We start from the raw sequence: 56630 nt of genomic DNA, 5'->3' as shown, positions 1-56630 counted from the left end.
AGAGCTTCTCCCTGAGCTCTGACGTGCTGTTTGCCTTCGGCAAGTCCAGCCTGAAACCGGAAGGGGCTGCCGCACTCAACACCCTGTATCAGCAGATCGTTGAAGTTCAACCCAAGGACGGCAGCGCCGTGGTCGTCGGTTACACCGACCGCATCGGCTCCGATGCCTACAACCAGAAGCTGTCTGAAGCCCGTGCCCGCACCGTGGCCGACTTCCTGGTTGGCAAGGGCCTCCCGGCCGGCAAGGTCTCCATCCAGGGTCATGGCGAAGCCAATCCGGTCACTGGCAACCAGTGTGACGGGGTCAAGGGCAAGAACCAGCTGATCTCCTGCCTGGCACCGGACCGTCGCGTGGAAGTCCGCGTCACCGGCGTACAGGAAGTCCAGCAGTAAGCGATGCCATAACACACAAAAAAAGGGGCCGTTCGGCCCCTTTTTCATTGTTGCTGATTTTTCTTCACTCTCACCAGGCCCATCGCCCTTATTGCCTGCCCACTCACAAATTCTCCATACAGATGCGTCACTTAAGTGGTTAATGCGCGATGATCGCCTATACATAATGGTGGTTTATATAACAAAGGGCTGGGAGCCCTATAACACCCAACATCGACGAGGAAACGCGATGAACATAAGACTGAAACCCGTATGGATTGCATTGGCACTGGCGACGGGAGCGGCTCAGGCGGCCCCCGTCCACGACTGGTATCTGGGGGCCGGGGGAGGCTGGGCCATCGCCCATGACATCAACGACTTCAGCCAGGATGTCAGCAAGGATGCCACCGCTATCACCGCCTTCGGTGGCTACAACTTCACCGAGAACCTGGGGGCCGAGCTCGGCTACCTGTCGACCGGTGACTGGGACATCGCCGGCAACGACTTCAGCAGTCAGGGCGCCACCCTGTCGGTGATAGGTCGCCTGCCCCTCGGGGACATCTTCTCGGTATTTGCCGAGGGCGGCGGCTACATCTACCACGTCAAATCCGTCAACGGGGGAGATGACAACCTGGCCCCGTTGGCTGGTCTGGGGCTGACCGCCAAGCTGCACGACTGGGTCGACATCCAGGCGCGCTATCGCTATCTGGTGCGGGTCGGGGATGATCCGGACAACGACAAGGTCGGCAGTGGCACCCAGCGCTGGGTCAGCGACATCAGCACCGCCACCATAGAGCTGGTGCTGCACCCCAATCGTACCGTGGCCGTCGTGCCGGTTGCCGCCCCCCTGGTGGCCGCCCCGCCTCCCACCCCCGAACCGGTGGATCAGACCTTCAACCTGAGTTCGGACGTGCTGTTCGCCTTTGGCAAGGCGGATCTCAAGCCTGAAGGCATGAGTGCACTCGAAGATCTGTATCAGCAGATCGCCGACATCAAACCCAAGGATGGCAACGCCGTGGTGATGGGTTACACCGATCGCATCGGCTCGGATGCCAACAACCAGGCGCTGTCCGAAGCCCGGGCTCGCACCGTAGCTGACTTCCTGATCGGCAAGGGGCTGCCCGCCGACAAGGTCAGCATCGAAGGACATGGGGAGAGCAACCCGGTCACCGGCGTTCAGTGCGACGCCGTCAAGGCCAGAGCCGCCCTCATCGACTGCCTGGCCCCGGATCGCCGGGTCGAGGTACGGGTGACCGGCGTGCAGGAAGCACCGGCAACCACGGCGCCGGCAGCCTGATCACCGCCTAACAGCCCCTCTCTTCTTCACCGCAACCGTGCACAAAAAAGGGATGCTGATGCATCCCTTCTGTTTTGCTGTTGTATCACCTTCGTCAGAAGGAGGTACGGCGATAGCGACGGTATTCCGGTCGCCAGAAGTTCGCCTCGATGGCTTGATCGATCACCTCGTCCGGGGTCTGCACCGCCTTGCCTTGCAGCATGGCGGTCTTGGCCACCATCTTGGCGATGTGGCGGGAGACCTGATGGATGTCCGCCAGATCCGGCAGCAGTGACCCCTCCTCCCCCTTCACCATGGGAGAGCACTCGGCAAGCGCCCGGCTGGCCGACATCAGCATGGCATCGGTTACCCGGTTGGCGCCGGAGGCGATCACCCCGAGACCAATCCCCGGGAAGATGAAGGAGTTGTTGCACTGGGCGATGACGTAGCGTTTGCCCTTGTGCTCCACCGGCGCGAACGGGCTGCCGGTCGCGACCAGCACCTGACCATCGGTCCAGCGGATGAGATCCGCCGGCGTCGCCTCCACCCGGGAGGTGGGGTTGGAGAGCGGGAAGATGATGGGACGGGCACAGTGCTTGTGCATGGTCTTGACCACCTCTTCGGTGAACAGCCCCGGCTGGCCGGAAACCCCGATCAGGATGTCAGGGCGACCGTGCTCCATCACCTCCAGCAGGGAGATGTTGTCCCCCACCGGCCAGTCTGCGATGCGCTCGACCGGCTGGGATAGCTTGCGCTGGAACGGCAGCTGGTTCGGGATCTTGTCGGTGATGAGGCCAAAACGGTCCACCATGAAGACCCGGCCACGGGCCTCGGCGTCCGTCAGCCCTTCAGCCTTCATCTGCGCCACTATCTGCTCGGCGATGCCGCAGCCGGCGCTGCCAGCCCCGAGGAAGGCGACCCGTTTCTCGGAGAGCTTGGCACCGGAGGCCTTGCAGGCGGCGATGAGGCTGCCCAGGGTGACCGCGGCCGTGCCCTGGATGTCGTCGTTGAAGCAGCAGAGCTCATCCTTGTAGCGGTTGAGCAGCGGGGTGGCGTTGCCCTGGGCGAAGTCCTCGAACTGCAGCAGGATCTCGGGCCAGCGGCGTTTGACCGCCTGGATGAAGGCATCGACGAACTCGTCGTACTCCTCCCCCGAGATGCGCGGATGACGCCAGCCCATGTAGAAGGGGTCGTTCAGCAGCTGCTGGTTGTTGGTGCCCACGTCCAGCACTACCGGCAGACAGTAGGCCGGGGAGATGCCGCCACAGGCGGTGTAGAGGGAGAGCTTGCCGATGGGAATGCCCATGCCGCCGATGCCCTGATCGCCAAGACCCAGGATCCGTTCGCCATCGGTGACCACGATGACCTTGACGTTCTGCTTGGTGGCGTTTTGCAGCATGTCATCGATCCTGTCCTTGTCCGGATAGGAGATGAAGAGGCCGCGCGCACGGCGATAGATGTTGGAGAACTCCTCGCACGCCTTGCCCACGGTCGGGGTGTAGATGACCGGCAGCATCTCGGGCAGGTGATTGGTCAGCAGGCGGTAGAACAGGGTCTCGTTGGTGTCCTGGATATTGCGCAGGTAGATGTGCTTGTCCATGTCGTTGCCAAATGCCATGAACTGGCGATAGGCACGCACGGCCTGCTCTTCGATGGTCTCGATATTCTGGGGCAACAGACCTTCGAGGTTGAAGCTGCTGCGCTCTTCACTGGTGAAGGCGCTGCCCTTGTTGAGCAAGGGGGTCTCCAGCAGGGCCGGACCGGCGTAGGGAATGTAGAGAGGACGTTTCTGATTATTATCTTCAAACATGGATCGGTACCTTGACTGTGTGGCCCGCCGATCCTATGGGCTTGCGCCCCGAATTTCAAAGAGTTTGCGCATCCGTTGCAAAAGGTTTGCGACCCAGGCGACGAAAGGCGCCGGGGGTCTGACCAGTGAGGCGGCGAAAGCGATTCGCAAAGTTGGCCCCGTCGCTGTAGCCGACCCGGCTGGCGAGCTCGGCAAGGGGCCAGTTGGTGTAGAGCAGCAGCTGGCGCGCCTTGTTCATGCGAAGCTGGGTCAACCAGGCCATGGGGCCCATGCCAAAGGTCTGCCGGCAGAGCCGATGAAGATGGGGCACCGAGCAGGCCATCTCGCTGGCGAGCAGGGCCACGCTCCAAGGTTCGTCCAGGCGCGCCTCCACCCGTCGGAACAGCGCCTGCAACCGCAGCTCGGGGGTGCCACGCACCTCCCCCTGCAGGGCCCTGTCCAGCAAGGCCAGCAGCAGGCTCAGCAGTTGGGGCTGCAGGGGGGATCTCACCCCTTCTCCCTGCATCAGGCTGAGCAGATGATAAAACTGCTCCCCCTCCTCCCCCAGCCAGATGCGATGGCCCAGCCGGTGCAGGTGACGCCAGCGCGGCACGTCATCGAGCAGGATCCAGCTGGTCTGCCACTGTTTCCCCGCAAGGCGCAGCCCTCCCGGCACGGCGGCGGGCAGAAACACCAGGGCCCCCGCCGGGATGGGCTGCTCTCCGGCATCGGTGAGCAGCACCCCGCCCTCCCCGTGGCTCACCATCAGGATGTGAAACTCGGGACGGTTGCGACGGATGAGGTAGTGATCCCGGATATGGGAGAGGCCGGTCAGAAAGATGCCCGCCTCCCCGAGCAGGGGCAAGCCCTCTCGCCCCAGCATCCGCTCATCACAACCCGGGGCGATTTCCAGGCATTCGCTCGCAAAGATCATGGCACCTCAACAAGATAGTTTTGCACAAGAAAGCAGAGAGTCACTCACAGTGAGAAGCCTCGCAACTCCCCCTATCATACCCCCGATGAATATCATCTTTTACCAACCCGGTTAACAGATATGAATTATTGGCAAGCGATTTTAAAACAAACCACCGATCGCGAGTTCATGACCCGATTGTGGCGACTGGCGCTGCCGGTCTCGCTGCAATCCATGATGTTCTCCCTGCTCGGCCTCATCGACATCATGATGGTGAGCCAGCTTGGCACCACGGCCGTGGCGGCAGTCGGCTTGGGTAACCGGGTTTTCTTCTTCAACCTGCTGGTGATAGCGGGGCTCTCGGGCGGGGTCTCGGTATTGGCGGCGCAATATTACGGTCGCGGGGATCTGGCCGGGGTGCGCCGCTCCCTGGCGCTGGCGCTGGTGGGGGCCCTGCTGGTGAGCCTGCCCTTCGCGCTGGTCTATGTGCTCGCGCCGGGCAGCGTGCTGGGCTTTGCCAGCCAGGATCCCGAACTGCGCCCCCTGGCGGACGAGTTTCTGATGATCACGGGGGCCACCATCCTCTGCACCGCCGTGGTGGTGCCGCTGGAGGCGGCCCTGCGCTCGGTGGGCAACGCGGCGGCGCCGACCCGCATCGGCATCATCGCCATCATCGCCAACGTCATCCTCAACTACGCCCTCATCTTCGGTAATTTCGGCTTCGAGGCCATGGGGGTCGCGGGGTCTGCCTGGGGCACGACCATCTCTCGCCTGCTGCAAACGGCGCTGCTGCTGACCTATGTGCTGCGCCAGGAGCCCAGGCTGGTGCCGCGCCTGGCGGACTGGCTCGCCGCCTTCAAGCGCAAGGAGGTGGTGCGCTTCACCCTGATCGCCCTGCCGCTGCTGCTGCACGACGGGCTCTGGGCCTTCGGCATGCTGCTCTACGGCTTCCTCTATGCCCATCTTGGCACCGACTCCTTGGCCATCATGACCACCCTGGGGACACTGGAGAGCATTCTCATCTCCCTCTTCTTCGGGTTGGCGGTAGCCTGCTCCACCCTGCTCGGCCACCGGCTCGGTGCAGAAGAATATGAAGCCGCATGGCAGCACTCCCAGTTGTTCCTGCTGCTTGCACCAGTGGGCGCCTTGCTGGTCGGACTGTCGGTCTGGATGGTGCAGACCAATCTGCTGCAGTGGGTGGGCAACCTGCCCGCCGAGCTGATGGGGGAAGCGGGCCAGGTGCTCGCTATCCTCTGCATCGGCATGCTGCTCAAGGTGTTCAACATGGTGGGCATCGTCGGGGTGCTGCGCTCGGGCGGGGATGTGAACTACAGCATCTTCATCGATGTGGTGGGCATGTGGTGCATCGGTCTGCCGCTCGCCTGGGTGGCCGTCAGCCTGCTCGGCTGGCCTCTCGCCTGGGTGGTGGCCGTGGTGCTGCTGGAGGAGCTCGCCAAGGTACTGCTGGTGCAGCGCCGCATTCGTCAGCGCCGCTGGCTCAAGAATCTGGTCATGGGCTGATCGGGGCAAAATGCGGGGTCATATCAATGACAGAAAATCCCCTTTTGCAGTATGCTTTGCCCTCTTCAATCAGTGACAGGGCGTGCCCTGCCCCGTCAGTAGTCGTTTAAGGAGACGAGCATGCAACCCGAAAAAGAGCTGATCACCGAGACTGCCCTGCTGGAGATGGCCAACACGATCATCCGGGAACACGAAGACTTCATCCACGGCATGCGCGCCGACGCCGTGGAGCAGAAGGGAGAGATCTTGGTATTCAAGGGCGAGTTCTTCCTCGGCGAAGATGGCACCCCGACCGGCAAGACCATGGCGGTGTTCAACATGTTCAAGCTGCTGGCCCAGCAGCTCTCCGGCAAGTATCGCCTGGCATAAGCCCGGGCTGCCCTCGTCAAAATGCCACCCCCGGGGTGGCATTTTGCTTTTCTGGCACGGGGCGAATCCTCATTCGTGAAAGGCGCGGCCGAGGTGCTCCAGTCGCTGTGCCAGCGGCGTCAGGCACTGGCTGCTGCGGGTCAGGGCCGTGATATTGCCGGCGTTGCACTCGGCAATCTGCTGGACCCGTCCAAGACACTCGCCTATCTCCCCCGAGACCTTGGATTGTGCCTGGGTGCTGGCCGCTATCTGGCCATTGAAACGGTTGATGTTGTCGATATCATCGGCCACCACCTGCAGCATCGCCACCGCCGACTGGCTGGCGAGGACACAGCGGCTCACTCCCTCCCGACTGAGCTGCATGGCTCCCGCCGCCTGACGGCTCCCCTGCTGGAGCCCCTCGATGATCTGCTGGATCTCGCGGGTGGAGACCGAGGTTTTCTGGGAAAGATGGCGCACCTCGTCGGCCACCACCGCAAAGCCCCGCCCCTGCTCGCCGGCCCTGGCCGCCTCGATGGCCGCATTGAGCGCCAGCAGATTGGTCTGCTGGGCGATGTCGTGAATGACTTCCAGCACCTTGCCTATCTGGGTGGCCTGCTCGGCCAGGGAGGTCACCGTCTTGTCGGTCTCATCCATGCACAGCGCCAGCGCCTCGATGTCCTGCCCGGTTTGCACCACGCTGGCCCGTCCCTTGCCCACCTGATCGCTGGCCTCATCGGCGCACTGCAGGGTCTGCTCGACCTGGGCGGTGATCTCCGTCATGGCCGAGAGCATGAGCGCCATGTCCTCGCTCATGCGGGCCACCTCCTCCAGCTGATCCCTGGCCCCCTCCTCCAGGGTCGACCCCGTCCGGGCCAGCTCCTGGCTCAGCCCTCCCAGATTGCGGCTGTCCCGTACCACGCCATCCACCAGGTTGGACACCTGCAGAAGAAAGTGATCGAAGCGCTGTCCGGAAGAGAGCCTGGCTACCTCGGAGCCGGTGTGGGCACCGGCCCCCTTGCTTAGCTGATTGGCCGCCATCAGCACCTTGCCGAGCACCTCCTGATTCTCGGTGGCATCGGCCAGGCTCAGGCGGGCCAGGTAGATGAGGATCCCGCTCTCTATCACCACGTAGAAGGCGTGCAGGAAGATCATCCCCCAACCGCCGTGGGACTGCATCACGTAGACCGGATACCCCGCGTGCTGCAACACATGAAACAGCACGTGGTGCACCGCGATCACCGCCGCCGCCACCACGATGGGCAGCCAGTCCCGGTAGAAGGTCAGCACCGCCAGCAACACGAAGATGCCGAAATGGATCTCGATGACCCCTCGCGCCTGATTGATGTGCAGCGCCGCCATCACCATCAGCCCTACCCCGATGAGGCAGCGCATCAACCGGCTGCCCCCCATCCCCCGATAGAGCGCCGTCAGCACGAGGCAAACCGGCGCCCCGATCAACGCCGTCTGCAGCCAGGTCTGGTGCCAGAAGGCCAATCCGGCAGAACAAAGCAGCGTAAACCAGAGTAAGCCCAGCATGATCCTGTCGCTGCTGCGATAATGCTCGCTAAAATCTGTGGTGGTCATCATGGGCTCTCTCCTTGAGGCATCAATCATTTCATCCTGTAACAGGATAGAAGCCGGCCAGAGCGCAGATGATTAAACTGTGAATAATCTTGGGGCGAGGGATGGGGTCCGTGACGTCCCTGCCAGGGATGGCAGGAGGGATGGACATTCACGCGGACCCCTCGCAGGGAGGAGGGGGTCGTCAAGCCACGCTGGAATTGAAGGGTTTGTTCAACAAGGCACTCTCGCTCATCACGCAATTGCGCCCCGCCATCTTGGCCAGATAGAGGCACTCGTCAGCCCGGTTGAGCAGGGCCTCGATGCCCTCCCCGCGCCGGGCCAGGGTCAGGCCGATGCTCACCGTCACCTCCAGCAGCTCGTCGGAAGTGGGGCTCTTCACCAGCCTGGCCTCCACCGCCACCCGCAGTCGCTCGGCCACCCGCTTGGCCTGCACCAGATCGCCACAGCCAGGCAGCAGGATGGAGAACTCCTCGCCACCGTAACGACCGAGCACCATGCCAGTCTCCAGCTGTTCGCCCAGGGTGCTCGCCACCTCCTTGAGCACCGCATCTCCCGCCAGGTGACCATAGGTGTCGTTGATGCGCTTGAAGCGATCCAAATCCAGCAGCAAGACGGCGAAGGGCTTCTGCTTGCTGAGCAGATCCCCCCTGGCTTTCTCGATCTGCTTCATCAGCAGCCGCCGGTTCATCATGCCGGTCAGCTCGTCCGTAGTGGATTCCCGATAGAGCTGAAGCAGCATATGGAGCTGACCGCACTGCACCCAGGCACTCGCCAGGGTGAACAGGGCCAGCAACCAGATCTGGTTGAGGGTCTGCAGGCTCCAGAGCGGCTGATCCACCAGCCACCAGTTGCCCGCCAGCATGGTGATCAGGATGCACCCCGCCAGCTGCAAGCTGAGAGAGAGGGGAATGGGGAAGATGGCAAACAGGCTGATGAGCAGATAGGGAAACGCCATGTACCCCGCCTGCAACTCCTCTTCCGAGCCGAAAGTGCGCAGGCAGATGAGGGAGAACAGCATCATCACCGCCATCAGGTAGCCGAGCGCCAGTTTCATACGAGTGCGCTTGAAGTGAATGAGGTAGGAGAAGGGGATGAGCGGCGAGAGTGCCAGCAGGCAGAAGACCCGCGCCTGGAGCAGGGCATCGAACTGGGCCGAAGGCAGGGTCAGCCAATCCACCAGCGCCCAGCTGGGGATCCCTATCATCAGCAGACAGGTCAACAGCCGCAGACGGGCCGTCATGAAGCCCATTCGGGTCAGGGTAAAATCTTCAGAATGGGCGTTGGCGCTCCAAAACTCCGACAACTTCAGCATCCAGAGTCTCCACATGACAACTGAGCGCTCATTCTACACCGTCCTCACCCGGATACAGCAGCAGGGGCCAGATTTATCCATCGGAGAGCATCACGCAAACCGGCAGATCATAATCATCACGCGCAAACGTTTCAACCCATCCAAAAATAAACCTTTTCCCGCTCAATTAGCGCTGGTCAGCGCCATTTCAGCCACTACAATAGCGCCCAATTTTTCTCCCCCTCCCCCACAAAATTTGAGGTATTTATGGAACAGGCAGCCGTTTCGCGCGCTCCCGTCGCTGAGCCACATCCCCCCAGGCGCCCCCACAGCGAACTGGTCTACGGCATCGAGGAGGTTCCGCCCCTGCCCCAGACCCTGTTTGCCGCCCTGCAGCATATGCTCGCCATGTTTGTCGCCATCATCACCCCGCCCCTCATCATCGCCAATGCCCTCGGCCTCCCTGCCGCCGACACCCGCTATATCGTCTCCATGTCCCTGGTCATGTCCGGCATCGCCTCCTTCATCCAGACCCGTCGCTTCGGCCCCATCGGCTCCGGCCTGCTGTCGGTACAGGGCACCAGCTTCAACTTCCTCGGCCCCATCATCGCCTCCGGCCTCGCCCTCAAGCAGGCGGCCATGCCCACCGAAGATCTGCTGGGCACCCTGTTCGGCACCATGCTGGCGGCGGCCCTCACCATCGTCGTGATGAGCCGCTTCCTGCATCTGGTCAAGCGGATCATCACCCCGCTGGTGACCGGCATTGTCGTGCTGCTCATCGGCCTGACCCTGATCAAGGTGGGTCTCATCAGCATGGGGGGCGGCTACGGGGCACTGGCCGATGGCAGCTTCGCGAGCCACACCAACCTCTTCCTCTCCCTGCTGGTGCTCGGCCTCATCGTGCTGCTGCAGCGCAGCCGCAACCCCTGGTTGCGCCTCTCCGCCATCATGATCGCCATGCTGGTGGGCTACGCCGTGGCGCTGATGCTGGGCAAGGTGAGTGCCCCCCACTTCGATGGCCCCCTGGTGATGGTGCCCATCCCGCTGCACTACGGCCTCGGCTTTGACTGGCACCTGTTCGTGCCGCTGGCCATCATCTTCGTGGTGACCGCGCTAGAGGCCATCGGCGACATGACGGCGACCTCCGACATCTCGGGCGAGCCATTGGAAGGACCCGTCTACATGGCGCGGATCAAGGGCGGGGTGCTGGCCGACGGGGCCAACTCCATGCTGGCAGCGCTCTTCTCCACCTTCCCCATGTCCACCTTCGCCCAGAACAACGGCGTCATTCAGCTGACCGGGGTGGCCAGTCGCCATGTCGGCCTCTTCATCGCCGCCATGCTGGCCCTGCTTGGCCTGTTCCCGGCGGTGGCGAGCCTGGTGCAACAGATCCCCGAACCCGTGCTCGGCGGTGCCACCATCGTCATGTTCGGCACCATCGCCGCCGCCGGGGTGCGCATCATCTCCCGCGAGGAGCTGGATCGCCGCGCCCTGATGATACTGGCGGTGTCGCTGGCCATGGGTCTCGGGGTCGCCCAGGTCCCCGAGGTGCTGCAGCACCTGCCGGAGCTCGCCAAGAGCGTGCTCTCCTACGGCGTCGCCACCGGCGGCCTCACCGCCATCATCTTGAATCTGCTGCTGCCAAAACGCAGCCCGGCCCACGCCTGATCCTTTCCAGCGAGGCCCCGCCATGCGGGGCTTTACCTCCCTGCCCGCCACGGGTACTGTGCTTGGCAGCCTCTGCTTCAGGATGCCCCTCATGCCCTATCCCCTGCTGCCCTCCCCGCCCGTCCACCATACGCCTGCCCAGATCCTGGCCCAGGAGCAGCAGTGGCTGTGGGATTGTGCCCATGACGGGCTGTCCCGCGCCCACCTCTGGCAGGGGCCCCAGTGCCTTATCGTCACTCGCAAGGACATGCGCCTGCCGCACTATGAAAGCGCCTGCGCGCAACTCGCCGCCGAGGGCTGGCCCGTGTTCGTGCGCGACAGCGGTGGCACCGCCGTGCCCCACGGTGCCGGCATCCTCAACCTGTCGCTGCTGCTGCCGCGTACCACCACGGATCTCGGCCACTATTACCAACGACTGGGGGAGCCGCTGCTGACCCTGCTGGAAGAACATGGCCTCGCGGGCAGCTATGACTTCGTGCCCGGCTCCTTTTGCGACGGTCAGTACAATCTGGTGATCGGGGGCCGCAAGATCACCGGCACAGCCCAACGCTGGCTGGCACCGGGCCGGGATCATCAGGGCGCCGTGCTGGCCCAGGCCATGCTGCTTGTGGCCGGCGACGTGGATGAAGGCACTCGGATGGCGAGCCGCTTCTACGAGCTGGCGGGGGGTGAACAGCGCTTCCTGCCCGGCACCTCGACCACCCTCGCCCACGCCATCCGCTGGCCGGGTAGTGACGAGGAGCTGGTAAACAAGGTGCGAGCGCGTCTCGAGAGCCTGTTGACTGAAGGGCGACGCTCCTTACCCTGACTCTTTCCCGGAAAGAGGGGAAAGCGCTAGCTCATACCAATGGCGAAGCGCATAAAAAAGCCACGACCCGGGTCGTGGCTTTTTCTTGGCATCCGGCTCAACCAGACTCAGGCGGCCTGCGGCTCGGGCTCGCTTTCGCTGTCCCGATCCCGGCTAAAATAGGCGCGGGTCTCGGCGATCACCACGTGGCGCAAGCCGATGAGGCCGATGAGGTTTGGCACCGCCATCAGGCCGTTGACAATGTCAGCCAAGAGCCAAATCAGGTCCAGATGGAGGAAGGCGCCGCTCGCCACCAGCACCAGATAGACGAGGCGGTAGGGCCTGATGGCCTTGACCCCGAACAGGTACTCGGTGCAGCGCTCGCCGTAGTAGTTCCAGCCGAGGATGGTGGTGAAGGCAAAAAACAGCAGGCCGATGCTCACCAGGTACTGGCCGATGTGGGCATCCAGCCCCTGGGCGAAGGCTGCGCTGGTCATGGCGGCGCCGCTGAGATCCCCGCTCCAGACCCCGGTCACCACCAGGGTCAGCCCGGTCATGGTGCAGATGATCAGGGTATCGATGAAGGTCCCCGTCATGGAGACCAGCCCCTGCTCCACGCAGGAGTCGGTCTTGGCCGCCGCCGCCGCGATGGGGGCCGAGCCCAGACCCGATTCGTTGGAGAAGACCCCCCGCGCCACCCCGGACTGGATCGCCAGCATGATGCCGGCGCCGACGAAACCGCCGGTGGCCGCATGGCCGGTGAAGGCGCTGTTGATGACCAGCAATACCGCATCCGGCAGGACGCTGGCGTTGTTCACCAGCACCCCAAGACAGGCGAAGATGTAGAAGATGGCCATGAAGGGTACCACCTTGCTCGACACGCTGGAGATGGACTGGATCCCCCCGAGCGTCACCAGGCCGACGATCAGGGTCAGCACCACGGCGGTGGCTTCACGGGGCACCGAAAACGAGAGGCTCATGGCATCCGAAATGGCGTTGACCTGGGGGAAGGTGCCGATGCCGAAGAAGGCGACGCCGATGCCAAACAGGGCAAACAGCTTGGCCAGCGGCTTGGAGCCGAGCCCCTTCTCCAGGTAGTACATGGGGCCGCCCGCCATCTGGCCGTTGGCATCCTGCTGGCGATATTTCACCGCAAGCAGACACTCGGCGTACTTGGTAGCCATGCCGAACAGGGCCGCCATCCACATCCAGAACAGGGCACCCGGGCCGCCGAGCTTGATGGCGGTGGCGACCCCGACGATGTTGCCGGTACCGATGGTGGCGGAGAGCGCGGTGCAGAGTGCGCCGAAGCTGGAGACATCCCCCTGCTTGCCATGACCCTGATCGCGACCGAATACCAGTCGCAGGGCGAGGGGCAGACGCACGATCTGAAGCAAACCCAATCGCAGGGTGAGATAGATGCCGGTACCGACCAGCAGAATAAGCAGGGGCGGACCCCAGACAAAGCTATCGATGGCGCTGAGCGCCGATTGAATTGATGACATGCATCCTCCTTAAAAAACAACGATTAAGGAGGAGAAGGATGATCTTCCCGTAGGTGTCGCGATCGGCCAGAGGCGATCGGATGCGGGCCAAGAACTTGTTCACGCTCTTACTGCGAGGCCGTGATCAAGGCTCATGTGCTGCTAGGAATCCTCACGTATATCTATACGCTCCGGTTCCTGCACTGCTCTTTACCTTGCTGACGACCTCTCATTACAGATCGTGAACAGTTCTAAGCTCAGGTACAACCATCCCATCCCCTCTGTCCTTTTGCCTGAGAGTTTCCGGCCCCGGATTGCGATGCAATCACGGTGCCTTGCTCCTTCGGCGCCCGATTTAACGGGTCTCTCCAGAGTATCGTCCAGTAGCAGTCCACACCGGTTGCCCGGTACCTGAAAGATTCACTTCTTCGGTGGATGGTCCCCCATCGCTCTCCTGCTACCTTCATCCGAACTAGTTTGGATTAGGAAGCAGGCATGGTAATCCAAAAATTGTGAGCTGTCTCCCATTCGCCCCCCTGCCCCAGTGCTTTTTTCCCATTCACTTCCTTGTCGGGGGAAATGCTAAATGTTTGTTAACTATCAACAGGTTATATCTCCAGATTGGGCTCACCGTTCTCCGATGCCAGATTGATGCTTTTATATTGATAGCGCCTTTCGTCTCGACCAGAAAAACTCGCCAACATATCCAATCAAAATGCTTGCACATAAACGCGATTGCCCGATAATCCCGCGCATAACTAAGCACTTTGCATTCAAGTTATGCACAGTGTCTGGTTGGTCCCTCCGGACCACTCGCCTGAGCCGGCCGTCGCCGGTTCAATCGCATATGGCTTGGGCATTTCACGCCCCCTAAGGATTTTCAAAAGAGAATGAACGAGACCCTGGTCGCACAAGATTACCGCTCGCTGGTTGAACAATTTGGCTCCCCCCTGCTGCTGCTCGACAAGGCAGCCGTCCGCAAACAGTACCGGGCACTGGCCGCCGCCCTGCCCGATGTGCGTTTGCACTATGCACTCAAACCCCTGCCCCACGAGGCGGTGGTCTCTGTCTTGAAGGAAGAGGGGGCCTGTTTCGATCTGGCCACCAATGGCGAAGTTGATCTGGTGCGCAGCCAAGGGGTTCGTCCTGGCCGCTGCATCCACACCCACCCCATCAAGCGCGACAGCGACATTCGATATGCGCTGGAGTTCGGCTGCACCGTGTTCGTCTATGACAACCCGCTGGAGCTGGATAAATTCCTGCCCTACAAGGATGAGGTGAAGCTGCTGCTGCGCGTCAGTTTCCCGAACCCGGAGACCAAGGTCGATCTCTCCAAGAAGTTCGGTTGCACCCCGGAGCAGGCGCTGCCCCTGCTGCAACTGGCCCAGGCCAAGGGCATCAAGGTGATGGGGCTCTCCTTCCATGTCGGCTCCCAGGTACCCCACGCCCGTCGCCACGTACAGGCTATCGATGCCTGCCGCGAGATCATGGAGCAGGCCTGGGAACTCGGTCTCAAGCCCTGGGTACTGGATATCGGTGGCGGTTTCCCGGTGGATTACGAGGGCGGTGAATTCGACATCGACGGCTTCTGCGCCCCCATTCGCGAGGCGCTGGCGAAGCTGCCTGCCACCGTACAGAAGATTGCAGAGCCGGGCCGCTTCATCAGCGCACCGGCCATGACCTCGGTGGCGAGCGTGATGGGCAAGGCCCACCGCGGCGACAAGATCTGGTACTACCTGGATGACGGTCTCTACGGCAGCTACAACGGCCAGCTCTACGACCACGTCACCTACCCGGTCAGCACCCCCTATGCCAGTGGTGCGCTGCACAACGCCGTGCTCTCCGGCCCCACCTGCGACAGCGTGGACGTCATCCGGGACGGTATCATGCTGCCGGATCTGGAGATCGGCGAGCTGGTCATCGGCCGGGTGATGGGGGCCTACACCTGGGCTTCCGCCTCCACCTTCAACTTCTTCCCCAAGGCGAGCATCCTTATTCTGGACAGCGCCCAGAAGCAGAAACTGGTAGCAGTAGCCTGATTTAGCGAAACAACACACCAAAAAAAGAGGGGGAAGCATCAGCTTCCCCCTCTTTTTTCATCACCAAGGCGTCAGACAAACTGACTGCCCAGCAGCCAGGCGGTGTAGGCCACGAAGATGGCGAGCAACAGCCCCCCTTCCACCCGGTTGATCCGCCCCTGTCCCTTGCGGCCCAGACACATCACCAGCAGCAGCAGGGTCAGCCCCATCATCACGGACCAGTCGCGAGAGAGCACGGCCGGATCGACATCCAGTGGGGCGATCCCCGCGGCGATGCCCACCACAGCCAGGGTGTTGAACAAGTTGGAGCCGAGCACGTTGCCAAGGGCCAGATCGTGCTCCTTCTTGCGAATGGCGATGAGCGACGAGGCCAGCTCCGGCAGCGAGGTGCCCACCGCCACTATGGTCAGGCCAATCACCAGATCGCTGATGCCAAGCGCCTGGGCAATCGTCACCGCCCCCCAGACCAGCAGACGGGAGGCGACGATGAGCAGCACCAGCCCGAGCACCAGCCAGAAGATGGCGCTCTTGAGGGACATGTCCTCGCTGCCGATGGCATCGCTGGTGTCCGAGTCCAGGGCATCCCCCTTGCTGCGCATGCCTTCCCAGATGGACCACCCCATCAGCACCAGGAACACGGCCCCCAGGATCAGGGCATCCATACCGCCCAGATGGCCATCGACGAGCAGGGCACCGGAGAGCAGGGTGATGCCGAGCAGGATGGGGATCTCCTTGCGAACCACCTGAGAGGAGACGGCGATGGGGCTGATAAGGGCGGTCAGACCCAGGATCAGCGCGATGTTGGTGATGTTGGAGCCATAGGCGTTGCCAAGGGCCAGGCCGGGGTTGCCCTGGGAGGCCGCCAGTGCGGAGACCACCATCTCGGGAGCCGAGGTGCCAAAACCGATGATCACCATGCCGATCAGCAGCGGCGGCATGCCGGCATAACGGGCGGTCGCGGCGGCACCGTCCACAAATTTATCCGCACTCCAGACCAGCAGCGCCAGTCCGGCAATCAGGGCAACAAAAGCCAGGGTCATATTCTTCTATCTCATCGGCTGCAAACACGAGAGCCAGGCGCTGTGCCTGGCTCCATCCAAAAACGGGCCCAGTGTAGCGGGCCCTCTTGCTATTTCAAGCGTTAATCAACCAACGATTAACATTTCATAAAGCTGCCAGCAGACTCTCGGCATCGGACACCTCGAACTTGCCTGGGGCCTCCACAAACAGCTGCTCTACCACGCCATTGTCAGCAATCAGGGCGAAGCGCTGGGCACGCAGGCCACCGAAGGCACCGGTCTCCTTGGCAAGGCCGAGGGCCCGGGTCCAGCTGCCGTCACCGTCTGCCAGCATAGTAATGGCCGAGGCGTTCTGCGCCTCCTGCCAGGCCCGCATCACGAAGGCATCGTTCACCGAAAGGCAATAGATGGCATCCACCCCCTTGGCCTGGAACTGATCGGCCAGCACCACGTAGCCGGGAAGATGGGCGTTGGAACAGGTCGGGGTAAAGGCGCCGGGCACCGCAAACAGCACCACCCGCTTGCCCGCAAACAGGGCCTGGGTATCCTGTACCTGCTTGCCTTCGGCGGTGATGAAGGTGAACTCCCCTGCGGGCAGGGATTGGCCGACTGTGATCATGTGCACTTGTCCTTAACGGGCTGAAGAGGAGCCTCATTCTACTCCAAGGCGGCCCGGGGTGACACAAGGGTCGTTACGCCAGCAAACCGCCCCGGTGAGAGGTGGCGCTGGGGAGACGCTCCCTGCGGACACGGTTCAAGCCCGTGCTCCGCAGGGATGGCGGTAGGAAGAAGCGTGAGAGTGTAATTTGCTCTCGTAGCAACCCGGCGCTAACGGCGCGCCTGCCAGGTTGACACCGCCAGTAGAGAATCCGGGGTAAACTCATCGGCCCGCAGCGCTATCTCGGCCAGGCTCATCCAGTAGACGGCGCTCACCTCTTCCGCCTGCAGTTGCAAGGGCCCCTGATAACGGCAGCTGAACAGCCCGCCCCAGACCCGGTAAGCACAGCCATGGTCCTGCCCTTCCCCCTCGGCATAGAAGGTGCCAAAACTTTGCAACGGTACGTCCAGGATCCCGAGCTCCTCCGCCAGCTCCCGCCGGGCGCTCGGCTCCATCGCCTCCCCCGTGGTCACCACGCCGCCGGCACAGGCATCCAGCATGCCGGGACAGAAATCCTTGCCGAGCGTACGCCGCTGCACCAGGATGCGATCCTCATCGTCCAGCACCAGGATATAGCTGGCGCGGTGGCGCAGGTTCTCCCGCCGCACCCTGGCCCGATCGGCAACCCCGATCACGCGGTCCTGCTCATCTACTATGTCCACCCACTCCACACGAGACACCTTGTTGCAATCATCCAGTGAGCCGCAGTATATCGGGCATGCCCCCCACCCGAGCACAACTTTTACATGAGTCGGACACTTTGTTTGCCATCATCGAGATCAGGGAAAACCGAATTCATACGAAACTCCATAAGATGTCACATTAGTGTCACGGGATGGCGGCATAGTGTGCCCTGTCCAAGCAACGGGGTGTTTTACCATGAAGGTGTTCAAGCAGTTGTCTCCTCGCCAGATTGCCCGCTATATCAAGAGCTTCCACCACGGTAGCTTCATGATAGAGGCGCTGGGGCGATTCGAATTCAGCGGTGGAGCCATCGATTTGAAGACGCTGAGCTGCCATCAGGCCTTGCGGCTGGCCCGGCAGATCAACCTGGCGGTGCGGGATCTGCGCACCACGGCCCTGTTGCCTGGCTGACATACTCCTTTCCATCTGTAGTCTGCTTCCATGAACATTTTGGCCCGCCGCTCATCGCGCGCGGGCCGTTTTCATGACGGGGAACGGGCTCAGTGCTGCAGTATCTGGGAGAGGAACAGCTTGGTACGATCCGACTGGGGATTGTCGAAGAACTGATCCGGCACGTTCTCCTCGATGATCTGGCCGCGGTCCATGAAGATCACCCGGTCCGCCACCTGCTTGGCAAAGCCCATCTCGTGGGTGACGCAGAGCATAGTCATCCCTTCATGAGCCAGTTCCACCATCACATCCAGCACCTCGCGCACCATCTCGGGATCCAGTGCCGAAGTGGGTTCATCGAACAGCATCACCTGCGGATTCATGCAGAGGCTGCGGGCGATGGCCACCCGCTGCTGCTGACCGCCGGAGAGCTGCCCCGGGTACTTCAGGGCCTGCTCCGGGATCCTGACCCGGCGCAGGAAGTTCATGGCGATCTCCTCAGCCTCCTTGCGCGGCAGCTGTTTGACCCAGATTGGGGCCAGGCAGCAATTTTCCAGCACCGTCAGGTGGGGGAAAAGGTTGAAGTGCTGGAACACCATGCCGACTTCCCGGCGTACCGTCTCGATGTTCTTGAGATCCGAAGTGAGTGCCGTCCCCTTGACCAGGATGTCGCCGCTCTGATGCTCCTCCAGCCGGTTGATGCAGCGGATCATGGTGGACTTGCCGGAACCCGATGGCCCGCAGATGACGATCTTCTCCCCCTTCCCCACCTGCAGGTTGATGTTTCGCAGCACATGAAACTCGCCATACCACTTGTTGACATCCTTGAGCGCGACCACGGTGTCTGTTGTCATTTTGAAGCTACTCCTGATACCTGCACCCCATATGCTTTATGAGAGGGGCTGTTAAGGGCTATCCCTGCATCCTTTGTCATATTGAAACCACTCCTAATGCTTGTGACCCGTGTTGAGTTTGTGTTCCAGATAGATGGAGTAACGGGACATGCCAAAACAGAACATCCAGAAGACCATGGCGATGAACACATAGGCCTCGGTAGAGAACCCCAGCCAGGCCGGATCGGCCAGCGCCACCTTGGAGATGGCGAGCAAGTCAAACAGACCGATGATCAGCACCAGGCTGGTGTCCTTGAACAACGAGATGAAGGTGTTCACCAGAGAAGGGATGGTGATCTTGAGGGCCTGGGGCATGATGATGAGACCCATCACCTTCCAGTAGGAGAGCCCGAGGGCTTCCCCCGCCTCATACTGCCCCTTGGGGATCGCCTGCAACCCGCCCCGCACCACCTCGGCCACATAGGCTGACTGGAACAAAATGATGCCGATGAGCGCCCGCAGCAGCTTGTCCAGCTCAACTTGGCTTGTCATGAACAGTGGCAACATGACGGAGGCCATGAACAGCACAGTGATAAGCGGCACCGCCCGCCAGAACTCGATATAGACGGTGGAGAGGCTGGAGATCACCGGCATGTGGGAGCGTCGCCCCAGGGCCAGCAGGATCCCGAGGGGCAGCGCCGCCGCAATCCCCACCACTGCCAGCACCAGGGTCAGCATCAGCCCGCCCCAGCGATTGGTTTCCACCACCGCAAGGCCGGCACCGCCGTGGATCAGCAGGAAGGCGATGACGGGGAACACCAGCAGGGTAAAGAGTGCAAGCCAACCCTTGCGAGGGGTACGTGGCCAGATGAGCAGTGCCAGCAGCACCGCCAGACCGATGAAGGCCACATTGATGCGCCAATATTGATCCACCGGATAGAAACCGTAGAGGTATTGCCCGAGCCGACTCTCGATGAAGATCCAGCAGGCCCCTTCCTGAGTGCAGTCGGCGCGGCCGCTCCCCTGCCAGGTGGCGGAAAACAGCGCCCAGTCCAGCGCCGACCAGAGCAGTGGCAGCAGCAGATAGGCCAACACCAGGGTCAATAGGCTGCTCCACCAATTGGGAAACAGATTCTGCCTAAGCCAGGCCAACACACCACGTCTGTTGCTGGGGGGAGGCAGTGCCTCTTGCATTTCATTGACAAACATAACGCCTCCCTAGCGTTCGACCAGCATCATCCGGCGGTTGTAGATATTCATCAGGATTGAGGTACTGATGCTGATGAGGAGATAGACCCCCATGGTCATGGCAATCACCTCGATTGCCTGCCCGGTCTGGTTGAGGGTCGTGCCCATGAATACCGAGACCAGATCCGGATAACCGATGGCGGTAGCCAGCGACGAGTTCTTGGTGAGATTGAGATACTGACTGGTGAGCGGCGGAATGATGACCCGCATCGCCTGGGGAATGACCACCAATCGCAGGGTCTTGGTGGGCGACAGCCCCAGAGCGGAAGCCGCCTCCGTCTGGCCCTTGCTGATGGCGAGAATGCCGGAACGCACTATCTCGGCGATGAAGGCCGCCGTATAGATGGTGAGCGCCAGCAGCAGCGCCGCGAGCTCCGGCAACACCGTCAGGCCACCCCGGAAGTTGAAGCCCTGCAAGACAGGGATGCTCCAGCCAAGCGGGCTCCCCACCAGCAGGAAAGTGATGAAGGGCAACAATAGGATGAGCCCCAGCGTGCAGCTCCAGATCGGGAATATCCTGCCGGTCAGCTCCTGGCGGCGCCTAGCCCAGCGACGCAGGCCCCAGCTGATGAAAAATGCCAGCAGCAGGGCCCAGAGTACATAGCCAAATCCTTCTTCAAACAGGGGCTTGGGTAGATAGAGACCCCGCACATTGAGAAAGGCAAGCTCACCCAGCTCCACGCTCTGGCGCGGGGATGGCAGGGTGCGCAACACCGAGAAGTACCAGAAGAAGATCTGCAGCAGCAACGGTATGTTGCGAAAGGTCTCTATATAAACGGTGGCTATCTTGGCCACCAGCCAGTTGCTGGACAGCCGGGCCACCCCGAGCACAAACCCCAGCAGGGTCGCAAACAGGATACCGAGCACAGAAACCAGCAGGGTGTTGAGCAGGCCGACGACAAAAGTACGGCCAAAGGTATAGGTTTCGTCGTAGGGGATCAGGCTCTGCAAGATGCCGAACCCGGCGGTATTGCCCAGGAAATCGAAGCCGGTGGTGATGCCACGGGTGGCCAGATTGGTCAGGGCATTGTTGACGATGTAAAACAGAAACGTGAGAACGGCGACGATGGCCAGGCACTGGAACACCAGTGCCCGCACCTTGGCGTCGTACCACCAACGGCCCTGTTCCTTCCTATGGTTTGATGCATGTGACGCCATAAGGATGACTCCGACAAAGCCAAGGCAAGGGGAAAACGGGGGGCCAGGCCCCCCGAACAATCATCGACTCAGCGGATGGGCGGTGCGTACATCAGGCCGCCCTTGTTCCAGAGCGCGTTGATGCCACGGTCAATTTTGAGGGGCGAACCGGCACCCACATTGCGATCGAACGACTCGCCGTAGTTGCCGACCTGCTTGACGATGTTGTAGGCCCACTTGTCATCCAGCCCCAGTACCGTGCCCTTGGGCTCTTCCAGCCCCAGCAGACGGCGGACGTCCGGGTTGGTGGACTTGAGCATCTCGTCCACGTTGGCGCTGGTCACGCCAGCCTCTTCGGCGTTGAGCATGGCGTAGAGGCTCCAGCGTACCACCTTGAACCATTGATCATCCCCCTGACGCACCGCCGGGCCCAGAGGCTCCTTGGAGATGACCTCCGGCAATACCAGCGCCTCTTCCGGCTTGGTCAGCTTGATCTTGAGGGAGTAGAGCTGGGACTGATCCGAGGTCAGGACGTCGCAGCGACCGGCTTCAAACCCTTTCACGGTCTGATCCGAGGTGTCAAACACCACCGGGGTGTATTTCATGCCGCCATTGGCGCGGAAGTAGTCCGCCAGGTTCAGCTCGGTGGTGGTACCGGACTGAATGCAGACCGCGGCCCCATCCAGCTCCTTGGCACTCTTGACCCCGAGGGACTGCTTGACCAGGAACCCCTGACCGTCGTAGTAGTTCACCCCGGCAAAGGTCAACCCCAAAGAACCGTCCCGGGTCAATGTCCAGGTGGTATTGCGAGAGAGCAGATCCACTTCACCGGACTGCAGCGCGGTGAAGCGCTCCTTGGCGGTGAGGGAGACATATTTGACCTTGCTGGCGTCGCCAAATACCGCAGCCGCAACTGCGCGGCACACGTCCACATCCAGACCAGTCCAGGTCCCTTTCGCATCCGGGTTGGAGAAGCCGGGCAGGCCATCGCCGACCCCGCACTGTACGAACCCTTTCTTCTTGACCGCATCCAGGGTGCCGTCGGCCCAAACATTGGCTGCCGCCAGCGACAGCACTATCACCATACCTGCCTTGTGTATCTGCTTCATGTCACTCTTCCCTGTGGTTTGATCTGAGTTGGCATCAAAAACCTCGCAAGATGCCCTCTTTTTCCCGACTTTTCGCAGCTTATCCAGCCCTCAAAAAACCTGTCAATCGGTGCAACCCAGCCCAATTGTGGTGCAGCAGCACAAAATGTTTGAATGGGTGGCTAAACACCTTATGAATAAAAAATAGACCCTTATTTCCGAAATAGCCTGCTGCCATAGCCCTTTCATACCATGAGGATTATTTTTGCAAAAAAATCGGGCCGCACCACAACGGGGCAGCAAGATCTGCGACCAACTAACTCATTAGGCTCATGTTTCTGCTGGCATGCCCCAATGGGAGGAGCATCTTGTCAATGGCGAGCAGCTGACGTTGCGGTAAAAAAGCAGAGGCTGGATGACCGAGGTGTCACGCCCTGAGGGGGTGGAAAGCGATTAGTTTTCAGAGAAGACAAGGGTTGAGAAAGCAGGCCCAGATCATAATGGCAGAGGGAAGAGCAGCCCCATGAGCGGCGCTTCAACCACCCCGTGGACCATCTTCAATCTCGGTGATGACGCCGTTTTCGACGGTCACAAACTGCATGAACTGGTTCTTGCCGAAGTTGTAGGTCCAACGTTCGGCGTATTTCACCGTCATGCGGGCCCCAAAGCCATTTTCTTCATACCGGGTCAAGTCCTCCTTGAGCATCGGCTGACCACAGCGGATCAATAGCTCGGCCGTGGTATCTCCCTCGGTCAGGAGCGCACTCTTGCAGCGCAAGGTGCCCGCATTCACCGGCAGGGCCGCGAGCAACAACACACCCCAGAGAAGCTTCATTTTGCGCTCCATTTAAAAAGCAGGGACCCCAGCACGAGGCAGCTCAGTGCAAACAGCGCGACCTGGGCCAAGGCACCCGCGACCGCTTGCCAGCCCGCCCCCTCCAGCATCACGGCGCGGGCAGCCTCGATGAGCTGGCTTAAGGGAAGGCGGGCTCCAATGGCCTGCAACCAAGGGGGAGAACCTTCCAGCGAAAACCAGACACCGGACAGGAACATCATGGGCAGGCTGATGAGATTGAGCAAGCCGCTCGCCAGTTCCTCATTCTGGAGGCGAGCGGCGATGAGCAGACCCAGCGAGGCCATGGCGGTACCACCGACCAGCGCAATCAGCAGCAGTAACCAGCCCGAGCCCAACAGAGGCACCCCCAGCAGCCAATAGGCCACCAGAAACACCAACAAGCTCACCACCAGGGTGATCAGTACCCGCGACAGCAGCTGGGCACCGAGAAACTCGGCCGCCGACAGGGGGGTCGCTCTCAGTCGCTTGAGCACCCCGTTCTTGCGATAGCGGACGATGACGAAGCCGACCCCAAACAGGCCGGAGAACATCAGATTCATGCCGATCACCCCGGGCAACAGCCAGTCACCATAGCGGATGGCTCGCCCCGACAGCACCTCCTTTTGCAACGGCAAGCCGATCGCCTGACGCAGCAAATACTCCGCCATGGCCCCCTGGGGGGCATCCGGGTTGACCCAATACTGGCCTCGGGTGGGTGAGAGCAGCAGGTCCAGCTGATGATGGCGCACCTTGAGCTGCCCCTTCTCTGCGTCCCCATAGGGGATGAGCTTGAGCAGCGGAATCTTGTTCAGGGGCTGATAGGCGGCAGGCAGCGCCCCCAGCACGCCCATCTGCACCAGGGGCTTGGGTGGGCCGGAAAAGAGGAGGGAAAACCCAATCACCAGCAGCAGGGGAAACGCCAGATTCCAGACCAGTGCGGCCCGATCGCGCACAAACTCGAGGTTGCGGGCATGGAGCAGTGCCCCGATGCGCCTCAGGGATCCGCTCATGCGCCGCTCCTTAGGCTATGTCCGGTCAGTTGCAAGAAGAGATCCTCCAGATTGGGGGAACGCACCTGCATGCCGGTCAGCGGTACCCCAAGCCTTAGCAATTGGGGCAACAGGAGCGCCACATCCGGGCAGGTCAACTCAACCTGTTCCCCACGCCGTTGCAATGGATGCCCCAGTTGTGCCAGAGCCGGATGATCCGCGAGACGCACCAATACCCCGTCAAAGTGGCGGGCCAGCAGGGCCGCCGGGGTATCCAGGCTCAGCAGATGACCGTGATCGACGATGGCTATCTGATCGCACAGTTGCTGAGCCTCGTCCATGTAGTGGGTGGTGAGCACCACCGTCTTGCCCTGAGCCTTGATGGCCTCGATACGCTGCCAGAAGTGGTGACGCGCCTGGGGATCCAGCCCTGTCGTTGGCTCATCGAGAAACAGCAATTCGGGATCCCCGAGCAGCGCCAGGGCCAGCAACAGGCGCTGACGCTGGCCGCCGGAGAGCTTGCGGCTGTCCCGGTCGATAAACTCGCCGAGTGCGCACAGTTCGATGAGCAGGTCACGTGGCAAGGGATTGGGATAGAGGCTGGCGAACAGGCGCAGGGTATCGCGCACCGTCAGAAAATCCTGCAGGGCCGTGTGCTGGAACTGGATACCGATGCGGGAGCGATAATCAGCATCGCGAGGGGCGCCATGGAACAGGATCTGACCGCTGTCCGGGGTGAGGATCCCCTCCAGCAACTCGATGGTGGTGGTTTTGCCCGCGCCGTTTGGCCCAAGCAGACCGAAGCAACTGCCGGCGGGGATGGCAAAGCTGAGCCCGTCCACCGCCTTGACGCCGGGGAAGTGCTTGATAAGGTCGATGACTTCGATGATGGCAGCCATGGGGATCTCCCTGAAGACGCTCTGACTATATATCCAAAACGGATCCACTTGCCCATGACCCAGCCTGCCCACCACGCGAGACGAACACAAAAGCAAACGGCGACCCAGAGGTCGCCGTTTGTCAGTGCAGAGTTACCGGATCACAGGATGTCCAGCAGCTCCACTTCGAATACCAGAGCGGAGTACGGCGGGATGGAGCCAGCACCACGGGCACCGTAGGCCAGATCCTGCGGAATGTAGAGCTTCCACTTGGAACCAACCGGCATCAGTTGCAGTGCTTCAACCCAGCCGGCGATGACGCCAGTGACCGGGAATTCGGCCGGTTCGCCACGGGCGACGGAGCTGTCAAACACGCCACCGTGGGTGAAGGTGCCGTGGTAGTGCACACGGACGGACTGACCGGCAACCGGGACGGCACCATTGCCTTCGACCATGACTTCGTACTGCAGACCGGAGTCGGTCACGTTCACACCGGCACGCTTGGCGTTGTCGGCCAGGAAGGCTTCGCCATCGGCGGCGGCAGCCTTGGCGGCAGCTTCCTGCTCGGCCTGCATGCGGGTAGTGATGACCTGGAAGGCATCGTTGATATCGTCACGGCTGACCGCGAACTCCAGACCGTTCAGGGCATCAGCCAGACCTTGCTGCAGGGCCGGGATATCCAGACCGGCGAAAGCTTGCTGCGCCAGCTGATCACCCATGTTGCGGCCGATGCCGTAGCTGGCCTTCTGTTCGATAGAGTCGTATTGGGACATTGAGATGTAGCTCCAGATCCAGGTAATAAAAGAGACGGGATGATATCAGACTTTTTCTCGGGGTGCTGCCAGCGTCCACGGCGATTTCCCTGCCCGTGGGAGAGCGCTCACACATGCGGGGCAGACTGATCCGGCAATGCCCGGGTGCAACCCCGATCCAGCAGAGCCCTGACCGCCGCCACCTTGGCGCCATCGGTAATATTGACCCGGCCATCGTCCGAGGTACCCATGTTGACGCTGACAGGGAGCGGCACCATGCCACGGCGCCGCACCTATACTCAGGCTTGGTCCAGCAAAGCCCGCACCACCGCCACCTTGGCACCGTCTGTGATATTGACCCGGCCATCGTCCGAGGTACCCATGTTGACGCCGTGGGGCACCATGCCGCCACGCCAGCCCATACCGGACATGTGCACCTCGTCCACGCCGGTAAACTCGAGAATGGTGCGCACATTGTCGGCATTGACCCCGGCTCCCGGCATCAGGCTGGCGCGTCCGGCCAAGGCCTGCTGCATCGCCTGCAGGGTCTCGAGCCCCGCGAGCGCAGTGGGAGCATGGCCCGAACTCAGGATCCGCTCACAGCCTGCGTCGACGATGGTTTCGAGGTCGGCACGCCAGTCGGAGCAAAGGTCAATCGCGCGATGGAAGGTGACGCCGAGGGGGCCGGCCGCGTCCACCAACTGCTTGAGCAGGGTTGCGGGCACCCGTCCCGCCTCGTCCAGCAGACCCACCACGACGCCCTGCAAACCGGCGGCACGGGCGGCTGCGATGTCCTGCAGCATGATCTCGAATTCAAAGGCACTGAAGCAGAAATCCCCGGCACGGGGGCGGATCATGGCGTAGACGGGGATGGTGGCATGGCGCACCACCTGCTGCATGAAACCGTAAGAGGGCGTCAGACCACCCAGACCCAGCGCAGAGCAGAGCTCGATGCGATCCGCGCCGGCCTGCTGGGCGGTAAACAGGGATTCCAGATTGTCGATACAGATTTCAAGACGGGTCATGATGACTCCTTGTTCAGGGGAGATCAGACCCTGTGTCTGATCTCATAAATTGAGCAAAGCCGCGCCGCGCACTCCGCCTGCCCCACCGAAGCGGGCCTGACGGATGGCTGGCAGGGCAACCCCGGGCAGCAGGTGGCCGGGCAGGCGCCGGGGCAGTTGTTCATACAGCGCCGGTAGACCACTGAGGCCGCCGCCCAGCACCACCACTTCGGGGTCGAGCACCGAGATGGCGGTGGCAAGCCCTGCCGCCAGGATCTCCAGCCAGCAGTCGATAGTGGTCAGGGCGCTCGGTTCGTGCGCCTCGTAGCGGGCGACGATCTGATGACCGCTGGCACGCTCCCCGTGGAAGTGGTGGTAGAGACGCTCGAGGCCAGTACCGGACGCATAGGTTTCGAAACAGACCAACCGACCACAGCCACAGCGGGGGCGCGGCAGGTCGGGATACTTCATCAGAATGGTAGCGGGCAGCGGGTAGTGGCCTATCTCTCCCGCCAGCCAGTTGCGGCCCTGGATCAGTTGGCCGGCCAGATAGACGGCACCCCCGATGCCGGTGCCTATGGTCATGCCCAGTGCACTCTGCGCACCGGCCGCGGCCCCCTGATGCACTTCGGACCAGAGGAAGCAGTTGGCATCGTTATCCACCCGGACGGTGCGTCCCAGCAGTTCGGTCAAGTCAGCCCCCAGGTGACGGCCATGGATGGCGGGCAGGTTCGCCGCCACTATGCTCTTGTCGTCCCGGTTGAGGATGCCGGGAAAGCCTATTCCAACAACCCCCTTGGCGCCGAAGCGGGCATCCGCCTCCAGCACCCGGCTGCGGATGAGCTGCTGCAACCCCGGATAGTCATCCCCCGGGGTGCTCATGCGCTCCTCGTGACAGAGATTCAACCCGCCGTCATACACCGCGAAGGCTATCTTGGTGCCACCAATGTCAAAACCGTAATACATGCCCACACTCCCTTGCCGACGAACCGGACCAGCCATTCCAGAGGGGGACATTGTATTAATTCGCAGAAAAAATAAAGCAATGGGAGGTCAAAAACGGGAGCCAGCTCAAAGCAAACGGGACATTTGCCGCTGCAGGCAGGGCTGACCCAGGCTGGTGAGGGTGCGCTCCTGCCCGTCGAACACGAAGCCGCGACGCTGATAGAAGCCCTCGCCTATCCGGTTGCCATCAAGCAGCCACAGTTTGACGCATTCGCAGCCGGATCGTCGCATTTGCACCGCCACCGCCTGCCACAGCCGCTTGCCATAACCCTGGCGCCAATGGGCAGGATGCAGATAGAGGGCGCAGATGCGGGCAGTCATCACCTCCTCCCGCACGGGCTGCCAGTAGAGCAGACCGATGACCACTTCGTGTTGGCAGATCAGCATGGGCTGGGGGCCGGCGCCGGCCAAACGATGCTGCCAGATCTGCAGATGATCGGTAACCGCCAGCCGGGCCAGAGCATCTTCCCCCAGCATATCGCCATAGGCAGCCAACCAGCTGGCCCGTTGCATCACCGTCATGGCGGCGGCATCGGCGGGCCGTGCGAGGCGCAGGCTTATGCCTTGCACTGGGGGGCCAGGCCGGAGGCTCTCGCCTGCTGATACAAGGGCTGCACTTCGGCCTGCTGGGCCTGCAGCTCGGCGATGCGGCTGGCATCGCTCGGGTGGGTGGAGAGCAGCTGGGGAGGCGCCTTGCCACCGGAGGCGGCACTCATATTTTGCCACAGGGGGATGGCCTGCGCCGGATCGAAGCCAGCCTTGGCCATCAGCGCCAGCCCGAGACGATCCGCCTCGCTCTCCTGCTCGCGGCCGTACGGCAAGGTAATGCCCACCTGGACGCCAAGCCCGAGGGCCGCCATGGTGGCACCACCATAGCTGCTGCCACTCGCGCCGAGCGCCACATCGGCCGCCGCCAGCCCGATGCCGGTCAGCTGATCCCGAGAGAGGCGTTCGTTGGAGTGCTGAGCCAGTACGTGGGTCAACTCGTGGCCGATGACGGTGGCGAGCTGATCCTGATTCTTGGCTACCTTGAGCAGGCCGCTGTAGACCCCTATCTTGCCGCCGGGCAGGGCGAAGGCATTCACCTCTTTGGAATCAAACACCACCACCTCCCAGCTGGTGATGCCGTAACTGGCGGGCACCTGGGCGGTCACCGCCTTGGCCACGCAGGAGACGTAAGCATTCATCCGGGCATCCGTGCTCACCTTCTCCTGCTTCTTCATTTCCTCGAACGAGTCGGCACCCAGCTGATTCATCTGCTGGGGGGAGAAGAGCAGCATCTGGTTGCGACCGGTCGGCGACTGGGCACAGCCGGCCAACAGGGCGCTGCACAGAGCCACCAGGCCAAACGGGGAGAGAGAAGAGGCACGCATGAAGGGATCCTTGATCATGAAGTTGCCCCTATTTTCGGAAATGCCGACCCGGGGTGCAAGTCTGCTCATCAGGAGTTGCGACCAAAAATCTCGTCACGCCAAAATAAAAACGAGCCCACCTGGGGCTCGTTTGTCTGCAAGGTCGCAGCGGGTATGGATTACATGATACCCAGCTTCTTCAGGTCGGCCTGCACCACCTTGGACGGTACCGGCACATAGCCGTCTTTCGCCACTATGGTCTGACCCGCCTTGGACAGCATCATCTTCACGAACTCCTGCTCCATCGGGGCGAGGGGTTTGTTCGGGTGCTTGTTCACGTAGACGTACAGGAAGCGCGACAGCGGGTATTTGCCGGTGATGGCGTTGTCCGAGGTGGCTTCGATGAAGGTCTTGCCATCCTTGGAGAGCGGGACGGCGCGTACACCGGAGGTGACGTAGCCGATACCGGAGTAGCCGATGCCGTTCAGGGAGGAGGAGACGGACTGCACCACGGAGGCAGAACCCGGTTGCTCGTTCACGCCGCTCTTGAAGTCGCCGTTACACAGGGCGTGCTCCTTGAAGTAGCCGTAGGTACCGGAGACGGAGTTGCGACCGAACAGTTGCAAGTCCTTGGAAGACCAGCTGCCATCCAGACCCAGGTCTGCCCACTTGGTGGCGGCCTTGGCTTCGCCGCACTTGAGGGTGCTGGAGAAGATGGCGTCGATCTGCGGCATGGTCAGCCCCTTGATGGGGTTGTCCTTGTTGACGAACACGGCCAGGGCATCGACGGCGACGCGGATGGCGGTGGGCTTGTAACCGTAACGCTTCTCGAAGGCCTCTTCTTCACCGGCCTTCATGGCACGGCTCATGGGGCCAAACTGGGCAACACCTTCGGTCAGGGCAGTGGGCGCGGTAGAGGAACCGGCGGCCTGGATCTGCACGTTGACGTTCGGGTACATGCGCTTAAATTCTTCGGCCCACAGGGTCATCATGTTGGCCAGGGTGTCAGAGCCGACAGAGGACAGGTTGCCCGAGATGCCGCTGGTCGGAGTGTAATCCGGCAGATCTTTATCCACACCGGCAGCCAATGCGCTGACAGAAAACAGGGTTGCTGCGGTAAATCCGATTACACCAGCCAGTTTGTTGAGTTTCATCCAATCTCTCCAAAGTTACACAAGGCTTTGCCAATACATGGCGCCGATAAACACTGTCTTGCCGTGATCAACCCGATTGCATCAGCCGGATTGTTGAGTTTCAAACCGTCCCCTCCTCTTCAACGTTGCAGAAGGTCCGTTCTTTAAGACGGCGCCAGTATCTGGGCTGGCAATGACAAATTTATGGATTTAATGTGACACTTTGATGACATGGCAGGGATTTTATCCCATGAGAAAGGGCCGTGAACACGGCCCTTTCATTGATGCTAACCCATTGCAAAACAAGCTTATTTTATCACCACCATGCGGGCAGGGATGAGGAAGCTGAAGCGGCTGCCCTTGCCAATCCGGCTCTCTATCTCGAGCTGGGCATCGTGATGACTCAAGGCATGCTTGACGATGGCAAGGCCGAGCCCAGAGCCGCCGGTATGACGGGAGCGGGCCTTGTCGACCCGGTAGAACCGCTCGGTGAGCCGGGTCAGGTGCTCGGGGGCTATCCCCTCCCCCTCGTCCGCTACCACGAACAGCGCCATGGCCCCCTGCTTGCGCCACTCCACGGTGATCTGACGACCCGCCGGGGTATAGTGAATGGCGTTGTAAACCAGGTTGGAGACGGCACTGCGCAGTTGATCCCTGTCCCCTCGCACGAACAGATCCGGCTGCACGTTGAACACCAGTCGGTGCCCAGCCTCCCCCGAGAGCGCCCTCGCCTCCTGCTCCAGCAGGCCCAGCATGGCGGGCATGTCCACCAAATGAGAGAGATCCACGGTCGGCGCCGCCTCGATGCGCGACAGGGTGAGCAGCTGATTGACCAGGTTATCCATGCGGATCGTCTGCTCCATCATGACCTTGTGAGCCTTGGCCCACATGGCGGGGGGCGGTGGCTCCTCGGTCATCTCCAGATATCCCTTGAGCACGGTGAGCGGGGTGCGCAGCTCGTGGGAGACGTTGGAAACGAAGTGCTTGCGAGTCTTCTCCAGGCTGCGCAGCCGGGTCACGTCCCGCACCACCAGCATGGCCTGATCCTCGGCATAGGGCATGATCCGGAATTCGAGAAACTTCTCCTCGTTGATGGGAGAGTGCATCTCGAAGGGCTCGTCATACTGCCCCTTGCCCAGATACGCGACGAAGGCGGGATTGCGGATGAGGTTGCCGATGTGCTGTCCCGCATCCTCCGGCCAGCGAAAGCCGAGCAACTGCTCCGCCAGCCGGTTGCACCAGAGGATGCTGCCATCGGTGCGAAACACCACGGCCGCGTCGGGCAACGCCTCGGCCCCTTCCCGGAAGCGACGAATGAGCCCCGCCAGCTCCCGGCGACGGGCACGGTGGCGCTGCTGGAGTTTGTAGATGCCGTTGAAGATGTATTCCCAGCTGCCGCTGCCATGGGGGGGCACCAGGCTGCGATCGTGCCACAGCCAGTCCGACAGCCGCTTCTGGAAGCGATAGTGCCAGCCCAGATGCAACAGGGTCGCCACCAGCAGGCAGAGCGCAAGATGATCGATTAACCAACCTACCAAGACGAAGGGGGCGTAGAAGAACGCCATTCGCCACAACTGACGCCGCCAAGCGTAAGGTTGCAACATTAAGATCTCCTAGAGACGGCAAAGAGCAAGGGTCCGCGCCAGCTGGCGCAGTGTTGCAACCTCATCCCTTCCATGACAGCGAATGAGATTGCCACATCGGGTCCCTAGAGACGGGTGGAGAAGCGGTATCCGGCCCCACGCACCGTCTGGATCAGTCTGTCGTGTCCCGTCTCTTCGATGGCCTTGCGCAGACGGCGGATGTGCACGTCCACGGTTCTGTCTTCCACATAGACATTGGTTCCCCAGACGTTGTTGAGCAACTGCTCGCGGCTGTAGACCCGCTCCGGGTGCGTCATGAAGAAGTGCAGCAACTTGAACTCGGTCGGGCCCATGTCCAGCGCCTTCTCCTCGGCACTGACCCGGTGGGAAACCGGATCCAGTTTGAGCCCCTGCACCTCGATCACCTCGTCCACCGAGGTCGGGGAGACCCGGCGCATCACCGCATGCAGGCGGGCGGTCAGCTCCTTGGGGGAGAAGGGCTTGGTGATGTAGTCGTCGGCCCCCGCCTCCAGTCCCCGCACCTTGTCCTCTTCCTCGCCACGGGCAGTCAGCATCACCACCGGGATCTGGCGGGTCACCTCATCCTGCTTGAGCTGCTTGATGAACTGGATGCCACTGCCACCTGGCATCATCCAGTCCAGCACGATGAGTTCGGGGTAGGGTTCGCGCACCTTCGCCAGTCCATCGGCATAATCTTCCGCCTCAACGGTCTCATATCCTTTCTGCTCGAGCACGAAGCAGAGCATTTCGCGGATGGGTGCCTCGTCCTCGACCACCAGAATTCGCTTAGCCATATCCCTTCTCTCTCCTCTGTGAAGATGGGTGCGCCAATTATTAGAACTTTCTGTGACACTTTTATGACTTTATGACAGGCGGGATAATAAACGTTTTCAGATTCAGGTGGCAGCAGCCCGTTGCAGCAGATCCCAGCGATTGCCGCTGATGTCCTCGAACACCACCACGGTGCCATAGGATTCGAGACGCGGCTCTTCACAAAACTGGACACCATATTCCTGCATGCGGCGGTAATCTGCCCAGAAGTCATGGGTCTCGAGGAACAGGAACACCCGGCCTCCTCCCTGGCGACCGATGGCGGCCTCTTGCTCGGGAGTGGCGGCGCGAGCCAGTAGCAGGGCCGAACCGGGGGCCCCCTTGGGGGCGACCCGCACCCAACGCTTGCCCGGTTTGCCCGGCTCATCCAGTCGGCTGTCTTCCAGCAGGGCAAAATCCAGCCCCTGGGTGAAGAAGGCGATCGCCTCGTCGTAATCGGCCACCAGCAGGGTCAAGGCCCCCAGAGAGTGCGGCATGAAGACTCCTCGTCAGATAAGGGTGGGCACGAGGGCCCGGGCCGCGGAGCATAACGGTTTTTCCACCCGCTATTCCACTTCGACCCGGTTGCGCCCCCGTTTCTTGGCCTGATAGAGCGCCTCGTCGGCCCGCTTCAGGGTCCTCTCCAGGGGATCGCCGCGTCGCTCCGCCACCCCGAAAGAGGCCGTAACCTTGAGTCCGAGCGGCCAGTCGCCATAGGCCTCGATGGCCTGCCGGATCCGCTCGGCCAGCGCCACGGCACGGGCTTGTTCATAGTGCAGGCAGACCAGCACGAACTCCTCCCCGCCCCAGCGCACCAACCGGCACAGGTTGTCACAGTGACGCAGCACCTCGCTCACCATGTGCTTGAGGACCTCGTCCCCCATGGGGTGGCCGTGAGCGTCATTGACGTGCTTGAAATGGTCGATGTCGATATAGATGAAGGAGAGCGGCATCTCGCCAAGCTCCCCGAGCAGCTTCTCGCCGCCGAGGCGATTGAGGGCACCGGTCAGGGGATCGTAGCGGGCCTCCTCTTCGGTGCGCCGATTCTGCTCGCTGAGGCTCTGGCTGAGGGCCTCGGCCGCCAGTCGCGCCGCCTTCGCCTTGCGCAGCTTGTCCCCCACCAGCAGGTACTGCATCAGAAACAGCAAGATGCCGTAGGCCAGCCAGCTCATCAGCAGATAGCGATAGAAGTTCCCCGGTTTGCCCCAACGGCCATAGAACTCCATCTGTTCCAGACTCAGTCGATAGTCTCCCGGCAACATGCGATCCCCCGAGGCCAGCTCGATGGCATAGACATGCTGCAGATCCGGCCCCTGCTGGGCCAGCGGGATATTGTACTGCTGCACCCACCAGGAACTGGGAGCGAACACATCGAGCGGCACATCCTGCACGACCCCATAGTCGTTGGGACGGAACATCACCTCGTTGAACTTGTGGGAAGTATCGTCTCCCGGGATCGAATAGCTGGGGTCGTAGTTACGAAGATAGAAGCGCCAGACCTGGGGATGCTCCCCACTGGCCGCCAGCTTGACCCGCATCCCGCTGAAGAGGGAGAGGTCGATCCCCGCCTCCGGTTGGGTCAGGGTCAGGATCAGCTCACAGAAGGGGTACTCATATCCCGGCCGCAACTTGCAGTCTATGGTCGGGACCCTGTTGTCAGGAATCAGGGTGGTGATGGATTGGCCGCCATGAGCGCGGTCGTCCTGCCCCTTGGCTGAGAACTCGGTGCTGGCGAGGATATCCAACCGCCGTTCGGGGCCAAATTCAAACAACAGGATCGCCAGCACGCTGAGGGCCAACAGGAACCAGAACAACAGATTGGTCACGCGGAAGTAGGAGGGGATCATCGTCATCACACCTAGCTGGAACCACGACAGTACACTCGGTCAAGGGATCACACATTGATCCAACCCCTTCCAGAGTGTTATTACACGCGCCCGAAACAGGCACAGGAGAGAGTGCTCTTGCACGCCATCAGTCTGGGGACATATTCACCACGCACACTCCATGTCATGGAAAAATAAGGGAAAACATCAATTTACCCCACCAGTCTACACAAGCCTGGTCGTGCGTGACAACACCCTCAGCCCTCCTCTTTCAGCAGCCGATAGAGGGTAGTACGGCTGACCCCGAGGCGCCGCGCCGCCTCGCTCAGATTACCCCCACACAGTGCCAGCGTCTGCTGCGCCTGCCGCCGGCTCTGGCTGCGCAGCGTCGTCTCCGGCGCGCCCCCCATCCCCGGATCGGTTGCAGGCAGATGCAGATGAGCCGGGGTGATCACCCCCTGCCCCTCCGCCAGCACGCAAGCCACCTCCAGCACCTGCTTGAGCTGTCGCACGTTGCCGGGCAGCGGGTGGGCCAGCAGTTGCTGCAACGCGGCATCATCCAGGCGCAGTGAGGCATCCATCTCACCGATCAGCTGACTCATCAGGGCGCTGCGCTCAGCGTGCGGGCGGGCGCGCAGCGGCGTCACCTCTTGGCGCCAGCCGCTGATGCGATAATAGAGATCCTCCCGAAAGTCCCCCGTCTGCACCATGGCCGCCAGATCCCGGTGGCTGGCGCAGACCAGCCAGAAGTCCACCGGCTCGGGCCTGTGGCTGCCAACCGGCGTCACACTGCGTTCCTGCAGCACCCGCAGCAGCCGGGTCTGGGCCGGCAGGGGCAACTCCCCGATTTCGTCCAGCATCAGGATGCCGCCGTGGGCGGCCCGCACATACCCCTGGCTGCCCTGATTGCGCGCCCCGCTGAAGGCGCCTCCCACATACCCGAACAACTCGGCCTCAACCAGATCTGCTGGCAGGGCGCCACAGTTGACGCACACCAGAGGCCTCTCTCGCCGACTCGACTGGTCATGCAGCGCGCGCACCAGGTACTCCTTGCCGCTGCCGGTCTCCCCCTCCACGAGCAGGGGGATGCCACGTTCCAGCATCTTGAGGGGCACGCCCCCGGCGGGCGGGATCACGACCGTTCTGGGCATGGCCGGAGCCTCGAGCCGCAGACCGCGTCCCTCCCGCAGCAGTTGCGCGCCATCGAAGAAGTGCTGGCCCAACCAGAGTCGCCCCGCCCGGTTGGCACCGAGCAACTCTCCCGACTCCCCCAGCAGCAGGCGGGCGGACCAGAGACTCTGGGGATCGAGATCCACCAGCCAGCCCCCCTTGCGAGCCAGCAAGGCGTTCTCGAGGGTCATGGCCAAGAGCCGCACCGTGCCCAGCATGTCGCCATCGTGGTGGGCCGCATCGCTGGAGACGTCCAGCACCCCGAGCAGGGTACCGTCCGGCCCGAGCAGGGGACAGGCACTGCAACTGAGGCTGCTGTGCTGGGCGAAGAAGTGCTGGGCCCCCAGCACCTGCACCTCGCTCTGCTCGGCCAGCGCCGTGCCGATGGCGTTGGTCCCCTTGCTCGCCTCCCCCCAGCGGGCGCCACTGCGCAGGAAGATGCGTTCGGCGTGACGGGCGAACCCCTCATCCCCGCTGGCGGCCAGTATGGCCCCCTCGGCGTCGCACAGCAGCAAGCGGCAGGGACGCCCCGCCAGCAACTGGGCAAAAAGGGGCAGCACGAAGCGCTGGAAGCAGGCAATCAGCTCCCGGCTCGCCTCCAGCCGGGCCGACAACTCCCCCTGGGGCAGGAGATCCAGCTCGGCACTCTGCTGACGGCTGAGCCCCTGGTGCAGACAGCGCTGCCAGGAGCGTTGGATGGGGCTGGACATGGGGGATTCGCGCATCTGGCCTCCTGTTCACAAACGGTACGGTGGCGGGGTCAACTGTCCAGAAACGGCACAGCCACCCCGGCAAGTTCGGGATCTCCGGTTAATCAAGATACGCCGCCACGCCCTGATTGGTAACGTTTTTGTAACTTTTGCACCGCTGGTCAGACCCACTGGCACGTCCCTTGCGACAGTCGGCAGGCAACCGGCTCCTGAACGGGCCGGTCAGGACCACACACATCAAGGAAAACACGATGATCTACACAGCCCCCGGCCAGGCAGGCGCCCTGGTCAGCTTCAAGTCCCGTTACGACAACTTCATCGGTGGCGACTGGGTAGCCCCCCGCGCCGGGCGCTACTTCGAGAATGTCTCCCCCGTCGATGGCCGGGTGTTCTGCGAGGTGGCCCGCTCCGATGCCGCCGACGTCGAGCTGGCGCTGGATGCGGCCCACAAGGCCTTTGCCAGCTGGAGCAAGACCAGCGTCACCGAGCGCAGCAACCTGCTGCTGCGCATCGCCGATCGCATCGAGCAGAACATCGAACGCCTCGCCGTCGCCGAGACCTGGGAGAACGGCAAGGCGGTGCGCGAGACCCTGGCCGCCGACCTGCCCCTGGTGGTGGATCATTTCCGCTACTTCGCCGGTTGCATCCGCGCCCAGGAGGGCTCCGCCGCCGAGCTGGATCAGAACACCGTCAGCTACCACTTCAAGGAGCCCATCGGCGTGGTCGGCCAGATCATCCCCTGGAACTTCCCCCTGCTGATGGCGGCCTGGAAGCTGGCTCCCGTGCTGGCGGCGGGCTGCTGCAGCGTACTCAAACCCGCCGAACAGACCCCGGTCACCATCATGCTGCTGATGGATCTCATCCAGGACATCTTGCCCCCCGGCGTGGTCAACGTGGTCAACGGCTTCGGGCCCGAGGCGGGGCAGGCGCTGGCCACCAGCGACCGGATCCAGAAGCTCGCCTTCACCGGTTCGACCGAAATTGGCGCCCATATCCTGCGCTGCGCCGCCGAGAAGCTGATCCCCTCCACCGTGGAGCTCGGTGGCAAGTCTCCCAACATCTACTTCGCCGATGTGATGCAGCACGAGAGCCAGTACATCGACAAGGCGGTGGAGGGCATGCTGATGACCTTCTTCAACCAGGGGGAGGTGTGCACCTGTCCCTCCCGCGCCCTGGTGCAGGCGAGTATCTACGACGACTTCATGGATCGCGTGCTGGCCCGTGCCCGCACCATAGTGCAGGGCAATCCCCTCGACACCGCGACCCAGGTGGGGGCCCAGGTCTCCCGGGAGCAGTACGACAAGATCCTGAGTTACATGGAGATCGGCCGTGGCGAGGGGGCGAAAATGCTGATCGGTGGCAACGCCGCCCGGGTGAGCGGGCTGGAGGGGGGCTTCTACATCCAGCCCACCATCTTCCAGGGTCAGAACAAGATGCGGGTATTCCAGGAGGAGATCTTCGGGCCGGCCCTCGGGGTCACCACCTTCAAGGATGAGGCCGAGGCCCTGACCATCGCCAACGACACCCAGTACGGGCTGGGTGCCGGGCTCTGGACCCGGGACGGCAACCTGGCCTGGCGCATGGGCCGCGGCATCCAGGCCGGTCGGGTCTGGATCAACTGCTACCACGCCTACCCGGCTCACGCCGCCTTCGGTGGCTACAAGAAGTCAGGCATCGGCCGCGAGACCCACAAGATGATGCTGGATCACTACCAGAACACCAAGAACCTGCTGGTGAGCCACGACATCAATCCGCTGGGCTTCTTCTGATGAAACCTGTCTGACACGACAAGGGCGCCGCTGGCGCCCTTTTTGATCCCCCTGCTGCCCGCTTCATACCTTACCGCTCAATGCCCAGCTGCTGGCGGTAACGCTGGGGGGAGCAGCCCAATTCCCGGTTGAACATGGCGATGAAGGCGGAGGTGGAGCCATAGCCGAGGCGCCAGCCGATCTCCTGGATGGGGAGCTCCCCCTTGAGCCAGGCCAGGGCCTTCAACAGCCGCAGCCGCCCCCGCCACTGGCCGAAGTTCATGCCGAGCTCCCGCACGCAGCGCCGGGCCAGGGTGCGCTCGGTGCTGTGCAACTGCTCCGCCCACTGGGCCAGGGTGCGCCCGTCTGCGGGATCGCTGCGCAGGGCCGCCAGCATGGGAGCCAGCAGCTTGTCCTGACTCATGGGCAGGAAGCTCTCCTGGCAGCGGGTGTGGGCCAGTTTCTCGATGAGCAGCTCGGCCTGGCGTCTGTCCCAGTCGTTCTCCATGTGGCCCAGTTTTCGCTCGCAGAAATCCGCCAGCAGGGCCCGGATGAGCGGCGTCATCTCCAGCAGCCTGGGCTCAGTGGGCAGGCGGGCGGCCAGGGGCTGATTGACATAGATGGAGGTGTAGGCCAGTGCCTGCTGGTTGTAGGAGGCGTGCTCCAGATTGGCGGGCACCCAGATGAGGTAGTCCGCCGGGGCCACCAGTCGCTGCTCGTCCAGCACGATCTCCATCACCCCGAGGCTGATCATGCTGAGCTGGCCCCAGGGGTGGCTGTGGGGCGCGCAGGCGCTGTCGGCCTGGATCTGCTGATAGCGCAGATAGAGGGGATTGGGCTCGGGCAGCGCGAGATCCCGGCTGTGGTAGTGGTGCACCATGATTCATCGTCCTGGCTGGATAAGGCGGCCGTCCCGCGTATGACCTCCCCACTTCGGCGGGCGCGGCGGGTTGTCCTTTCTGCGGGATAGAATGTCAGTTTTACGTTACTTGATAATAGAAAGACAAGGGTAGACTGGGCCCCTGATACCAAGGAGCCTTCCATGCGACTCTTCTCCCCCCTTCTCTTCCCGCTGATGGCGGTGCTGATCTGGGCCACCAATACCGTGGTCTCCAAGGCCGCGGCCGGCGTGGTCGATCCCGCCGCCATCTCCTTCTATCGCTGGGTGCTCGCCGCCCTGACCCTGTCGCCCTTCTGTCTGCCCCAGCTCTGGCGCCGCCGGGCCGAATTCAGGCCCTGGCTCGGCAAGCTGCTGGTGCTCTCCCTGCTCGGCATGGTGCTCTATCAGTGCCTGGCCTACTACGCCGCCCACAGCACCTCGGCCACCAACATGGGGGTCATCGGCTCATTGCTGCCACTGCTGACCCTGCTGATCAGTGCCTGTTTCTTCGGCCAGAAGCCCGGCAAGCAGGCGATCGCGGGCATGAGCGTCTCCCTGTTCGGAGTGTTCTGGCTGCTGAGCCAGGGCCGGCCCCTGACGCTGCTGCACAACGGTATCAACCCGGGGGATGGCATGATGCTGCTGGGGGCCGCCAGCTATGCGCTCTATGGCCTCCTGATCCGCCGCTGGCAGTTGCCATTCGGCCCCTGGCTCAACCTCTATGTGCAGATCCTGCTGGCGGTGCTGCTGCTCATCCCGGTCGCCCTGTCCGCCGATTCCCTGGTGGTGCCACGGGAAGGCTGGAGCATGGTGCTGTTCGCCGGCATCGCCTCCTCCCTGCTCGCGGCCTACTGCTGGATGCGGGGGCTCGCCAGCCTCGGGGCCGAGCGCACCTCGGTGTTCATGAACCTGATCCCGCTGTTCACCGCCATGATCGCCGTCACCAGCCTGGGGGAACCCATTCACGGCTACCACCTGCTCGGCGGCGGCCTCATTCTCGGCGGGGTTATGTTCTCCCAGATCAAGCCTCGCAGACGCACTCCCCTGCTGGAAGAAGCCTAGGCAGTGGTGAATTCCACCATACTGAAGTGAGGCAGTGCAACATGCTGCCAAAAACCAGAAACAACAAGGGAGCCGAGGCTCCCTTGTTGTTTTTCATGCTGAGGGTGGCAAATCCGCCCGGCTCCTGGCTCACCCGGCGTGTTCCCCGTGCCCCTAACCGGCGCGGCGCCAGTGATAACGGCGCTCCGGCCGGCCGCGCTGACCGTAGTTGAGATCCACGTCCAGCTTGTCCTCGGACTCCAGAAACTCCAGATAACGGCGCGCCGTGGTACGGCTGAGGGAGAGGCGCAGGGCCACCGCATCGGTGGAGAAAGAGGTATCCGGCTCCCCCGCCAGCAATTCCAGCACCTGACGCAAGGTGATGGCGTCGATGCCCTTGGGGGTGTCGCGCACCTCCCGCGGCTGGATCCGCCCCTTGCCCATCAGCCGGTCCAGATCGCTCTGCTCCAGCAGGCCGCGCTCGCACAGGCGCCGATGCAGGGTGAGGATCTCGTCGAGACTCTGCTGGATGCGAAACAGCCGCAGCGGCTTGATGATGTAGTCCTGCACGCCCAGGTTCAGGGCCTGCTGTATGGTCTCCACGTCGCAGGAGGCGGTGACCATGACCACGAACACCTCCCGGTTGTGGTTGCGCAAGCGGTTGACCCACTCCAGCCCGGAGCCATCGGGCAGGGAGATGTCGACGATCAGCAGTTGGGGCTCGGTGGCCCGCATCATGAGGTCGGCCTGGGCCAGGCTCTCGGCCCGTCCCAGCAAGGAGTAACCCGCGGTCGATCCGACCAGCTCGCCAAGGATGGCGCCGATCCGCTCGTCGTCCTCGATAATAAGCGTGAAGATTGGCTTCATGACTCACACCAATTGGTTTTTATTCAAATAGATACCAAACAATGTGGTCTGTTCGGCGGTGCGCCGCCATTCTATCACACCCCCACGACGAGCCACTGTCTTCTTGACCAGAAAGAGACCCACGCCATGATCGCCGGTCTGGCGGCTCACCCCGTAGTCGAACAGATGATCCGCCAGCGCCTCGTCCACCCCCTCGCCGCTGTCCTCCACCTCGATCACCAGCCGGCGGCCGAAGTCATCGAGAGAGAGGAACACCCTGGGCTCCCGCTGCTGGCGGTTGGCCCAGGCGGCGCGGATGCCGTTGTCCAGCAGGTTGCCGATGCAGGTGATGAGATCCGCCGACACCTCCGCCGGGTACTCCCCGAGGGCCGAGCCGGAGTCCAGCACCAACTCGACCCCGAGCTCCCGCGCCCGGCTGAACTTGCCGAGGATGAGGCCGGCTACCGGTTTGTTCTCCACCGTTCGCAGCAGATCCTGCAGCATGTTCTGGCACGCCTCGTTCTCCTGCTGGATGAGCTCCACCGCCTGCTCCACGTGGCCGAGCTGCAGCAGACCCGACAGGCTGCTGAGCTTGTTGGCAAACTCGTGGGTCTGGATGCGCAGCATCTCCGCATACTGGCGCAGGTGGGTCACCTGCACCCCCAGGCTGCCGGTGCCGTCCGGCCGACTGAAGATGAGCATGCGTCCGGGCTCGCGGCCGCTCAGCTCCTGCCAGTGACCGACGAAATCCTCCCCCTGCACGGTAAACTGCACACTCCCCTGTTGGTTGAGGGTCGGCAGCAGGGCCGGCGCCAGCTCGGCCAGGGATTGCCCCAGCAGGGCATGACGACCGGTGCCCGGCAGCCGCAACTGATAGAACGCGGCGCTGTTGAGCATCTTGATCCTGAACTGGCCATCCAGGGCCACTATCCCCTCGGAGATCCCCTCCAGCACCAGATCCTGCTGGGCGAAGCGGTTGACAATGGTCTCCGGCTCCAGATCCAGCAGGGTGCGCCGCAGCAGGTGTTGCAGCCAGAACGCCAGCAGCAGACCACAGCCCAGCACGGCGCCGATGGCGCTGAGGAGCAGGGCGATGCGCTCAAGGTAGATGCCCTCCACCGTCTGCATCAGGTAACCCACCGCCACGGCACCGATGGCACGGCCATCCCCACCGATGACGGGGGAGAAGCAGCGGATGGCCGGCCCCAGGGTGCCGACATCCTTGGAGCAGTAGCTGCGCAGATCCTGGATGGCCGGCCAGATATCCTCCCCGCGAAAAATCTGGCCGATGAGCTCGGGGGAGGGGTGACTCAGGCGCCTGGCATGCTCGTCGGTCACCACCATGTAGGCGGCATCGGTGCGCAGCCGCACCCCTTCCACATAGTCCCGAAGGCCCGGATCCCGTCCCAGTTGCAGGGCTTGCACCACCCGGCTGTCTGCCGCCAGCACCCGGGCCAGATCCCCTCCCTTCTCCTGCAGGGTGCTCTCCAGCAGGTGGCGGATGAAGAGGGCGAGCAGCCCTCCCAGGATCAGGATCAGCAGCAACGACAGGCCGAGGGAGAGGGCGACGAATTGGTGGCGCAGTTTCATCTGGTTACCTTGCAAGCTCAGGAGGCGGACCAATAGTGCGGGCGCCACCAGGTCTGGTCAATCATGGGAGCAGGATCGCCAGTGAAATCTGCCAGCCCTTCCTCACGGGCGCAGAGTGCCACCGCCCTGGCCACGGCCCGGGCCACCTCCCCCACCTGCTCGATGGGGGGCAACAGGCGACCGGGCGTCAGGGGATAGGCGCCGACCGCCCGCACCGCCGCCTGCAACATGCCGTCGCTGATCCGCCGCGCCTTGACCGCGCAGGCGCCGAGGCCGATACCGGGGAACACATAGACGTTGTTGCATTGGGAAACGATCCGCGCCTCACCCGCCACCATGACCGGCGAGAAGGGGCTGCCGGTGGCGAGCAGCGCCCGTCCCCCCGTGGCCTGCCACACCTCGGTCGGGGTCGCCTCGGCGCTGCGGGTCGGGTTGGAGAGCGGCAGGATCACCGGCTGCTCGCACACCTCCCCGATGGCACTCAGCACCTCGTCATCGAACAGCCCCCCCTGACCGCTCACCCCGATGAGCACCCCGGGTCTGAACTGGCGAATCAGTTCAGGCAGGGATCCACACGCCTCGGCCGGTGAGCGGGCGAAGGGTTGCTGGGTGGGGGTCAGATTGGGACGATCCCGGCACACCAGGCCGAACTGATCGAACAACCAGACCCGCTCCGGGCTGCCCGCCAGCTGGGCCAGCATGGCGGCGATGCCGCATCCCGCCGAGCCCGCGCCCACGATCAGCACCGGGGTGTCGGCGAGCTGGCTGCCCGCCTGCTGCAGCCCCGCCAGCACGCAGGCGGAGGCCACCGCCGCCGTCCCCTGGATGTCGTCGTTGAACATGCAGAGCTCGTCCCGGTAGCGGGCCAGCAGATTGGCCGCATGTTTGCCGGCGAAGTCCTCGAACTGCAGCACCACTTGTGGCCAGCGCTGGCGAATGGCCGCCACCACCTTGTCCATGAAGAGGTAATAGTGCTCCCCGTCTATCCGGGGGGCCTGCCAGCCGAGGTAGGAGTCATCCTCCAAGAGCTCGGGGTTGTTGGTTCCCACATCCACGCACAGGGGCAGGGTGCGCGCCGGGTTGATACCACCGGCGGCGCTGTAGAGCGCCAGCTTGCCGATGCAGATCCCCATGCCGCCGATGCCCAGATCCCCAAGCCCCAGCACCCGCTCCCCGTCGGAGATGACGATGACATCCACCTCCTGCTCCACCGCGGCGAAGATGTCGTCCAGATCGTGCCTGTCATGCCAGGAGAGATAGAGACCGTGGCTGCGCAGATAGAGATCGCTGTGACGCTGGCAGGCTTCCCCCACCACCGGGGTGTAGATGATGGGCAAGAGCTCCGGCAGGTGGTGGCGTACCAGATCGTAAAACAGCACGGGGTTGTCCTCCTGCAACTGGCGCAGCAGCAGGTGTTGATCGAACGGGCTCTGCATGGCACTGACCAGGCGATAGATGCGGCGCCGCTGCTGGGAGAGAGACTCCTCCTTGTGGGGCATGCGCCCCATCAGCCCCTGACGCTTGCGCTCCGCATAGGGCAGGCTGGTGCCCATCATGATGTCGTTCATGTTCTGTTCCTCAAGCCAGCAGGGAGATGATAAGGGTGGCCAGGATCAGCATGCAGGCGCCCCCAAGACGGGAAGAGATCTGGGCAAAGGGCATCAGCTTCATGCGCTGGGCAGCCGACAGCACGGCGACGTCCCCCGTGCCCCCCATGTTGGCCATGCACAGGCCGCCGGTGAGGGCCGCCTCGATGGGATAGAAACCGATCATCCGGCCCACGATGGCCGCCCCCAGAGCACCCCCCACCACTGTGGTCAGCACCATGATGAAGTAGTTGAGAGAGAAGGCGCCAATGAGCTCGGGAATGCTGGTGTAGGCGACCCCGATCCCCACCAGCAGGGAGGGGGTGAGGTTGCTCACCACGAACTGGTACCAGTCGGCAGCCGCCTGCTCATAGCGGCGTGGCAGCAGGCCGCTCACCTTGATGATGGCCACGGCCAGGATCATCAGGGCGAAGGGGTGCATGGGGATGAAGTTGCCGAGCAAGGAGCCCAGCACAAACATGCTGGAACTGATGAACAGACCCAGCCCCAGGCTCTCCAGGGTCGGCGCCTGGACCTTCTCCTCGGCCACGTTGTCGATGCTTTCATTCACCATCAGCTTGCCGTTGCCGGTCAGGGCGGGATAGCGACGACCGAGGCGAGCCAGCAGGGAACCGACCAGGATGGCCAGGGTATTGGCGATGACCACGGCCGGTACCATGCGCGACAGCAGATCGGCGCTCGACATCTGCAAGGGGCCGGAGAGGATCTCTACCAGGGGAACGGCGCCGGCCCCCATGCCACCTCCCATGATGGGCAGGCCGATGAGCAGCACGGCATTCTTGAAACCATAACCCAGCAGGGTGCCCACCAGGCCGACACTGACCAGCGCCAGTACCACGCCCCCCAGGATCACCGGCAGGTAACGCATGGCGGCGTTTTTCAGCAGGGCGCCACTCATGCCGAACACAGAGCCGGTCACCAGGCTCGCGATGAAGAAGTTCAGAAAGCCCCCCTCCTTCATGAAACCCGTGATGACCTGACCCGCCGCCGCCGGCATGATCCCGTATTCGAACAGGGCGGCACCGCCGAAGATGGCGAGTATGGTGCCACCCCCCAGGTATTCACGGATGGGAGGGATGCGCTCACCAAGCTCGGTCAGCAGGGTGCCGAGCACGAACATCAGTGCCAGGGCCCCGACCATGCCGAGCGGCAGGGAGCCGTTCCAGCCCGAGAACAGCACGCAGGTGGCGAGCCCAAGGAAGATCATCATGGGCATGCCGGCGATCTGCTGATCGCTCCAGGCCGCCTTGGCTTGCAGTTGAGGGGTAGAGAGGTTTTTCATTGTTATGCTCCAGCGTTGTGGTGTGGCGCCACTCTACTGACCCCTCCCTCTCCTGTCGGTTAGCAAGCCTGCAAAGCCATATAAAAACATTGAAACCTTAAGCACCATTGGGCGCGGGGGTGCCTCCCGCCCTCTATCCCTCATGCGCGCTCATTTTCGGGGTACCTACCACGTTTTGCCGCCAAAAACCTTAACGTGACCTGTATCACACTATTTACTTAGCCTGCGAAACAAATATAATGCTTAGCAGGCTAAGTAAGTGAGACGGTGAGATGGAAAAGGATCTGGAAATGCTGCGAGAGCTCTCTCTCGCCGAACGATTGGGGCGGTTGCATCGGTTGTGGCGTACCGTGGCCGATCTCGAGCTCGCCCCCCTTGGCCTGACCCATCCCCGCTGGACGGCCCTGTGGAAACTCAGTCGTCTCGGTGGCCACCTCGGCCAGAAGGCGCTGGCGGAAGCTCTCGAGATAGAGCTGCCCTCCCTGATGCGAACCCTGGGTCAGCTCGAAGAGCAGGGTCTGATCGAGCGCCACTGCTGCAACCAGGACAAGCGGGCCCGTATCGTCACCCTGACCCCGGCTGGCAAGGCCCTGCTCGACCATATCGAGGATCGCATCATGACGATCCGCCAGGAGCTGCTCGCCGGCATCAGCCAGCAAGAGCTGGCGCAGTTTGAAGAGATAGTCCACCGCATCAGCGCCAATGCCCTCGACAAGATTGCCAACCAGAACCACGAGAGAGAATAAGATGACCCCGGATCAACAATTCAAGCGCTGGATCAAATGGGCCAGCGCCTGCTTCGTGCTGGTATTTGGCTACTTCCTGCTGGCCGACATCAAGATGCCGCTGACACCGCAAGCCATGGCGACCCGGGTCGTCACCAAGATGGCGCCCCAGGTCAGTGGCAAGGTGGTAGCGGTAAAGGTCACCAATAATCAGCACGTCAAACAGGGGGATCTGCTGTTCGCCCTCGACCCCGTCCCCTTCGAACTGGCGGTGGAGCAGGCTCGCCTCGCCCTGGATCAGGCCGAGCAGCAAAACCGCCAGCTGGACGCCAGCTTGAGCGCCGCCAGCGCGGAATACAGCTCCCTGCAGACCCAGACCGCCCAGAAGTTGCGGGAAGCCGCCCGTATCGACACCCTCTATGGTCGCCGCATGGTCTCCGAGCAGCAAAAAGATGATGCAGACAGCGCCGCCCGCACCGCCCAGGCCAACCTGCTGGCCAGCCAGGCCCGCATGGAACAAGCCCGCGTCAACCGGGGGTTGACCGGCGATGACAACCTGCTGCTGCGCCAGGCCCGCAATCGCCTGGCTCAGGCCGAGTTGAACCTGACCTACAGCCAGGTGCATGCGAGCCAGGATGGCATCATCACCAACCTGCAGCTCAAGCCCGGCAGCGTGGCTGCCGCCGGAGCACCACTGCTGGCGCTGGTATCGGAGCAAGTGGACGTGATCGCCGATTTTCGCGAGAAGAGCCTGCGCAACATCAGCACCGGCAGCCGGGCCCTGATCGCCTTCGATGGCGAACCGGGCCGCCTCTACCCCGCCCGGGTCTCCAGCCTGGATGCCGGGGTCAGTGCCGGCCAGTTCGATGCCAACGGTCTGCTGGCCAACCCCGTCGAGTCGGATCGCTGGGTGCGTGATGCCCAGCGCCTGCGCCTGCATCTTGCACTGGAACAGTTGCCTGCCCATCTGCCGGCTGGTGCCCGCGCCACCGTCCAGCTGTTGCCGGACAACGCCCTCAGTGCCCTGTTCGCCCGTGGCCAGATCCGCCTGCTCAGCCTGCTGCACTACATCTACTGATATGGCAACCGTGAACCTCTGGCACAGGCCCCTCACCACCAACGAGCTGCGCCAGTGCCTGCGCATCGCCTTCGGCAGCACGCTCGGCTTCCTGCTGTGCAAGGCCTTCGGCTGGAACAACGGGGTATTCTTCACCGTCACCCCCATGCTGCTGCTCGGTATGGTGCCGGTGATGAACGGTCACGCCGCCCGCCAGCTCATCGCCGCCGGGGTGATGTGCGGGCTGGAGGTCGGGCTGCTTGGCGGCCTGTTCGGCAGCCATCCCGGCCTGATGCTACCCATCGTCTTCCTGCTGTTTCTCTACCGCTTCGCCGCCATGTCCAGGGGAAGTCTGTTTCTGTTTGGCGCCAACGGCGTGCTCAGCCTCAGCATCATGCTGCACTTTGCCAGCTACCCGGGGACCGATTTGAACGACCTCATCTTTGGCAATCTCTGGGCCAACGTGCTGTCGGTACTCATCGCCTACCTGATGACGGCTCTGCTGCCGGATGTCGAACCGCGCCCCAAACCGGTTCCCTCCCCCAAAGCGCCGCACCGCATGCGACATGAGGCCCTGCTCGGCGCCAGCATCGCCACCCTGTCGTTCATGGTGTTCCAGCTATTTGACCTGCGTGACTCCATGTCCGCCCAGGCCACCACCCTCCTGCTGCTGTTTCCCATGCACTGGAACGGCGCCCTCGACTACGCCCGCAAGCGGGCCATGGGCACCCTGCTGGGGGTCAGCTTCGGCCTCATCGGCCAACTGCTGCTCTATGACTGGTCAGGTCAACTGCTGCTGGTGACCCCCCTGCTCTGGCTTGGCGCCATGCTGTTCAGCCATGCCCATGTGAAAGAGGCCAACGGCTCCGGCGTCGGCTTCGGGGCCCTTACCACCCTCGGCATCCTGTTTGGCCAGTACCTGACCCCGGGCAATGACCTGGTGTTCAGCGCCCTCTATCGGGTGAGCAGCATCATGTTTTCCATCGTCGTCACCCTGCTCGCCTGCTATCTGCTTCACCGCCTGTTGAATCACTTCGAGGCGACCCGTTTCGGCCACTGACCCCTTTTTCTGCTGCTCATGGATGCGCACCTTTTCGCCCCGCTATGCCTACCGGGGCGTTTTTTTATCCCTCGCACCGGACATCGGACGGACGCATCTAGACGCACCCGCGCCCCTCAAAGGTTGCAGTTGTACCCGAGCCTGTTAGGCTCAACCCCATATGACACCGTTCAAGGATTCAACATGAAACACGCCAAGCTCTGGTTGCTGGCCATGGGGTCATTGACCCTGCTCAGCGGCTGCGAATTCGGTGCCGGCAAGCTGGGAGTGACCGGCGGTGATGCCGTCACCTATCTGTGCGAACAGAACCAAAAAATCCAGGTTCGCTACTTCTCCCTCTCGGACGACAGCCTGAACTTCATCAAACTGGCCCTGCCGGATGGCAAGGATTACACCCTGCCCCAGGCGGTGTCCGCCTCCGGCGCCCGCTATACCGATGATCATGAAGTGGTCTGGTGGAACAAGGGCAAGGAAGGCTTCGTGGAGATGCGGGATCAGGCCGGCGAGTGGCAGAGCCGCTACAACGGCTGCAAGGAGCAGTGAGGCCCCCCTCCCTGAACAAACACCCCGGCCAGGCCGGGGTGTTTGCTTTTGCGCTGCTTATCGCATTTCCCATGGCGGATCGGCCCTGAGACTGAAGCGCCCCACCACCTGCACCGGAATGGCATCCGGGTTCTGCTCGGCCACCCGGTAGCGCAGCTTTGAGAGTGCCGTCAGCGCTGCTATCTCCAGCACGCCAGCGGGTTCTGCCGCGAGGATCTGTGGGCTGAACAGGTTGCCGTTGGAATCGATGAGGTAGCGAATATCCACATAGCCTTCCACCGGCTTGGCCATCCGTTTCTTGACGGGGACGGAGAATCGCGTCACCTCCCCTTCCTGTACCCAGTAGTTGCAAAGCTCATCAATGGGGATCTCTCGTGGTGGCTGATTCAGCTTCACGGTAGGGCTGGAGCTGGCACAACCACCCAGCAGAGCGAGGCTGGCCCCCAGCAGCAAGACAGGCAAACGCATTTCACAACTCCCTGTGTCATGGCCGTTCAACGCCTTGAACAGCCGCTTATCCTGCCCGGAATTGTCAGGTAGAGAAGTCCATTCGGGAAGCCCCCATCTGGCGGGCAACAAAAAGGCCAACCCCGAGGCTGGCCTTTGTTCAGGACGAAGACTCCATCACGCGCGCTTGTCGGTCACCACCAGCCAGAGCGCATGCACCATGCCGGGCAAACCACCAAGCAGAGTCAGCACTATGTTGATTAAGAAATGCAGGCTGAAACCGACCTGGATAAAGGCGCAGACCGGGGGCAGGAAGATGGCCAGCAGGATCTTGAGCAGATTGTTCATCAGGGTTCCTCGTTAAAGATGATTCGGGCTTGGCCTAACCATAAACAGCCTTGGCCTCAACTGCAAACCAGGCATGGGATCCGCTCCCCGCTTTTTCGCCAGCCGTTGAGATCATGGATCTGCTGATTGCTGCTGCCGCGCCAGAGCAGACCCGGATCCGCCAGCCCCTTCTCGAACTTGCCATCCACCAGCACATCCAGCAAGGCGACCAGCTCCCGCTGGGCCGGGCTGAGCTCGCCAAGCAGATAACCGGTCCAGCACCAGATGTCCTTGCCCGGGCACTCGGCCCGCACCCGTTTTACCAGTGCCAGCACAAAGGGCACGTTGGCGGGGTGAAGCGGATCGCCGCCCGACAGCGACAGCCCGCGCCGCTTGATGCGCGTGTCGTTGAGATCCAGGATGATGCGATCGCTCATGGCTTCATCGAACGGCTTGCCACCGTCGAGGCGCCAGGTGCTCTGGTTGTAGCAGCCGGGGCACTGGTGCTCGCAGCCCGACACGAACAGGGTGGCACGGGTGCCGGGCCCGTTGATCACATCAACCGGGTAGTACTGGTGGTAATGCATCTTCTCTCCTCCCCCATCGCGGGCACTGGGTCCGCCAATAAAAATGGCTCCCTCATCATCAGGAGCCATCTCATTGCTTGGCCGCCTGCTTACATGTGCTTGACGCGGCGCTTGACCTCTTCCTGCTTGCCCGCGTTGAAGGGACGCGCATCCGGGCTGCCGAGGTAGCCGCAGACACGACGGGTCACCGACACCTTGGCCGGATCATGGTTGCCGCAGCGCGGGCAGGTGAAGCCCTTGGAGGTGCACTCGAACTCGCCGGTGAAGCCGCAGTCGTAGCACTCGTCGATGGGGGTGTTGGTGCCGTAGTAGGGCACCTTGTCGTAGCTGTAGTCCCAGACGTTCTCCAGCGCTTCCAGGTTGTGCTGGATGTTGGGGTACTCGCCGTAGCAGATGAAGCCGCCGTTGGCGATGGGCGGATAAGCTGCCTCGAAGTCCAGCTTGTCGTAGGGGTTCACCTGTTTCTCAACGTCCAGATGGAAGCTGTTGGTGTAGTACCCCTTGTCGGTCACCCCGGCCACCACCCCGAACTCCTTGGCATCGATGCGGCAGAAACGGGTACAGAGGTTTTCGCTCGGGGTGGAGTAGAGGCTGAAGCCGTAACCGGTCTCCTCTTTCCACTCGTCGGTCGCGGCCCGCAGCCGGGCGATGATGTCGACGGCCTTCTGGCGCAGCGCCTCGCTGTCGAACAGATGGGTCTGGGTACCGAATAGTGCATTGATGGTCTCGTGCACCCCGATGTAGCCCAGCGAAATGGAGGCGCGGCCGTGCTTGAAGATCTCGCTAACGTTGTCGTCGGCTTTCAAGCGCACCCCGCAGGCCCCTTCCATGTAGAGGATGGGGGCGACCCGGGCCTTGACCCCGTCGAGGCGCTTGATGCGATACATGAGCGCCGTCTTGGCGACCCGTAGGGCGGCGTCCAGCCGGTCCCAGAAGTCCGCCTCGTCCCGGGATTTCAGGGCGATGCGCGGCAAGTTCAAGCTCACCACCCCGATGTTGTTGCGCCCCTCATGGATGAGCTCGCCATTTTCCTCGTAGGCACCGAGGAAGGAGCGGCAGCCCATGGGGGTCTTGAAGGAACCAGTCACCTTGACCACCTGGTCGTAGTTGAGGATGTCCGGATACATCCGCTTGGAGGCGCACTCCAGCGCCAGCTGCTTGATGTCGTAATTGGGATCCCCGACCTTGTGGTTGAGGCCATCCTTGATGGCAAACACCAGTTTCGGGAACACCGCCGTCTTCCTGTTCTTGCCAAGACCGGCGATGCGGTTGCCGAGGATGGCACGCTGGATGAGGCGAGATTCCCAGCTGTCCCCCAGGCCGAAGCCGAAGGTGACGAAGGGGGTCTGACCGTTGGCGGTGTGCAGGGTGTTCACTTCGTATTCCAGGGACTGGAAGGCGTCGTGACACTCCTTCTCGGTGCGGGCCATGGCGTAGGCATCCACGTCCGCAATGCCCCACTCCTCGGCCACTTCCCGATGCTTCTGCCAACTGATGGTCACATAGGGAGCCAGCACCTCGTCGATACGGTTGATGGTGGTGCCGCCATAGATGTGGCTCGCCACCTGGGCGATGATCTGGGCCGTCACCGCAGTGGCGGTGCTGATGGATTTCGGAGTATCGATCTCCGCGTTGCCCATCTTGAAGCCGTGGGTCAGCATCCCCTGCAAATCGATCAACATGCAGTTGAACATGGGGAAGAAAGGGGAATAGTCGAGATCGTGGAAATGCAGATCGCCGCTCTCGTGGGCCTGCACCACCTCGCGGGGCAGCATGTTGCTGGTGGCGTAGTGCTTGGCGACGATGCCCGCCAGCAGATCCCGCTGGGTCGGGATCACCTTGGAGTCCTTGTTGGCGTTCTCGTTGAGCAGGGCCGCATTGGTCTGCTCCACCAAACCACGGATATCCTGAGCGAGGCGACCACGGGCCTCGCGGGCCAGATCCCGGTCATGACGGTATTCGATGTAGGCACGGGCGATGGCCTTGTCGTCGGAGGCCATCAGATGATTTTCGACCCGGTTCTGGATCTCGTGGATGTCCACCTCGGCCCGCCCTTCCAGCTCCAGGCTGACGGCGGTCGCCACCTGCTCACCCAGCCCGGGATTGGCCTGACTGACTGCTGCCGCCGCCCGGCTCACCGCCTCGGCGATCAACTGGGCATTGAATGGCGCGCGACATCCATCACGTTTTATCACAACCGGTTTCATCTCTATTCCCCGCGTTAAAGGCCAGGCTATCACCCTTGGCTCACCCTGATAGGCTCCCTCCCCCACGCTCTGTCCTCGGCGCAAATAAAGGCAGCCGAGGCTTGGCGCCTGGGCTGACACTGGGGAGACAACGACTTATGCACAGCTTAATAACACAACATATAGGGTTAAAATTAGAGTTCATACCTATATGTGGTGTCTATTAGGCACCAAAGCCGCCCCCTGTTTCTTGATCCACATCAGGTTTTGGAAGGAGTGGCGCAGTTCACAACCAGCGTCAAAAGAGCCCCCAACAACCAACCCCAGACGGGGGGCGGGCTGGGGCGGATCCGGTGACCCTGGGTGAGAATGGCATCATCCGACAACAATTGACCGAAGCATCCGCCGGACAAAACACACATACTGGGAACAGTCTCCTCCAGAGGGAAATTCAAGTGTTCAAGGTGATGTTGCTGTTCACACTCTTGCTGTCGCTGCCGCTTCGGGCGGCCGAGGTTCTGGTGATCAGCAGCTATCACCCGGACAACCTGTGGGATCAAACCTACAGCGCCAGCCTGCAGGCACACCTCAAGGAAGGGCATCACGTCCACTACTTCTACATGGACACCAAGCGTCAGCCTACTGCGGCGATGCCCCTTATCACCGAACAGGCGATGGCGGCTTACCGGCAACGCAAACCGGATCTGGTGGTGCTTGGGGACGACAACGCCATCAACGCCCTCGCCCGACGCATCGCCACCGCAGGCACCCCCGTGGTCTTCCTCGGCATGAACGAGAATCCCCGTCACAAGGGATTGGTGGGGCACCCCAGGATCACCGGCGTGCTGGAGCGGCCCTTGCTCAAGCGCAACATCAGCGAGATGAGTCAGCTGATGGGGGGGATCGACAAGGCCCTGGTGCTGTTTGATCAGAGCGAGGTATCCCGCACCGCCATCGCGGATGAGTTCAATGACCAACCCAAACCACGGGTGGGGCATACCCGGGTCAGCAACCAGCAGCTCAATGACTTCCGGCGCTGGCAAGAGGCCGTGCTCAGCAGCCGGGAAAAGGGCTACGGGGCCCTCTTCATCGGTCTCTACCACACGCTGGTGGATGAGCGGGGCGAGCACGTGAGCGAGCAACAGGTGCTGGAGTGGACCAGCCAGCACAGCCCCGTGCCCCTGTTCTCCTTCTGGGAGTTCTCCGTGGGCAAGGGACGGGCCATCGGCGGCCTGGTACTCAATGGTCACGCCCAGGGGGAGCGAGCCGCCGAACTGACCAACGCCATCCTGGCGGGCACCTCTCCCGGCGCCCTGTCACCCCGCGCCGCCATACGTGGGGAGTATGTATTCAGCCGTGATGAACTGGCCCGCTGGCATCTCCAACTCCCCGACAAATGGCAAGCCAAGACCCAATGGCACGACTGACTCTGGCAACGATTGCCCCTTGAATACGACAAACCCGGCCATCGGCCGGGTTTGTCGTATTGTAACGCCAGGTTTCAGGACTGAAGTGCTGCCTGCAACTCCTCTTCCGTCCAGACGGTAATACCGAGCTCCTGCGCCTTCGCCAGCTTGGATCCCGCCGCTTCACCAGCCACCAGCACATCCGTCTTGGCAGAGACGGAACCCGCGACCTTGGCCCCCAGCGCCTGCAACGCCGCCTTGGCATCATTACGCGACAGCTGGGTGAGGGTGCCGGTCAGCACGAAGGTCTTGCCCGCAAACGGCTGCTCGCTTGCCTCCTTCTTCTCGATGGCCGGCCAGTGGATGCCGGCCGCCAGCAGGGCATCCAGCACCTCGATGTTGTGGGGCTGGCGCAGGAAGTAGTAGACATGCTTGGCCACAACGTCCCCCACATCCGCCACCGCCAGCAGCTGATCCACGCTGGCTGCACGCAAGGCATCCAGGGTCAGGAAATGGTTGGCGAGATTGAGCGCCGTCGCCTCGCCCACTTCACGAATGCCGAGGGCAAACAGGAAGCGCGGCAAGGTGGTGCTGCGCGCCGCATCGATGGCGGCCACCAGGTTGAGGGCGGATTTGGGCCCCATCCGATCGAGGTCAGCGAGCTGAATGGCGGTGAGACCGAACAAGTCTGCCGGCGTCTTCACCAGCCCCTTGTCCACCAGTTGCTCCACTATCTTGTCGCCGAGGCCGTCCACGTCCATGGCACGGCGGGCGGCGAAGTGCTTGATCGCCTCCTTGCGCTGAGCCTCGCAGAAGAGACCGCCGGAGCAGCGGGTCACCGCCTCCCCCTCCAGCCGCTCCACCGCCGAGCCACACACCGGGCACTGGGTGGGGAAGAGGATCTCGCGAGCATCCTCCGGGCGCCTGGCCTCCACTACGGCGACGATCTGCGGGATCACGTCCCCCGCCCGGCGCACGATCACGGTATCGCCGATCATGACGCCGAGGCGTTCAATCTCGTCGGCGTTGTGCAAAGTGGCATTGGAGACGGTGACGCCGCCGACGAACACGGGTTTGAGCTTGGCCACCGGCGTCACGGCGCCGGTACGGCCGACCTGGAACTCCACGTTCTCGATCAGGGTCATCTCCTCCTCGGCGGGGAACTTGTGGGCCGTGGCCCAACGCGGGGCCCGGGCGACGAAACCGAGCTCCAGTTGCAGCGTGATGTCGTCCACCTTGTAGACCACACCGTCGATCTCGTAGGGCAGATCCCCACGGCGGGCCAGAATGTCATCATGGAAAGCCTGGCAACCGGCGGCCCCCTCTTTGAGTTTCACCTCCGGGCTCAGCGGCAATCCCCACTCCTTGAGCTGCGTCAGGCGACCGAAGTGGGAATTCCCCAGCTCGTCCCCACCAACCCCGACACCGTAGGCGTAAAAGCTTAAAGGGCGGCTAGCCGTGATGCGCGAATCGAGCTGGCGCAGGCTGCCCGCCGCCGCGTTGCGCGGGTTGACGAACACCTTCTCACCGGCGGCCAGCGCCTTGGCATTCATCGCCTCGAATCCCGCCTTGGGCATGAAGACCTCTCCTCTCACCTCCAGCCGGGCAGGCCAGCCCGCGCCGCGCAGAGCCAGGGGGATCGCCTTGATGGTGCGCACGTTTTCGGTGATCTCCTCCCCCGTGGCGCCATCCCCCCGGGTGGCGGCCTGCACCAGCTGACCGTCCACATAGAGCAGGCTGACCGCGAGGCCATCGAGCTTGGGTTCACAGCAAAACTGGAAGCGTACCTCGCGCTTGAGGCGATCCCGCATGCGCTGTTCAAAGGCCTGCAGCTCTTCGTCGCTGAACACGTTGTCCAGGCTCAGCATGGGGATCTCGTGGCGCACCTGGCTAAAGGCCGAGAGCGGCTGGCCGCCGACCCGGGCGCTTGGAGAGGTCGGCGTCTTCAGCTCGGGATGCTCGGCCTCCAGGCTCAGCAGCTCGCGCATCAGGCGATCGTATTCGGCATCCGGTACCGTGGGGTTGTCCAGCACATAGTATTGATGGCCGTACTCGGTCAGCAGATCACACAGTTGACGGTGGCGGGAGAGGATGTCGCTCATGAGGAAGTCTCGGACTGTGGTTGGAATAATAAGTTAACCGCACAAACAAAAATGCGGTACCAGGTACCGCATTTTTCAATTCAGACAACAGAGGCTCAGTCGCGGCTGGCCTCGTAAGCCGCCAGCTCCTGACGATAGCGGGCGATGTCATCGTCGCTGAGCGGGCTGCGGCTCGCGTCGGTCAGCATGGCATCGAGATCGCTCGCCAGCTGGTCAGCGGCCTGCAACATGTGCTCGAACGCGAAGGCGGCGTTGCTGCGCAGGGGCAGTTGCATGAAGAGGGACACGCCCGGTGTACTGAACTGTTCCATGCGATAGGGGTTGAAGGTGCCCGGTTTGACCATGTTGATCATGGAGAAGAGCACTTCCCCCTTGCCACCCAAGTCTTCGTGACGGTGGAAGATGTCCATCTCGCCAAACTTGAAGCCAAGCGCCAGCAGGGAAGAGAGCAGGGTCGCCCCTTGCAGATCCTGACCGGGACGCGCCATCAGGTTGATGACATAGACATCCTGCCAGATCTTCTCGACCGGTTCCCGCATGGGGGCAGATTCGGGCTCTTCGTAGGCGGGCTCGTCATCATACTCCGGCTCTTCATAAACAGGAGCGGGGGCGGCCTGACGGGGCTGAGGTTCGGGAGCTGGCGCACGGGCACCAAAGGTCGGCGCCTGGGCATAGGCCGGCTCCACCAGCGGCTCTTCATCCAGCGGTTGCATCATGGGCTCACGCTGAGGACGGGATCTGTGTACCGGGGTGCGACGAATGACCTGGGCAGGCTTGCGTACCGGCGCGGCAGGGGCCTCCTCGACGGGCTCGGGGCTCGGCTCATCATACTCCTCTTCCTCATAGGCGGGAGCAGGGGCTGGCGCGACCGGACGGGGAGCGGGCTTGCGAACCACAGGGGGCGGCAGGTCGGCGTCATCATCCTCGTCGTCGAAGTCGGGGGCGGGTGCACGGCGGATGGCTTCCGGCTGGCGGGCTTCATCGCCACGCAGCTTGG

53 protein-coding genes and 1 riboswitch (2 of these 54 running past the window's edge) are annotated in these 56630 nt (G+C 62.5%); of the genes, 15 read left to right on the top strand and 38 right to left on the bottom strand.

Annotation, left to right across the window (positions count from 1 at the left end; genetic code table 11):
- Positions 1-392: the end of a porin OmpA gene (gene ompA / locus ABNP46_RS05680; RefSeq protein WP_349921452.1), read on the top strand. Its footprint begins 610 nt before the window's first position; only the last 392 of its 1002 coding nucleotides appear in the window; its start codon lies beyond the left edge, outside the window; the stop codon is at positions 390-392.
- Between the two features lie 229 nt (positions 393-621).
- The gene (locus ABNP46_RS05675; protein ID WP_349921451.1) at positions 622-1668 is read left to right on the top strand and encodes an OmpA family protein; all 1047 of its coding nucleotides are present in this window, start codon (positions 622-624) and stop codon (positions 1666-1668) included.
- A 94-nt stretch (positions 1669-1762) separates the two neighbouring features.
- On the opposite strand, the gene ABNP46_RS05670 is transcribed toward ABNP46_RS05675, so the two are convergent.
- Positions 1763-3457, bottom strand: coding sequence for an NAD-dependent malic enzyme (locus ABNP46_RS05670; protein WP_349921450.1), 1695 nt, complete (start codon positions 3455-3457; stop codon positions 1763-1765).
- Positions 3458-3512: 55 nt separating this feature from the next.
- Entirely contained in the window at positions 3513-4370 is an 858-nt protein-coding gene (locus tag ABNP46_RS05665; RefSeq protein WP_349921449.1) for a helix-turn-helix transcriptional regulator, read from the bottom strand.
- A gap of 120 nt (positions 4371-4490) precedes the next feature.
- On the opposite strand from ABNP46_RS05665, the gene ABNP46_RS05660 reads away from it, so the two are divergent.
- Positions 4491-5870 (top strand): MATE family efflux transporter, encoded by a 1380-nt coding sequence (locus ABNP46_RS05660; protein WP_349921448.1) that lies wholly within the window; start codon positions 4491-4493, stop codon positions 5868-5870.
- Between the two features lie 120 nt (positions 5871-5990).
- The gene (locus ABNP46_RS05655; RefSeq protein WP_349921447.1) at positions 5991-6239 is read left to right on the top strand and encodes a DUF2498 family protein; all 249 of its coding nucleotides are present in this window, start codon (positions 5991-5993) and stop codon (positions 6237-6239) included.
- Between the two features lie 69 nt (positions 6240-6308).
- On the opposite strand, the gene ABNP46_RS05650 is transcribed toward ABNP46_RS05655, so the two are convergent.
- Both ABNP46_RS05650 and ABNP46_RS05645 read right to left on the bottom strand, forming a co-directional pair.
- Positions 6309-7808 (bottom strand): methyl-accepting chemotaxis protein, encoded by a 1500-nt coding sequence (locus ABNP46_RS05650; protein ID WP_349921446.1) that lies wholly within the window; start codon positions 7806-7808, stop codon positions 6309-6311.
- A gap of 178 nt (positions 7809-7986) precedes the next feature.
- Positions 7987-9117: a GGDEF domain-containing protein gene (locus ABNP46_RS05645; RefSeq protein WP_349921445.1), complete on the bottom strand. Its 1131-nt coding sequence runs from the start codon at positions 9115-9117 to the stop codon at positions 7987-7989.
- A gap of 246 nt (positions 9118-9363) precedes the next feature.
- On the opposite strand from ABNP46_RS05645, the gene ABNP46_RS05640 reads away from it, so the two are divergent.
- Positions 9364-10764: a nucleobase:cation symporter-2 family protein gene (locus ABNP46_RS05640; protein ID WP_349921444.1), complete on the top strand. Its 1401-nt coding sequence runs from the start codon at positions 9364-9366 to the stop codon at positions 10762-10764.
- Between the two features lie 91 nt (positions 10765-10855).
- Positions 10856-11572: a lipoyl protein ligase domain-containing protein gene (locus ABNP46_RS05635; RefSeq protein ID WP_349921443.1), complete on the top strand. Its 717-nt coding sequence runs from the start codon at positions 10856-10858 to the stop codon at positions 11570-11572.
- Between the two features lie 107 nt (positions 11573-11679).
- Here the strand turns inward: ABNP46_RS05635 and ABNP46_RS05630 are convergent, their stop codons facing one another.
- Positions 11680-13056: an alanine/glycine:cation symporter family protein gene (locus ABNP46_RS05630; RefSeq protein ID WP_349921442.1), complete on the bottom strand. Its 1377-nt coding sequence runs from the start codon at positions 13054-13056 to the stop codon at positions 11680-11682.
- Positions 13057-13306: 250 nt separating this feature from the next.
- A riboswitch (glycine riboswitch) is annotated at positions 13307-13417 on the bottom strand.
- A gap of 508 nt (positions 13418-13925) precedes the next feature.
- Here ABNP46_RS05630 and ABNP46_RS05625 point away from each other — a divergent pair.
- A complete protein-coding gene (locus tag ABNP46_RS05625; protein ID WP_349921441.1) occupies positions 13926-15074 on the top strand; it encodes a type III PLP-dependent enzyme in 1149 nt (382 codons plus the stop codon).
- Between the two features lie 71 nt (positions 15075-15145).
- Here ABNP46_RS05625 and ABNP46_RS05620 read toward each other — a convergent pair whose 3' ends face one another.
- The 3 genes from ABNP46_RS05620 to yfcD all read right to left on the bottom strand — a co-directional run bounded on the left by ABNP46_RS05620 (position 15146) and on the right by yfcD (position 17422).
- Positions 15146-16114 (bottom strand): calcium/sodium antiporter, encoded by a 969-nt coding sequence (locus ABNP46_RS05620; protein WP_349921440.1) that lies wholly within the window; start codon positions 16112-16114, stop codon positions 15146-15148.
- Between the two features lie 124 nt (positions 16115-16238).
- Positions 16239-16712, bottom strand: a complete 474-nt coding sequence (locus tag ABNP46_RS05615) for a peroxiredoxin (protein WP_349921439.1) — start codon at positions 16710-16712, stop codon at positions 16239-16241.
- Positions 16713-16921: 209 nt separating this feature from the next.
- Entirely contained in the window at positions 16922-17422 is a 501-nt protein-coding gene (gene yfcD / locus ABNP46_RS05610) for an NUDIX hydrolase YfcD (RefSeq protein ID WP_349922395.1), read from the bottom strand.
- 208 nt (positions 17423-17630) lie between these two features.
- Between yfcD and ABNP46_RS05605 the strand changes: the two genes are divergently transcribed.
- A complete protein-coding gene (locus ABNP46_RS05605; protein ID WP_349921438.1) occupies positions 17631-17846 on the top strand; it encodes a DUF1107 family protein in 216 nt (71 codons plus the stop codon).
- Between the two features lie 89 nt (positions 17847-17935).
- Here the strand turns inward: ABNP46_RS05605 and ABNP46_RS05600 are convergent, their stop codons facing one another.
- The 19 genes from ABNP46_RS05600 to ABNP46_RS05510 all read right to left on the bottom strand — a co-directional run bounded on the left by ABNP46_RS05600 (position 17936) and on the right by ABNP46_RS05510 (position 36214).
- Positions 17936-18679 carry an amino acid ABC transporter ATP-binding protein gene (locus ABNP46_RS05600; protein ID WP_349921437.1) on the bottom strand — a complete coding sequence of 248 codons (744 nt, stop codon included), beginning with the start codon at positions 18677-18679 and terminating at the stop codon, positions 17936-17938.
- Positions 18680-18772: 93 nt separating this feature from the next.
- On the bottom strand, positions 18773-19867 hold the full coding sequence (locus tag ABNP46_RS05595; protein WP_349921435.1) for an amino acid ABC transporter permease: 1095 nt from the start codon (positions 19865-19867) through the stop codon (positions 18773-18775).
- 9 nt (positions 19868-19876) lie between these two features.
- A complete protein-coding gene (locus tag ABNP46_RS05590; RefSeq protein WP_349921434.1) occupies positions 19877-21064 on the bottom strand; it encodes an amino acid ABC transporter permease in 1188 nt (395 codons plus the stop codon).
- A 68-nt stretch (positions 21065-21132) separates the two neighbouring features.
- Positions 21133-22152 (bottom strand): amino acid ABC transporter substrate-binding protein, encoded by a 1020-nt coding sequence (locus ABNP46_RS05585; RefSeq protein WP_349921433.1) that lies wholly within the window; start codon positions 22150-22152, stop codon positions 21133-21135.
- 514 nt (positions 22153-22666) lie between these two features.
- A complete protein-coding gene (locus ABNP46_RS05580) occupies positions 22667-22978 on the bottom strand; it encodes a DUF2845 domain-containing protein (protein ID WP_349921432.1) in 312 nt (103 codons plus the stop codon).
- A complete protein-coding gene (locus ABNP46_RS05575; RefSeq protein ID WP_349921431.1) occupies positions 22963-23976 on the bottom strand; it encodes an ABC transporter permease in 1014 nt (337 codons plus the stop codon). Before ABNP46_RS05575 ends, ABNP46_RS05580 begins: the two co-directional genes overlap by 16 nt.
- A complete protein-coding gene (locus ABNP46_RS05570) occupies positions 23973-24854 on the bottom strand; it encodes an ABC transporter ATP-binding protein (protein ID WP_349921430.1) in 882 nt (293 codons plus the stop codon). Before ABNP46_RS05570 ends, ABNP46_RS05575 begins: the two co-directional genes overlap by 4 nt.
- Positions 24855-24994: 140 nt before the next feature.
- A complete protein-coding gene (locus tag ABNP46_RS05565) occupies positions 24995-25606 on the bottom strand; it encodes an FKBP-type peptidyl-prolyl cis-trans isomerase (protein ID WP_349921429.1) in 612 nt (203 codons plus the stop codon).
- 107 nt (positions 25607-25713) lie between these two features.
- Positions 25714-25863, bottom strand: a complete 150-nt coding sequence (locus tag ABNP46_RS05560) for a hypothetical protein (protein WP_349922612.1) — start codon at positions 25861-25863, stop codon at positions 25714-25716.
- Positions 25864-25884: 21 nt separating this feature from the next.
- Complete coding sequence (locus ABNP46_RS05555) at positions 25885-26610, bottom strand: copper homeostasis protein CutC (RefSeq protein ID WP_349921428.1); 726 nt, start codon at positions 26608-26610, stop codon at positions 25885-25887.
- A 42-nt stretch (positions 26611-26652) separates the two neighbouring features.
- A complete protein-coding gene (locus ABNP46_RS05550) occupies positions 26653-27555 on the bottom strand; it encodes an ROK family protein (protein WP_349921427.1) in 903 nt (300 codons plus the stop codon).
- Between the two features lie 105 nt (positions 27556-27660).
- On the bottom strand, positions 27661-28164 hold the full coding sequence (locus ABNP46_RS05545) for a GNAT family N-acetyltransferase (protein ID WP_349921426.1): 504 nt from the start codon (positions 28162-28164) through the stop codon (positions 27661-27663).
- Positions 28152-28967, bottom strand: coding sequence for a M48 family metallopeptidase (locus ABNP46_RS05540; protein WP_349921425.1), 816 nt, complete (start codon positions 28965-28967; stop codon positions 28152-28154). The genes ABNP46_RS05545 and ABNP46_RS05540 overlap by 13 nt, the downstream gene beginning before the upstream one ends.
- A gap of 158 nt (positions 28968-29125) precedes the next feature.
- Positions 29126-30100, bottom strand: a complete 975-nt coding sequence (locus tag ABNP46_RS05535) for a PstS family phosphate ABC transporter substrate-binding protein (RefSeq protein WP_349921424.1) — start codon at positions 30098-30100, stop codon at positions 29126-29128.
- Between the two features lie 287 nt (positions 30101-30387).
- Entirely contained in the window at positions 30388-31683 is a 1296-nt protein-coding gene (phoR, locus tag ABNP46_RS05530) for a phosphate regulon sensor histidine kinase PhoR (RefSeq protein ID WP_349921423.1), read from the bottom strand.
- Between the two features lie 104 nt (positions 31684-31787).
- Entirely contained in the window at positions 31788-32477 is a 690-nt protein-coding gene (phoB, locus tag ABNP46_RS05525; protein WP_041206225.1) for a phosphate regulon transcriptional regulator PhoB, read from the bottom strand.
- 102 nt (positions 32478-32579) lie between these two features.
- Complete coding sequence (locus ABNP46_RS05520) at positions 32580-32990, bottom strand: VOC family protein (protein WP_349921422.1); 411 nt, start codon at positions 32988-32990, stop codon at positions 32580-32582.
- A gap of 69 nt (positions 32991-33059) precedes the next feature.
- The gene (locus ABNP46_RS05515) at positions 33060-34340 is read right to left on the bottom strand and encodes a GGDEF domain-containing protein (RefSeq protein ID WP_349921421.1); all 1281 of its coding nucleotides are present in this window, start codon (positions 34338-34340) and stop codon (positions 33060-33062) included.
- Positions 34341-34576: 236 nt separating this feature from the next.
- Positions 34577-36214, bottom strand: coding sequence for a sigma-54-dependent Fis family transcriptional regulator (locus tag ABNP46_RS05510; RefSeq protein ID WP_349921420.1), 1638 nt, complete (start codon positions 36212-36214; stop codon positions 34577-34579).
- A gap of 236 nt (positions 36215-36450) precedes the next feature.
- Here ABNP46_RS05510 and exaC point away from each other — a divergent pair, with 236 nt between their 5' ends.
- The gene (gene exaC, locus ABNP46_RS05505) at positions 36451-37968 is read left to right on the top strand and encodes an acetaldehyde dehydrogenase ExaC (RefSeq protein ID WP_349921419.1); all 1518 of its coding nucleotides are present in this window, start codon (positions 36451-36453) and stop codon (positions 37966-37968) included.
- 70 nt (positions 37969-38038) lie between these two features.
- On the opposite strand, the gene ABNP46_RS05500 is transcribed toward exaC, so the two are convergent.
- Complete coding sequence (locus ABNP46_RS05500; RefSeq protein WP_434476179.1) at positions 38039-38827, bottom strand: AraC family transcriptional regulator; 789 nt, start codon at positions 38825-38827, stop codon at positions 38039-38041.
- A 162-nt stretch (positions 38828-38989) separates the two neighbouring features.
- Between ABNP46_RS05500 and ABNP46_RS05495 the strand changes: the two genes are divergently transcribed.
- Entirely contained in the window at positions 38990-39889 is a 900-nt protein-coding gene (locus tag ABNP46_RS05495) for a DMT family transporter (protein ID WP_349921418.1), read from the top strand.
- A 153-nt stretch (positions 39890-40042) separates the two neighbouring features.
- Here ABNP46_RS05495 and ABNP46_RS05490 read toward each other — a convergent pair whose 3' ends face one another.
- Genes ABNP46_RS05490 through ABNP46_RS05475 form a run of 4 tightly spaced genes read right to left on the bottom strand, consistent with a single transcriptional unit; the run spans position 40043 to position 45193 of the window.
- A complete protein-coding gene (locus ABNP46_RS05490; RefSeq protein WP_349921417.1) occupies positions 40043-40735 on the bottom strand; it encodes a response regulator in 693 nt (230 codons plus the stop codon).
- Positions 40736-40738: 3 nt separating this feature from the next.
- Positions 40739-42304 carry a sensor histidine kinase gene (locus ABNP46_RS05485; RefSeq protein WP_349921416.1) on the bottom strand — a complete coding sequence of 522 codons (1566 nt, stop codon included), beginning with the start codon at positions 42302-42304 and terminating at the stop codon, positions 40739-40741.
- 17 nt (positions 42305-42321) lie between these two features.
- On the bottom strand, positions 42322-43872 hold the full coding sequence (locus ABNP46_RS05480; protein ID WP_349921415.1) for an NAD-dependent malic enzyme: 1551 nt from the start codon (positions 43870-43872) through the stop codon (positions 42322-42324).
- 10 nt (positions 43873-43882) lie between these two features.
- Entirely contained in the window at positions 43883-45193 is a 1311-nt protein-coding gene (locus tag ABNP46_RS05475; protein WP_349921414.1) for a 2-hydroxycarboxylate transporter family protein, read from the bottom strand.
- A gap of 272 nt (positions 45194-45465) precedes the next feature.
- Between ABNP46_RS05475 and slyA the strand changes: the two genes are divergently transcribed.
- From slyA to ABNP46_RS05455, 4 genes are all read left to right on the top strand, one after another.
- Positions 45466-45939, top strand: a complete 474-nt coding sequence (slyA, locus tag ABNP46_RS05470; RefSeq protein ID WP_349921413.1) for a transcriptional regulator SlyA — start codon at positions 45466-45468, stop codon at positions 45937-45939.
- Between the two features lies 1 nt (position 45940).
- Positions 45941-46996 carry an HlyD family secretion protein gene (locus ABNP46_RS05465; protein WP_349921412.1) on the top strand — a complete coding sequence of 352 codons (1056 nt, stop codon included), beginning with the start codon at positions 45941-45943 and terminating at the stop codon, positions 46994-46996.
- 10 nt (positions 46997-47006) lie between these two features.
- Positions 47007-48035 carry a DUF2955 domain-containing protein gene (locus ABNP46_RS05460; protein WP_349922391.1) on the top strand — a complete coding sequence of 343 codons (1029 nt, stop codon included), beginning with the start codon at positions 47007-47009 and terminating at the stop codon, positions 48033-48035.
- 183 nt (positions 48036-48218) lie between these two features.
- Positions 48219-48578 (top strand): MliC family protein, encoded by a 360-nt coding sequence (locus tag ABNP46_RS05455; protein ID WP_349921411.1) that lies wholly within the window; start codon positions 48219-48221, stop codon positions 48576-48578.
- Between the two features lie 57 nt (positions 48579-48635).
- On the opposite strand, the gene ABNP46_RS05450 is transcribed toward ABNP46_RS05455, so the two are convergent.
- The 4 genes from ABNP46_RS05450 to nrdD form a co-directional block, all read right to left on the bottom strand.
- Complete coding sequence (locus ABNP46_RS05450; RefSeq protein ID WP_349921410.1) at positions 48636-49046, bottom strand: energy transducer TonB; 411 nt, start codon at positions 49044-49046, stop codon at positions 48636-48638.
- 156 nt (positions 49047-49202) lie between these two features.
- Entirely contained in the window at positions 49203-49373 is a 171-nt protein-coding gene (locus tag ABNP46_RS05445) for a YqaE/Pmp3 family membrane protein (protein WP_041993510.1), read from the bottom strand.
- A 56-nt stretch (positions 49374-49429) separates the two neighbouring features.
- Positions 49430-49939 (bottom strand): anaerobic ribonucleoside-triphosphate reductase-activating protein, encoded by a 510-nt coding sequence (gene nrdG / locus ABNP46_RS05440; RefSeq protein WP_349921409.1) that lies wholly within the window; start codon positions 49937-49939, stop codon positions 49430-49432.
- A gap of 89 nt (positions 49940-50028) precedes the next feature.
- Positions 50029-52146 (bottom strand): anaerobic ribonucleoside-triphosphate reductase, encoded by a 2118-nt coding sequence (nrdD, locus tag ABNP46_RS05435; RefSeq protein ID WP_349921408.1) that lies wholly within the window; start codon positions 52144-52146, stop codon positions 50029-50031.
- Positions 52147-52592: 446 nt separating this feature from the next.
- On the opposite strand from nrdD, the gene ABNP46_RS05430 reads away from it, so the two are divergent.
- Entirely contained in the window at positions 52593-53552 is a 960-nt protein-coding gene (locus tag ABNP46_RS05430) for an ABC transporter substrate-binding protein (RefSeq protein WP_349922389.1), read from the top strand.
- Positions 53553-53626: 74 nt separating this feature from the next.
- Here the strand turns inward: ABNP46_RS05430 and ligA are convergent, their stop codons facing one another.
- Both ligA and zipA read right to left on the bottom strand, forming a co-directional pair.
- On the bottom strand, positions 53627-55633 hold the full coding sequence (ligA, locus tag ABNP46_RS05425; RefSeq protein ID WP_349921407.1) for an NAD-dependent DNA ligase LigA: 2007 nt from the start codon (positions 55631-55633) through the stop codon (positions 53627-53629).
- A gap of 95 nt (positions 55634-55728) precedes the next feature.
- Positions 55729-56630, bottom strand: partial view of a cell division protein ZipA gene (gene zipA / locus ABNP46_RS05420; protein WP_349921406.1) — the 3' portion only. Its footprint extends 220 nt past the window's final position; the window shows 902 of its 1122 coding nt (coding positions 221-1122); the start codon falls outside the window, past its right edge; its stop codon occupies positions 55729-55731.

The organism is Aeromonas veronii (genome assembly GCF_040215105.1).
Lineage (GTDB): Bacteria > Pseudomonadota > Gammaproteobacteria > Enterobacterales > Aeromonadaceae > Aeromonas > Aeromonas veronii_G.
The sequence above is the reverse complement of the archived record's forward strand: the minus strand, read 5'-3'. Positions and strand labels throughout refer to the sequence as shown.

Excerpts from the sequence above, each read along its gene's own strand:
- ABNP46_RS05675 (WP_349921451.1), top strand. The coding sequence starts at position 622 with ATGAACATAAGACTGAAACCCGTATGGATTGCATTGGCACTGGCGACG.
- ABNP46_RS05670 (WP_349921450.1), bottom strand. The coding sequence starts at position 3,457 with ATGTTTGAAGATAATAATCAGAAACGTCCTCTCTACATTCCCTACGCC.
- ABNP46_RS05665 (WP_349921449.1), bottom strand. The coding sequence starts at position 4,370 with ATGATCTTTGCGAGCGAATGCCTGGAAATCGCCCCGGGTTGTGATGAG.
- ABNP46_RS05660 (WP_349921448.1), top strand. The coding sequence starts at position 4,491 with ATGAATTATTGGCAAGCGATTTTAAAACAAACCACCGATCGCGAGTTC.
- ABNP46_RS05655 (WP_349921447.1), top strand. The coding sequence starts at position 5,991 with ATGCAACCCGAAAAAGAGCTGATCACCGAGACTGCCCTGCTGGAGATG.
- ABNP46_RS05650 (WP_349921446.1), bottom strand. The coding sequence starts at position 7,808 with ATGATGACCACCACAGATTTTAGCGAGCATTATCGCAGCAGCGACAGG.
- ABNP46_RS05645 (WP_349921445.1), bottom strand. The coding sequence starts at position 9,117 with ATGCTGAAGTTGTCGGAGTTTTGGAGCGCCAACGCCCATTCTGAAGAT.
- ABNP46_RS05640 (WP_349921444.1), top strand. The coding sequence starts at position 9,364 with ATGGAACAGGCAGCCGTTTCGCGCGCTCCCGTCGCTGAGCCACATCCC.
- ABNP46_RS05635 (WP_349921443.1), top strand. The coding sequence starts at position 10,856 with ATGCCCTATCCCCTGCTGCCCTCCCCGCCCGTCCACCATACGCCTGCC.
- ABNP46_RS05630 (WP_349921442.1), bottom strand. The coding sequence starts at position 13,056 with ATGTCATCAATTCAATCGGCGCTCAGCGCCATCGATAGCTTTGTCTGG.
- ABNP46_RS05625 (WP_349921441.1), top strand. The coding sequence starts at position 13,926 with ATGAACGAGACCCTGGTCGCACAAGATTACCGCTCGCTGGTTGAACAA.
- ABNP46_RS05620 (WP_349921440.1), bottom strand. The coding sequence starts at position 16,114 with ATGACCCTGGCTTTTGTTGCCCTGATTGCCGGACTGGCGCTGCTGGTC.
- ABNP46_RS05615 (WP_349921439.1), bottom strand. The coding sequence starts at position 16,712 with ATGATCACAGTCGGCCAATCCCTGCCCGCAGGGGAGTTCACCTTCATC.
- ABNP46_RS05605 (WP_349921438.1), top strand. The coding sequence starts at position 17,631 with ATGAAGGTGTTCAAGCAGTTGTCTCCTCGCCAGATTGCCCGCTATATC.
- ABNP46_RS05600 (WP_349921437.1), bottom strand. The coding sequence starts at position 18,679 with ATGACAACAGACACCGTGGTCGCGCTCAAGGATGTCAACAAGTGGTAT.
- ABNP46_RS05595 (WP_349921435.1), bottom strand. The coding sequence starts at position 19,867 with ATGTTTGTCAATGAAATGCAAGAGGCACTGCCTCCCCCCAGCAACAGA.
- ABNP46_RS05590 (WP_349921434.1), bottom strand. The coding sequence starts at position 21,064 with ATGGCGTCACATGCATCAAACCATAGGAAGGAACAGGGCCGTTGGTGG.
- ABNP46_RS05585 (WP_349921433.1), bottom strand. The coding sequence starts at position 22,152 with ATGAAGCAGATACACAAGGCAGGTATGGTGATAGTGCTGTCGCTGGCG.
- ABNP46_RS05580 (WP_349921432.1), bottom strand. The coding sequence starts at position 22,978 with ATGGAGCGCAAAATGAAGCTTCTCTGGGGTGTGTTGTTGCTCGCGGCC.
- ABNP46_RS05575 (WP_349921431.1), bottom strand. The coding sequence starts at position 23,976 with ATGAGCGGATCCCTGAGGCGCATCGGGGCACTGCTCCATGCCCGCAAC.
- ABNP46_RS05570 (WP_349921430.1), bottom strand. The coding sequence starts at position 24,854 with ATGGCTGCCATCATCGAAGTCATCGACCTTATCAAGCACTTCCCCGGC.
- ABNP46_RS05565 (WP_349921429.1), bottom strand. The coding sequence starts at position 25,606 with ATGTCCCAATACGACTCTATCGAACAGAAGGCCAGCTACGGCATCGGC.
- ABNP46_RS05560 (WP_349922612.1), bottom strand. The coding sequence starts at position 25,863 with ATGGTGCCGCTCCCTGTCAGCGTCAACATGGGTACCTCGGACGATGGC.
- ABNP46_RS05555 (WP_349921428.1), bottom strand. The coding sequence starts at position 26,610 with ATGACCCGTCTTGAAATCTGTATCGACAATCTGGAATCCCTGTTTACC.
- ABNP46_RS05550 (WP_349921427.1), bottom strand. The coding sequence starts at position 27,555 with ATGTATTACGGTTTTGACATTGGTGGCACCAAGATAGCCTTCGCGGTG.
- ABNP46_RS05540 (WP_349921425.1), bottom strand. The coding sequence starts at position 28,967 with ATGCGTGCCTCTTCTCTCTCCCCGTTTGGCCTGGTGGCTCTGTGCAGC.
- ABNP46_RS05535 (WP_349921424.1), bottom strand. The coding sequence starts at position 30,100 with ATGAAACTCAACAAACTGGCTGGTGTAATCGGATTTACCGCAGCAACC.
- phoR (WP_349921423.1), bottom strand. The coding sequence starts at position 31,683 with ATGTTGCAACCTTACGCTTGGCGGCGTCAGTTGTGGCGAATGGCGTTC.
- phoB (WP_041206225.1), bottom strand. The coding sequence starts at position 32,477 with ATGGCTAAGCGAATTCTGGTGGTCGAGGACGAGGCACCCATCCGCGAA.
- ABNP46_RS05520 (WP_349921422.1), bottom strand. The coding sequence starts at position 32,990 with ATGCCGCACTCTCTGGGGGCCTTGACCCTGCTGGTGGCCGATTACGAC.
- ABNP46_RS05515 (WP_349921421.1), bottom strand. The coding sequence starts at position 34,340 with ATGATCCCCTCCTACTTCCGCGTGACCAATCTGTTGTTCTGGTTCCTG.
- ABNP46_RS05510 (WP_349921420.1), bottom strand. The coding sequence starts at position 36,214 with ATGCGCGAATCCCCCATGTCCAGCCCCATCCAACGCTCCTGGCAGCGC.
- exaC (WP_349921419.1), top strand. The coding sequence starts at position 36,451 with ATGATCTACACAGCCCCCGGCCAGGCAGGCGCCCTGGTCAGCTTCAAG.
- ABNP46_RS05500 (WP_434476179.1), bottom strand. The coding sequence starts at position 38,827 with ATGGTGCACCACTACCACAGCCGGGATCTCGCGCTGCCCGAGCCCAAT.
- ABNP46_RS05495 (WP_349921418.1), top strand. The coding sequence starts at position 38,990 with ATGCGACTCTTCTCCCCCCTTCTCTTCCCGCTGATGGCGGTGCTGATC.
- ABNP46_RS05490 (WP_349921417.1), bottom strand. The coding sequence starts at position 40,735 with ATGAAGCCAATCTTCACGCTTATTATCGAGGACGACGAGCGGATCGGC.
- ABNP46_RS05485 (WP_349921416.1), bottom strand. The coding sequence starts at position 42,304 with ATGAAACTGCGCCACCAATTCGTCGCCCTCTCCCTCGGCCTGTCGTTG.
- ABNP46_RS05480 (WP_349921415.1), bottom strand. The coding sequence starts at position 43,872 with ATGAACGACATCATGATGGGCACCAGCCTGCCCTATGCGGAGCGCAAG.
- ABNP46_RS05475 (WP_349921414.1), bottom strand. The coding sequence starts at position 45,193 with ATGAAAAACCTCTCTACCCCTCAACTGCAAGCCAAGGCGGCCTGGAGC.
- slyA (WP_349921413.1), top strand. The coding sequence starts at position 45,466 with ATGGAAAAGGATCTGGAAATGCTGCGAGAGCTCTCTCTCGCCGAACGA.
- ABNP46_RS05465 (WP_349921412.1), top strand. The coding sequence starts at position 45,941 with ATGACCCCGGATCAACAATTCAAGCGCTGGATCAAATGGGCCAGCGCC.
- ABNP46_RS05455 (WP_349921411.1), top strand. The coding sequence starts at position 48,219 with ATGAAACACGCCAAGCTCTGGTTGCTGGCCATGGGGTCATTGACCCTG.
- ABNP46_RS05450 (WP_349921410.1), bottom strand. The coding sequence starts at position 49,046 with ATGCGTTTGCCTGTCTTGCTGCTGGGGGCCAGCCTCGCTCTGCTGGGT.
- ABNP46_RS05445 (WP_041993510.1), bottom strand. The coding sequence starts at position 49,373 with ATGAACAATCTGCTCAAGATCCTGCTGGCCATCTTCCTGCCCCCGGTC.
- nrdG (WP_349921409.1), bottom strand. The coding sequence starts at position 49,939 with ATGCATTACCACCAGTACTACCCGGTTGATGTGATCAACGGGCCCGGC.
- nrdD (WP_349921408.1), bottom strand. The coding sequence starts at position 52,146 with ATGAAACCGGTTGTGATAAAACGTGATGGATGTCGCGCGCCATTCAAT.
- ABNP46_RS05430 (WP_349922389.1), top strand. The coding sequence starts at position 52,593 with ATGTTGCTGTTCACACTCTTGCTGTCGCTGCCGCTTCGGGCGGCCGAG.
- ligA (WP_349921407.1), bottom strand. The coding sequence starts at position 55,633 with ATGAGCGACATCCTCTCCCGCCACCGTCAACTGTGTGATCTGCTGACC.